51 protein-coding genes and 1 pseudogene (2 of these 52 cut by a window edge) are annotated in these 57,671 nt (G+C 40.8%); 24 read left to right on the top strand and 28 right to left on the bottom strand.

Annotated elements, in window-relative coordinates; genetic code table 11:
- Positions 1–932: the 3' portion of a hypothetical protein gene (locus tag PARA125_RS09310; RefSeq protein WP_213158613.1), read on the top strand. Its footprint begins 802 nt before the window's first position; 932 of the gene's 1,734 nt are visible here — the last part of the coding sequence; the start codon falls outside the window, past its left edge; it ends in the stop codon at positions 930–932.
- A 116-nt stretch (positions 933–1,048) separates the two neighbouring features.
- On the opposite strand, the gene PARA125_RS09305 is transcribed toward PARA125_RS09310, so the two are convergent.
- A complete protein-coding gene (locus tag PARA125_RS09305; protein ID WP_213158612.1) occupies positions 1,049–1,600 on the bottom strand; it encodes an F-box protein in 552 nt (183 codons plus the stop codon).
- 206 nt (positions 1,601–1,806) lie between these two features.
- Here PARA125_RS09305 and PARA125_RS09300 point away from each other — a divergent pair, with 206 nt between their 5' ends.
- Positions 1,807–2,871, top strand: a complete 1,065-nt coding sequence (locus PARA125_RS09300; protein ID WP_213158611.1) for a hypothetical protein — start codon at positions 1,807–1,809, stop codon at positions 2,869–2,871.
- A 33-nt stretch (positions 2,872–2,904) separates the two neighbouring features.
- Here the strand turns inward: PARA125_RS09300 and PARA125_RS09295 are convergent, their stop codons facing one another.
- From PARA125_RS09295 to PARA125_RS09280, 4 genes are all read right to left on the bottom strand, one after another.
- Complete coding sequence (locus PARA125_RS09295) at positions 2,905–3,654, bottom strand: adenylate kinase (protein ID WP_213158610.1); 750 nt, start codon at positions 3,652–3,654, stop codon at positions 2,905–2,907.
- 978 nt (positions 3,655–4,632) lie between these two features.
- Positions 4,633–4,833 (bottom strand): hypothetical protein, encoded by a 201-nt coding sequence (locus PARA125_RS09290; RefSeq protein WP_249274328.1) that lies wholly within the window; start codon positions 4,831–4,833, stop codon positions 4,633–4,635.
- Between the two features lie 16 nt (positions 4,834–4,849).
- Positions 4,850–5,380: a tRNA adenosine(34) deaminase TadA gene (gene tadA / locus PARA125_RS09285; RefSeq protein WP_213158608.1), complete on the bottom strand. Its 531-nt coding sequence runs from the start codon at positions 5,378–5,380 to the stop codon at positions 4,850–4,852.
- A 9-nt stretch (positions 5,381–5,389) separates the two neighbouring features.
- Positions 5,390–6,070: a hypothetical protein gene (locus PARA125_RS09280; RefSeq protein ID WP_213158607.1), complete on the bottom strand. Its 681-nt coding sequence runs from the start codon at positions 6,068–6,070 to the stop codon at positions 5,390–5,392.
- Between the two features lie 420 nt (positions 6,071–6,490).
- On the opposite strand from PARA125_RS09280, the gene PARA125_RS09275 reads away from it, so the two are divergent.
- The 7 genes from PARA125_RS09275 to ubiE all read left to right on the top strand — a co-directional run bounded on the left by PARA125_RS09275 (position 6,491) and on the right by ubiE (position 12,267).
- Complete coding sequence (locus tag PARA125_RS09275; protein ID WP_213158606.1) at positions 6,491–6,664, top strand: hypothetical protein; 174 nt, start codon at positions 6,491–6,493, stop codon at positions 6,662–6,664.
- Between the two features lie 34 nt (positions 6,665–6,698).
- A complete protein-coding gene (locus tag PARA125_RS09270) occupies positions 6,699–6,860 on the top strand; it encodes a small basic protein (protein ID WP_213158605.1) in 162 nt (53 codons plus the stop codon).
- Between the two features lie 158 nt (positions 6,861–7,018).
- The gene (gene ybeY / locus PARA125_RS09265) at positions 7,019–7,477 is read left to right on the top strand and encodes an rRNA maturation RNase YbeY (protein ID WP_213158604.1); all 459 of its coding nucleotides are present in this window, start codon (positions 7,019–7,021) and stop codon (positions 7,475–7,477) included.
- 16 nt (positions 7,478–7,493) lie between these two features.
- Positions 7,494–8,849 carry a hemolysin family protein gene (locus PARA125_RS09260; RefSeq protein ID WP_213158603.1) on the top strand — a complete coding sequence of 452 codons (1,356 nt, stop codon included), beginning with the start codon at positions 7,494–7,496 and terminating at the stop codon, positions 8,847–8,849.
- 426 nt (positions 8,850–9,275) lie between these two features.
- Positions 9,276–11,294 carry a DUF3604 domain-containing protein gene (locus PARA125_RS09255; protein WP_213158602.1) on the top strand — a complete coding sequence of 673 codons (2,019 nt, stop codon included), beginning with the start codon at positions 9,276–9,278 and terminating at the stop codon, positions 11,292–11,294.
- A 21-nt stretch (positions 11,295–11,315) separates the two neighbouring features.
- Positions 11,316–11,534: a hypothetical protein gene (locus PARA125_RS09250; protein WP_213158601.1), complete on the top strand. Its 219-nt coding sequence runs from the start codon at positions 11,316–11,318 to the stop codon at positions 11,532–11,534.
- Positions 11,518–12,267, top strand: coding sequence for a bifunctional demethylmenaquinone methyltransferase/2-methoxy-6-polyprenyl-1,4-benzoquinol methylase UbiE (ubiE, locus tag PARA125_RS09245; RefSeq protein ID WP_213158600.1), 750 nt, complete (start codon positions 11,518–11,520; stop codon positions 12,265–12,267). Before PARA125_RS09250 ends, ubiE begins: the two co-directional genes overlap by 17 nt.
- 221 nt (positions 12,268–12,488) lie before the next feature.
- Here ubiE and PARA125_RS09240 read toward each other — a convergent pair whose 3' ends face one another.
- Both PARA125_RS09240 and PARA125_RS09235 read right to left on the bottom strand, forming a co-directional pair.
- Positions 12,489–13,877, bottom strand: a complete 1,389-nt coding sequence (locus tag PARA125_RS09240) for a protein kinase family protein (protein ID WP_213158599.1) — start codon at positions 13,875–13,877, stop codon at positions 12,489–12,491.
- 102 nt (positions 13,878–13,979) lie between these two features.
- Positions 13,980–15,110, bottom strand: coding sequence for an AMP-binding protein (locus PARA125_RS09235; RefSeq protein WP_213158598.1), 1,131 nt, complete (start codon positions 15,108–15,110; stop codon positions 13,980–13,982).
- A 131-nt stretch (positions 15,111–15,241) separates the two neighbouring features.
- On the opposite strand from PARA125_RS09235, the gene pyk reads away from it, so the two are divergent.
- On the top strand, positions 15,242–17,011 hold the full coding sequence (gene pyk / locus PARA125_RS09230; protein WP_213158597.1) for a pyruvate kinase: 1,770 nt from the start codon (positions 15,242–15,244) through the stop codon (positions 17,009–17,011).
- Between the two features lie 145 nt (positions 17,012–17,156).
- Here pyk and PARA125_RS09225 read toward each other — a convergent pair whose 3' ends face one another.
- The 4 genes from PARA125_RS09225 to folP are packed head-to-tail and all read right to left on the bottom strand — an operon-like array spanning position 17,157 to position 20,725.
- Positions 17,157–17,876, bottom strand: coding sequence for an RsmE family RNA methyltransferase (locus PARA125_RS09225; RefSeq protein ID WP_213158596.1), 720 nt, complete (start codon positions 17,874–17,876; stop codon positions 17,157–17,159).
- Positions 17,877–17,879: 3 nt separating this feature from the next.
- Positions 17,880–19,127 (bottom strand): CdaR family protein, encoded by a 1,248-nt coding sequence (locus tag PARA125_RS09220; protein WP_213158595.1) that lies wholly within the window; start codon positions 19,125–19,127, stop codon positions 17,880–17,882.
- Positions 19,115–19,918: a diadenylate cyclase CdaA gene (cdaA, locus tag PARA125_RS09215; protein ID WP_213158594.1), complete on the bottom strand. Its 804-nt coding sequence runs from the start codon at positions 19,916–19,918 to the stop codon at positions 19,115–19,117. The genes PARA125_RS09220 and cdaA overlap by 13 nt, the downstream gene beginning before the upstream one ends.
- A gap of 15 nt (positions 19,919–19,933) precedes the next feature.
- Positions 19,934–20,725: a dihydropteroate synthase gene (gene folP / locus PARA125_RS09210; protein WP_213158593.1), complete on the bottom strand. Its 792-nt coding sequence runs from the start codon at positions 20,723–20,725 to the stop codon at positions 19,934–19,936.
- A 1,084-nt stretch (positions 20,726–21,809) separates the two neighbouring features.
- Between folP and PARA125_RS09205 the strand changes: the two genes are divergently transcribed.
- Complete coding sequence (locus tag PARA125_RS09205) at positions 21,810–23,189, top strand: cytochrome ubiquinol oxidase subunit I (protein ID WP_213158592.1); 1,380 nt, start codon at positions 21,810–21,812, stop codon at positions 23,187–23,189.
- On the top strand, positions 23,182–24,210 hold the full coding sequence (gene cydB, locus PARA125_RS09200) for a cytochrome d ubiquinol oxidase subunit II (protein WP_213158591.1): 1,029 nt from the start codon (positions 23,182–23,184) through the stop codon (positions 24,208–24,210). Before PARA125_RS09205 ends, cydB begins: the two co-directional genes overlap by 8 nt.
- 83 nt (positions 24,211–24,293) lie before the next feature.
- Here the strand turns inward: cydB and PARA125_RS09195 are convergent, their stop codons facing one another.
- The 5 genes and pseudogenes from PARA125_RS09195 to PARA125_RS09175 form a co-directional block, all read right to left on the bottom strand.
- On the bottom strand, positions 24,294–25,502 hold the full coding sequence (locus PARA125_RS09195) for a bifunctional folylpolyglutamate synthase/dihydrofolate synthase (RefSeq protein WP_213158590.1): 1,209 nt from the start codon (positions 25,500–25,502) through the stop codon (positions 24,294–24,296).
- Positions 25,499–26,341: a PHP domain-containing protein gene (locus PARA125_RS09190; RefSeq protein WP_213158589.1), complete on the bottom strand. Its 843-nt coding sequence runs from the start codon at positions 26,339–26,341 to the stop codon at positions 25,499–25,501. Before PARA125_RS09190 ends, PARA125_RS09195 begins: the two co-directional genes overlap by 4 nt.
- An 11-nt stretch (positions 26,342–26,352) precedes the next feature.
- Complete coding sequence (gene murB / locus PARA125_RS09185) at positions 26,353–27,234, bottom strand: UDP-N-acetylmuramate dehydrogenase (protein WP_213158588.1); 882 nt, start codon at positions 27,232–27,234, stop codon at positions 26,353–26,355.
- A complete protein-coding gene (gene nusB / locus PARA125_RS09180) occupies positions 27,234–27,797 on the bottom strand; it encodes a transcription antitermination factor NusB (RefSeq protein WP_213158587.1) in 564 nt (187 codons plus the stop codon). Before nusB ends, murB begins: the two co-directional genes overlap by 1 nt.
- Positions 27,798–28,130: 333 nt before the next feature.
- Positions 28,131–28,625: pseudogene (locus PARA125_RS09175) on the bottom strand (transposase); the annotation flags it as partial.
- Between the two features lie 77 nt (positions 28,626–28,702).
- Between PARA125_RS09175 and PARA125_RS09170 the strand changes: the two are divergent.
- Both PARA125_RS09170 and PARA125_RS09165 read left to right on the top strand, forming a co-directional pair.
- A complete protein-coding gene (locus PARA125_RS09170; protein ID WP_502920600.1) occupies positions 28,703–28,987 on the top strand; it encodes a transposase in 285 nt (94 codons plus the stop codon).
- 83 nt (positions 28,988–29,070) lie between these two features.
- The gene (locus PARA125_RS09165; RefSeq protein ID WP_213158586.1) at positions 29,071–30,234 is read left to right on the top strand and encodes a leucine-rich repeat domain-containing protein; all 1,164 of its coding nucleotides are present in this window, start codon (positions 29,071–29,073) and stop codon (positions 30,232–30,234) included.
- Positions 30,235–30,452: 218 nt separating this feature from the next.
- On the opposite strand, the gene PARA125_RS09160 is transcribed toward PARA125_RS09165, so the two are convergent.
- The 8 genes from PARA125_RS09160 to PARA125_RS09125 form a co-directional block, all read right to left on the bottom strand.
- The gene (locus tag PARA125_RS09160; protein ID WP_213158585.1) at positions 30,453–31,331 is read right to left on the bottom strand and encodes an IS982 family transposase; all 879 of its coding nucleotides are present in this window, start codon (positions 31,329–31,331) and stop codon (positions 30,453–30,455) included.
- A gap of 206 nt (positions 31,332–31,537) precedes the next feature.
- On the bottom strand, positions 31,538–33,199 hold the full coding sequence (locus tag PARA125_RS09155) for an OmcB family cysteine-rich outer membrane protein (RefSeq protein WP_213158584.1): 1,662 nt from the start codon (positions 33,197–33,199) through the stop codon (positions 31,538–31,540).
- A 218-nt stretch (positions 33,200–33,417) separates the two neighbouring features.
- A complete protein-coding gene (locus tag PARA125_RS09150; RefSeq protein ID WP_213158583.1) occupies positions 33,418–33,621 on the bottom strand; it encodes a hypothetical protein in 204 nt (67 codons plus the stop codon).
- A 671-nt stretch (positions 33,622–34,292) separates the two neighbouring features.
- Complete coding sequence (locus tag PARA125_RS09145) at positions 34,293–35,135, bottom strand: NAD(+)/NADH kinase (RefSeq protein ID WP_213158582.1); 843 nt, start codon at positions 35,133–35,135, stop codon at positions 34,293–34,295.
- Between the two features lie 58 nt (positions 35,136–35,193).
- Positions 35,194–37,122: a 1-deoxy-D-xylulose-5-phosphate synthase gene (locus tag PARA125_RS09140; protein ID WP_213158581.1), complete on the bottom strand. Its 1,929-nt coding sequence runs from the start codon at positions 37,120–37,122 to the stop codon at positions 35,194–35,196.
- Positions 37,122–37,430, bottom strand: coding sequence for an exodeoxyribonuclease VII small subunit (locus PARA125_RS09135; RefSeq protein WP_213158580.1), 309 nt, complete (start codon positions 37,428–37,430; stop codon positions 37,122–37,124). The genes PARA125_RS09140 and PARA125_RS09135 overlap by 1 nt, the downstream gene beginning before the upstream one ends.
- A 9-nt stretch (positions 37,431–37,439) precedes the next feature.
- The gene (gene xseA, locus PARA125_RS09130) at positions 37,440–38,855 is read right to left on the bottom strand and encodes an exodeoxyribonuclease VII large subunit (RefSeq protein WP_213158579.1); all 1,416 of its coding nucleotides are present in this window, start codon (positions 38,853–38,855) and stop codon (positions 37,440–37,442) included.
- A 5-nt stretch (positions 38,856–38,860) separates the two neighbouring features.
- On the bottom strand, positions 38,861–41,179 hold the full coding sequence (locus PARA125_RS09125) for a ribonuclease R family protein (protein WP_213158578.1): 2,319 nt from the start codon (positions 41,177–41,179) through the stop codon (positions 38,861–38,863).
- Positions 41,180–41,562: 383 nt separating this feature from the next.
- Between PARA125_RS09125 and leuS the strand changes: the two genes are divergently transcribed.
- The 3 genes from leuS to PARA125_RS09110 all read left to right on the top strand — a co-directional run bounded on the left by leuS (position 41,563) and on the right by PARA125_RS09110 (position 47,976).
- Entirely contained in the window at positions 41,563–44,124 is a 2,562-nt protein-coding gene (gene leuS, locus PARA125_RS09120) for a leucine--tRNA ligase (protein WP_213158577.1), read from the top strand.
- Positions 44,125–44,191: 67 nt separating this feature from the next.
- On the top strand, positions 44,192–45,022 hold the full coding sequence (gene mutM / locus PARA125_RS09115) for a DNA-formamidopyrimidine glycosylase (protein WP_213158576.1): 831 nt from the start codon (positions 44,192–44,194) through the stop codon (positions 45,020–45,022).
- A gap of 395 nt (positions 45,023–45,417) precedes the next feature.
- On the top strand, positions 45,418–47,976 hold the full coding sequence (locus tag PARA125_RS09110; protein ID WP_349305719.1) for an autotransporter outer membrane beta-barrel domain-containing protein: 2,559 nt from the start codon (positions 45,418–45,420) through the stop codon (positions 47,974–47,976).
- A gap of 405 nt (positions 47,977–48,381) precedes the next feature.
- Here the strand turns inward: PARA125_RS09110 and lpxD are convergent, their stop codons facing one another.
- The 4 genes from lpxD to recR form a co-directional block, all read right to left on the bottom strand.
- Positions 48,382–49,455 (bottom strand): UDP-3-O-(3-hydroxymyristoyl)glucosamine N-acyltransferase, encoded by a 1,074-nt coding sequence (gene lpxD / locus PARA125_RS09105; RefSeq protein WP_213158575.1) that lies wholly within the window; start codon positions 49,453–49,455, stop codon positions 48,382–48,384.
- Positions 49,456–49,691: 236 nt separating this feature from the next.
- Positions 49,692–50,285, bottom strand: a complete 594-nt coding sequence (locus PARA125_RS09100; RefSeq protein WP_213158574.1) for an OmpH/Skp family outer membrane protein — start codon at positions 50,283–50,285, stop codon at positions 49,692–49,694.
- Positions 50,286–50,323: 38 nt separating this feature from the next.
- Positions 50,324–52,675, bottom strand: coding sequence for an outer membrane protein assembly factor BamA (gene bamA, locus PARA125_RS09095; protein ID WP_213158573.1), 2,352 nt, complete (start codon positions 52,673–52,675; stop codon positions 50,324–50,326).
- Positions 52,676–52,824: 149 nt separating this feature from the next.
- Positions 52,825–53,427 (bottom strand): recombination mediator RecR, encoded by a 603-nt coding sequence (gene recR / locus PARA125_RS09090; protein WP_213158572.1) that lies wholly within the window; start codon positions 53,425–53,427, stop codon positions 52,825–52,827.
- A gap of 149 nt (positions 53,428–53,576) precedes the next feature.
- Between recR and PARA125_RS09085 the strand changes: the two genes are divergently transcribed.
- The 7 genes from PARA125_RS09085 to PARA125_RS09055 all read left to right on the top strand — a co-directional run.
- Positions 53,577–54,575 carry a beta-ketoacyl-ACP synthase III gene (locus PARA125_RS09085; protein ID WP_213158571.1) on the top strand — a complete coding sequence of 333 codons (999 nt, stop codon included), beginning with the start codon at positions 53,577–53,579 and terminating at the stop codon, positions 54,573–54,575.
- A gap of 13 nt (positions 54,576–54,588) precedes the next feature.
- The gene (gene fabD / locus PARA125_RS09080; RefSeq protein WP_249274320.1) at positions 54,589–55,533 is read left to right on the top strand and encodes an ACP S-malonyltransferase; all 945 of its coding nucleotides are present in this window, start codon (positions 54,589–54,591) and stop codon (positions 55,531–55,533) included.
- 19 nt (positions 55,534–55,552) lie between these two features.
- Complete coding sequence (gene fabG, locus PARA125_RS09075) at positions 55,553–56,305, top strand: 3-oxoacyl-[acyl-carrier-protein] reductase (RefSeq protein ID WP_213158570.1); 753 nt, start codon at positions 55,553–55,555, stop codon at positions 56,303–56,305.
- A 38-nt stretch (positions 56,306–56,343) separates the two neighbouring features.
- Complete coding sequence (gene acpP / locus PARA125_RS09070; RefSeq protein WP_213158569.1) at positions 56,344–56,598, top strand: acyl carrier protein; 255 nt, start codon at positions 56,344–56,346, stop codon at positions 56,596–56,598.
- Between the two features lie 13 nt (positions 56,599–56,611).
- Complete coding sequence (locus PARA125_RS09065; protein ID WP_213158568.1) at positions 56,612–56,776, top strand: hypothetical protein; 165 nt, start codon at positions 56,612–56,614, stop codon at positions 56,774–56,776.
- Between the two features lie 76 nt (positions 56,777–56,852).
- Positions 56,853–57,317 (top strand): YbjN domain-containing protein, encoded by a 465-nt coding sequence (locus tag PARA125_RS09060; RefSeq protein ID WP_213158567.1) that lies wholly within the window; start codon positions 56,853–56,855, stop codon positions 57,315–57,317.
- Between the two features lie 13 nt (positions 57,318–57,330).
- Positions 57,331–57,671: the 5' portion of a putative quorum-sensing-regulated virulence factor gene (locus tag PARA125_RS09055; protein WP_213158566.1), read on the top strand. 355 nt of this gene lie beyond the right edge of the window; 341 of the gene's 696 nt are visible here — the first part of the coding sequence; the start codon lies at positions 57,331–57,333; its stop codon lies beyond the right edge, outside the window.

Below are 57,671 nucleotides of genomic sequence, written 5' to 3'. Positions count from 1 at the left end.
ATACACCACCTCCCTTTCCTTTTTTGGATACTCCACATAGTCAAACATATGGTTCTTATTTGCGTTGGAACGAAAAAGGGATCGCGATTAATCCTGGCGTCCATTTCTTACATCATTTTCATGAACAAGGGTTGCATATTCGCGATATTGATTATGTGATTGTTACCCAAGATCGCCCCCTTTGCTACGCTGGCATCAAGCAAATTTATGACTTAGCCTACAAAGTGAATCGATTAGATACAGAGCCGAAAATCATCCACTACTATTTAAATCAAAAAGCTTATCAAGAACTCTCTCTTATTTTAAAACCCCACTTTAAGCAAGAGCGAAACACGGTTCACAGCCTTGAATTATTTGTGGATTCAACCGACATGGAAAAAATTGAGCTGAATGAAGATATTGTTCTCCACTATTTTCCTGTGGCAAAAGATAAAACCTCTCAGACATTAGGCATTCGATTAGATTTACGACTCTTGGAAGCTCCCTATTCAGAAATCAAATGTGGGTACTACTCAGGAGGCGCCTGGTCTCCATCTTTGGGAAATTTCTTGAAAAATTGCGACGTCATTATTGCTGGATTGGGAAATACGTCTCCTCACGATTATGGTAAACACCGCTATAATGAAAACTCCCTAGGCTATTTTGGCTGCATGACGCTCCTAGATGAAGCACGCCCTTCTTTATTTTTATTTACTGAGCTCGACGGGACTCAAGGAGATATTCGTTTAGAGATCGCTAAAAAAATGCGCGCGGAATGTAAAAACCAAACGGTCATTTTACCTGCAGACTGTAACCTTGCTGTGCATTTGAAAAAACGGCAAATTCAATGCTCTTTAAGCAAAAAATGGGTAGACCCACAAGAAATTCATGTGGTCAAAGCGTCCATGCCGTTTGGTAAACTCTCTTATATCTCTAACCGCCATTTTCTTTAGGGAAGAATGTTTCTGCTATTTGAATTCTCAAATGGCAAAAAATTATTTTTACAACTATTAATTCATCCGGGTTTTAGGAAGTGGATAGGGGGGGATGCCGCCCCCACCTTCGAGGCTTAAAAGAAATGAATCATTTCAGCCAGGCGAATGCAAGTATTTTCTAAGTCTAGCGGATAATTGGCGGTAATTTTTCTTAATTTTCTTCGCTTTTGCACGGTAGTAGAAAACTGGTTAACCGTTGAGGGAGATTCTTTCGGAAGTACTTTCGCAAAAAGGCAAAAATCTTTTCTTCCCCCTTTCTTTTTTGCTGGATGGGGATAGGAGAGGTCTAGATCTATCACCACGCTAAATTCAGGATTAAAAGGAAAAACGCAAACAAACTGCCCTTTTTGGCCCGGCAGGCTTTCTTTTACAAATTTTTCCGCCTGTCTCAAAATTTCATCCTGAGATTGCACAACTCGTTTAATTAAATATTTTTTTAGATCGGTCTCCGCCTCTACATTCATTGCTGGATACACCTTTTTCCACAGGCTATTATCGCTGGCTAATCGATCCCATTCTTTACATACTTGAGAACACATCCCGATTTCAGGTAATTTTAGAAAGCTTAAAATCCGCAAGCTAACCTCTTCTGGAAGATAGGCAAACGGGTCTAATCGTAACATCATCTGTGTTGTCCTCTACTTCTAATTAGAGAAAATTTTATGGAAAAAGTCGATTAATTTTCAAGATTAGGTATCACCTTGCTAAATATAATTCTTTAGCCTTCAATGTATTATGCATGCTTACTATCCAGTTGTCATAAAACCCGTTTTTTTCTTTCCAAACCTACTAAAAAAGGTCTATAAGAAGGCAAAGTATAGGAGGTTTTTTAATGACTTTTGAGAAATCGGAGCAATATATTCAAAACTTGATTGCCTCTACTGAAAACCACTTAACCCAACAAGCGCCCCATTTATCTTCTCAAGAATTAATTTATGCCCTTTCTTTACTAGGAGAAGGAAAAGAAGAGCAGTGGAAACAAAAAACCAGAGCCATCATTAATGGATTGTATAATCGGCAGAGTCTTGAGCAGGCAGGCCAGGCGCTAAATGCTGCACAAGTGCTCGATCTATTACAGCATAGGCAAATGCTTGAAACAAAGGAAGTTTGGAAAATCTCCCCGCTTATGGTAGGAATTCGGCCTTTCATCTTCCGCGAGCTTTTAGCTCAAGCCGCCCCTCAAGAATTGCAGATTCTCAAACAAGAAGGGATGGCTGAGCCTGTCCAGCATCATATTACTCTCTTAACGCAAGATCTTCTTCTTGAGATAGAGGGTCTCTTGAACCAATCATTTTACTTGGAAATGGAAATCTATGCTGTAGAAGCCGCAGCCCTTCCGGACGATATTCAACTTTATCTAGACCGAATCCAAAAAACTTCTCTTCAACTTCATCACTGCTTAAGCTCTTTGAACGCGCTTCTCGAACTCACCTGGAATACCCCGCGCCTTGATTTAATTGAAAAGCTTACTTTTGCTAAAACTTCTGTCCAAAAAGTTTTAAACCAATTGGGGCAACCTGGCGATGAAGCGACTTCTCCCACAGGATTATTTGCTAAAGTCATCCACCTTTTCGAGAATATGTTTAAACCAGAACATTCTTTGATGGGATTGGAGAATTTAGATGAAGAGATTCCTATTCTAGAAGCGTTAACAAAGTTTTCTCTATGGTATGTGGTAGATTATTGGGAACTAGGCCTTTTGCCAAGCATTAAACAACGAGAGCAACTCAATCTCGATCCCGCCGTCTATTCTGAAAAAGAATGCTTGGATTACCGGGAGCAACTCTTAAAAGAAGTCTCACAAAATTTAGCGCAAAAAGGGTTAAAAACCGTCTGCGATCTTAAAAAACATCGTATTTTTTCTAAAAAATCCCTTAGCCATTATTTGCAGAGCTAAAGGCTTTAAAGCTTTTAGCTCTGCATAGGGGCCTTACTGGGCATTTAAAGCATTGACATGGGTCATGAGGTTTGCAAAAACTTGATCAGGCGTCGCCTCTCCATTAATAGAGATTAATGCTTTTCTTTTTTGATAAAATTCCACAAGAGGAGCCGTTTGATCATGATAAACTTTCAATCTTTGTTGAACAACCTGGGGATCATCATCTGCACGGCGCGTGAGCTCCCCCCCACATACGTCGCAAACCCCTTCTTTCTTTGGGGGAGAGAAATGGCGATTAAAAATATGGCTCCCTTTCGTACAAGTTAACCGTCCCTCAGCCCTTTTCACGATTACCTGATCGGGTACCTCTAAGTTAAAGACAACAATACGCTCATTCCCTTTCAATTGCTTCTCAAGTGTTTCGGCCTGGGCAAGCGTGCGCGGGAACCCATCTAATAATACCCCTTTTTGGCTATCCGGTTTGGAAATTCGATCAAATAAGATTTCCATTACCAGCTCGTCGGGCACCAGCTTTCCGGCTCGAATGTACCCCTCTGCCTTTTCTCCTAAGGAGGTCTTTTTCTTGATATGCTCACGTAAAAGTTCCCCTGTAGAAACATGTATCACCTGTAGTTGCTGTGAAAGCTGTACGGCTTGGGTCCCCTTTCCTGAACCTGGAGGGCCTAAAAGAATCCAGATCGTTCTACCTGATTGCACGGATTGTTCTGAAGGTTGTGCAAATACTGAAAGAGAAATGAGAGAGATCATAAGAGAGTAAAATCCTACCAAAAATTTGTTCATAATGGTTGTCCTAAACTTTATACATAAAGGAATAGTTAGGGGTCTTTAGAGATGAATAATTTAAATGATTTATACGAATAAACTCAACACAATCCTTGGGCTCTAAATTCTCGGATGGTCTTCTACGAGTGCTTAGCCTGCCCTTTAATTTTGTACACTAAAATGGCAGCCTTAAATAAGCATGAGTATTCCCTTTAATTAAACTAGATTTAAATTAAATTTTCAAATAAAATATATTACAATTAGCAAAAAAAAGCTTTTAAATATGAGGGTTAATGCGGGCAATATAAAAAAACAAAAAGGTTTCTCAATTATTCCATTTTTTAAGGTGGAAAGATCCCTTACGCTACTTAAAGCTTGATCTCTTTCGTCGTAAGCTCGACTGCAATCGATCCTCTTTCCCATTTCAGCCTTACGGCGGCACGTAAAAAAGCCGTCTTATGCTATAAGGCGATTTTTTTGCCGTTAGGGATTATTTTTTTGTGCTTGCCAATATCACCTTCTTTAAAACTTTAACTTGGTCGTATAGCTTAATTTTTAGCCCCAGCCATTTTTAAAGAATTTATCTGTTCGCTAGCTGGTTTATTCTCTGTGAGTGCTTTTAGTAGGAGCCTTTTCATGCGCCCCGAAAAAGAAGCTATTTTTCATCAACTAACTAAAGCCAAGCAACGCTTAAATGGGGTATATTAAAAAAAGAAGATTGAATTTGGACTTAAACATTTCTTTTCGATAGAAAAAGAGCATTGGCTTCGCTCGATGTCGGTGAAGCAATCTTACCAAGAGGCTTATTAGAAAATTTTAGAGTTTAAAGATGAAGCGCTCTTCCTAGCTGAAAAAATCGCAGTTGCTGCCGATTTAACCGCAGAGCAAAAAGAAAACTTATTCAACCAAATAGCCTTAGAGTTTATCCAGCAAATTGAGCAAGTGATTGAGCCATTTCAAACACTCAAGCCCCCCAAAAATTCTCGAAAAGAGAGCCTAATGAGAGGCCTCTTTTTTTAATGCCGAGAGAGCGATGCGCGCCGATTGCAATCCAGCTAACACCCCCTCTTCATAACGGAAGTAAGGGTTTATTTCCAACGCTGGAAAATCGTTAGGCTGCAGAATATCCTCGCTCGTCAGTCCTTCCACTAGCTGCCTTGCCTGAGCAAGCAAATTCTTTTGCTGGTACTCGATCATTTCATCTAAACATTTTTCAACCTGTTTCCAACTCACCTTGAGAAATCCCATTTACTTTTGTATTTTCTAAGCGACGCATTTGAAAAAATTGTTTCATGAGTGAAGCACAAGGCTCTTTTAAGATACCACTTTTGACCTTGATTTGATGCGTGGGGTGGGGAATGTTCAGCAAATTTACCCAACTCCCATTCGCTCCATGGCGAATGTCAGGAGCTCCCCAAACCAATTCTTCCACCCGAGAAAGCAACATAGCGCCAGCACACATCGCACATGGCTCTATTGTACAATACAGTTTGCATTGGCCTAACCGCCAATTTGATAGGGCAGCTTCCCCTGCTGTGATACACAACACCTCGGCATGGGCTGTCGCATCGCGCAGTAATTCGACTTGATTATAACCTCTGGCAATAACCTTTCCCTGATAGACTAAGACGGCTCCTACAGGAACTTCTTTTGCTTGAAAAGCTTTCCAAGCCTGTTTTAAAGCTTCCAGCATGAACTTCTCGTCTTCATCTTGGGGAATAATGGCAAAAGGAAAAGCTGACATAAAACCTTACTATTCGTTCACTTTGCGCTGTAAAGCTGAGATCTGCTTTTTTAAAGACTCCACATCCTGCAAATACTTTTTTTGCATCCCGCTTAATTTTTTTTCGTACTTATCTTGCATACGAGCCATTTGCTGCTCATAAAAGTCTTTAATCGCTGCAAGCGAACGTTCTTGTTTGTCTAATTCTTGCTGTTTGAGCGCCTGGTCAACATGTTGATCCGCTTTTTTTCTGAGTTCTTCATAAACTCCTTGAGGAAAAACAACAGAATTTAAAATAGAAAAAACATAGGTGCGAAATGCGCCAAATTGAATCAAAGCCTTGCCTAAAATTTCTTGCGATTGTTCAGAAGATAACTCTTCGATCTCTTGAAAATTCGGATTAATTTGAGTGAGCCTGCCTTCAAAAAATTCATAAAGCTCCGAATTGCGCATTAACCACCGATTGGCAATAAATTCCGCGATCTCTTCAGCCCTTTTAGCCTCAACTTCTTCCATCGCTTGCGTATAGGCACTTACAAAATCTTCGACGGTTAATTTATTGAAATTTTTCGACGGAAAGTAACGCTTAAAAAACTCCCAGTCATTTTTAAGATGGTCATTTCTAAGATCTTTTTTTAAAGGCTCAATAATTTGAGGCATCCAATTTTTCAAGATAGCCAATTTTTCTTTATAGGTGGCGTCTTTAAACATAGCTTTTCCTTAATCATATGCGGTTGCAAAAGATAAACTTTAGCAACTCACCCAGCAAAAAGCAAGTAGAGAGATGACAGGTCTATGTGTACCTCCGTTTTACGATCGAGAGACCTATATCTCAAAGAGAAGATACATCTCAAAAAATTGCCTAAACCTATCATTAAGAAGAAAGTAGAGGGAGAGCTTAAAAGAAAGCTTGAAAAAATTGTAAAGGAAAAAACCAGAGGCAACAATTTAGGCGCTCTCTAAGCTGAGAAAGTCGCTTAGATCCTACAAAGCTTTTTTCTGAGCTAGGATGGAAGGGATTCTGGACACCGCAGTTTAATAAAAACCTTGGCGCGATTTAAGAAAGAAAATGCTTGCCTACTTTAGAGAATTGCAGTATAGTAAACGCAGTTTATGTATTAGGAGAAAAAAATGGTTCGAATTAGTAAGCAACAAGAAAGACGCTCTCGTTTTCCTCGAAAGCACAGACCTCCCCAAGAAAAGACAGGTCCCTTAAAAGATCGTTTAACTTTAGGGTATAAAGAACATGCGAATGCTCTTGAAGGAGATGTCGCAAAAACAGCGTTCATTCCTAAAATTAAGTAATTTCTAATTTGAATATTCAACTTTAAGGTTTTTTATGTCTAGACACCCAAGCTTCGGCAGCTCAAGCAAAGTAGCCACTAAGCGTAATGTTTTGAAACGATTTGAAAGAATTGATGTTTTGCGTAAATTAGGCCGCTGGAAAGATGGTGAAAATAAGCGTGTAACAGGTCTTCCCAAAACACTTATTCAACAATAATTTTCATATTTAAGTCTCCGTGATAATTAAGCCCAACTAAGTTGGGTTTAATTTTTTTGCAACCCTCCTTTTTAATTGTACTTTCTCCAACAAAAACTTTGAGAACAATTCTCTCTATAAGATAATATAACCATTTGGTAATCACCTGCGGTAAAAGCGTGAAGATTCGTATCACAGATCGACAAAAGCTCTTAAAACTCCCCAAAACCTCTATCAAAAGAATTGTTCAAGAGGTTATCGGTTTGGAAAAAGTAATATGCCACGAAGTCTCTGTCCACTTCATTTCAGATAATCAAATGCGTGAAATGCACGGCCACTATTTTAATGACCCCACTTCCACCGACTGCATCTCTTTTCCCCTGGATGGTCCCGAAGAAATGCATTATCGGGTTTTAGGAGAGATTTTCGTATGCCCTGAAACCGCTCTTAAATATACCGAGCAGCATGGAGGAGATTCTTATATGGAAACGGTCTTGTATATTATTCACGGGCTTCTGCATCTTATAGGATATGACGATATCAAAAAGTCGGACCGTGACGCCATGCGAGCCGCAGAGAAAAAGCATCTCAACCACCTCGCCACGTTAGGCTTGCTTTCAAACCCCATACCAAACTGATTTCTCAGGAGGAATCTTGTCCATTGCTCTTACATTCACAGTTTCGTTATTTTTTTTAGCCGGAGCTTTTTTTTTAACAGCTTTAAATAGCGCCTTAAGTCGTCTTCACAAAATTAACAGCAAACTCGAAAATTTCCCTTCCTATTTTTTTTACCACCGTTTTCACCAGTACGCTTTCCCGAAACACCATGAGGATGCCTTGTTTTTTGCCATTACAAGCGCTCAAAACTTATGCCGTTTTTGCTACGCCTTTTCTATTTTTCTTTTCCTATTAGAAATTTTCCCCGAACGTTTTCAAGCTCTATTAAAGGGGGAACTTTCTCTCTTTGCCTTAGGAGGAGCGATCATTTTAGCTTTCTTGTTTCTATTTTCCTCCTTTTTAATCGCCGACTATTTCCCCCGCATTTTAGGAACCCGCTTTCCCCAACCCATGTGGCGTCTGGGAGGCTTTATCTCTTCTATTTTTCTTTTTTTAGCTTTTCCTATTTCATCCATTTTTCTGAAATTTTCAGAAAAATTATCACGTACGGTGTATTTTAATCATTTACATGAACCTACTCCTAAAACCAAACAAGAGATCATACAACTTATTGAGGAATCCCAGGTAAGCCCATTACTAGATTTGGATGATAAAAAACTCATTGAATCCGTACTGGGGTTTAAGGAAAGGATTGCCCGTGAAGTGATGGTACCCCGTGTCGATATTTTTAGCCTGTCCGTCGAAACAACCATCAAAGAAGCCATTAAATTATTAGAAAAAGAAGGTTATAGCCGCATTCCCGTTTATCGCAATACAGTAGATAATATTGTAGGGGTTCTCATGTATAAAGATCTGATGGCCAAATACATGGAATACGAACAAAATAATAAAGATCCACAGATTATCGCGGCTCCGATTGAGACCATTCAAAAAAACGTCCTATATTCCCCCGAAACAAAAAAAATTTCAGCCCTTTTGCAAGAATTTCGTAAAAAGCAAGTCCACTTAGCCATTATCGTCGATGAATATGGTGGGACAGAAGGAATTGTGACGATTGAGGATATTTTAGAAGAGATCGTAGGGGATATCGCAGACGAATACGACGATGAAGAAGAACTCTTTATTCCCCAGGCTGATGGGTCCTGGATTATGGACGCGCGCATGAGTATCTTGGACATCGATGAACAATTAGACATCAAAATCCCCCAAGAGAGCGAATATGACACGATTGGCGGCTACATTTTCCATTGCACGGGAGCAATTCCCTCAAAAGGATTTATTATCCATCGAGACCATTTTGAAATCGAAATCCTGCAATCTAACGATCGGTGTGTAGAAAAAGTTAAGTTGCGTCCTATTCCCCATTTCAAAGAAATTTCCTCGCAAGCTTAAAATCCTTTCTTTTTAAGGTGAAAGGGATCCTTATTCCTATGGATGCCTTAAAAGCAATTTTTTGCTGTGCGCTTAGAAACCAGAATTGAAGCGGCAGAAGAAAGCATGAAACGCTTAAAAAAGCGGAAAGAAATAGCCCATGATTTTTTAGCGAGGAAAAAGCCTCTGTCTACAAGCCGGCAAAGAAATGCGAGTTGCCGTTCTTCCGAACATCCTCGATAAGAGTGTTCTTTTAAATTTAGCAAGAGATTGGACTGAACGAATCGAAAAAGAGCTCCCTTGTACCCCTGATTTGCGATAAAGGGTTATCGAATATGCAACTTAGAAAGTTTTTTAATTTTTCTCCGAAGCGATTCTTGTCCCTTGAAAAAGAAACAAAAATAAGGCAAACTGCTGACTCACTCATTTATACTGGAGTTCCCGGACATGCGTCGATCTATTTGTTATTGCGACCCTCATCATGCTTATGCTGGGGAGGTCAACACTTGGAAATTTATTTATACAACTGCTGTTGCGTTGCCAAAAAAAACCCGTCTTAAATTTGATTTGATGAGCGAAGGACGAGACATTGATTGGGAAATCCCTTCAGCTAATTTGAAGAAAGGAAAAAATGTTATCTATGCAGAGCTGGAAAATGGAAAGCTCTTGACAGCTATTGAAATCGAAATTCCCGAAAGGTTTGCCCCGCAGTTTGAATTTACACTTCCAGACAAGGTTGAAGCTGGCTCAACCATTACATTTATTGTAGGAGCACCCAAATTAGATGACGACTCTCGTTACAAAAAAGGAACGCGCGCGCAAACGACAGCCCAAAGACGACGTTCTTTCCTCCTGTATGTTGATCCGAGTGGTAAAGGCCATTACGAAGATCCAGAAGTGTTTTCCCTGGATATTCGAGGGAATGCTTTAAGTACTCTAAAAGTCATTACGCCTTCTTTCGTCACGCGCAACAAACGTTTTGATGTTATCGTCCGTTTTGAAGACCAATTTGGGAATTTAACCAGCAATGCCCCCGAAGATACCCTCATCGAGCTTTCTTATGAACAGCTGCGGGAAAACCTTACCTGGAAGCTTTTCGTACCAGAAACCGGTTTTATTACCTTGCCTAATCTCTATTTCAACGAACCTGGAATTTATACCATCCAGCTTTTGAATACAAAAACCAACCAAGTGTTTAAATCTTCTCCGATTAAATGCTTTTCTGAAAGCAGCCAAAGCCTTTTTTGGGGTTTATTGCATGGAGAATCAGAGAGAATTGACTCCACTGAAAATATTGAGAACTGCCTACGCCATATCCGGGACGAAAAAGCTTTTAACTTTTTTGGAACATCCTGTTTTGAAAATATTGAAGAAACTTCTAATGAAGTATGGAAATTAATTACGCAAAATATTGCCGAATTTGATGAAACCGACCGCTTTACCACATTTTTGGGCTTCCAATGGCAAGGAGAACCTACCGAAGAAGGGATCAGGCAAATCGTTTATGCAAAAGAAGGCAAGCAAATTTTGCGTAAAAAGGATACTAAGTATAATTCTTTGAAAAAAATTTATAAAAGCTTTTCTCCTAAGGAACTGATCTCTATTCCCTGCTTCACAATGGCAAAAGGGTTTGATTTTAATTTTAAAGAGTTTGATCCTGAATTTGAACGAGTGGTGGAAATATACAATGCCTGGGGATCTTCAGAATGTACAAAGAAAGAAGGCAATCCTCGCCCCATCCAAGCCCAAGGAAAAGCGGGCGTGCAAGAAACAGCAGAGGGCTCTATCCAAAAAGCCTTGCAAAATAACCATCGTTTCGGATTTGTGGCAGGTGGATTAGATGATCGCGGCATTTATGCAGAGTTTTTCCGAGGCGACCAAACCCAATACTCACCCGGTTTAACAGGAATTATCGCTCCAGAACACTCCCGAAATGCATTGATGGAAGCTTTATATAAACGCTCTTGTTATGCGACTACAGGTGAAAGAATTATTGTAGGTCTCTATCTGGCCGGCATGCCGATGGGTAGTGAAATGGACACTTCTGAAAAACATGGATTGGTTGTTAACCGGCACATTTCAGGTTATGTAGCAGGCACTGCGCCTTTAAAATCTGTAGAAATCATTCGAAATGGGACTGTCATTCACACCTTAAAATCAAATACTTACTTTTTGAATTTCACGTATGATGATATGGCTTCTTTAAGTAAGGTGTGCATCACTCCTAAAGATAAGAAACCCCCATTCGTTTACTACTATCTACGCGTTATCCAAGAAGATGGGAATATCGCTTGGAGTTCTCCCATTTGGGTTGATCTTGTGCCCTTAAAACCTTCCCCTAAGAAAAATTCAAAAGTACAGGCTAAGCCTACCAAAAAAATGGCTGTCATTGAGGATGATTTAAATGAGGAAGAAGGCGACGAGGACTTTGATAGCTATGAGGACGAGGATGAGCAGGAAGAATAAGAGGATAAATAGGAGAAATGGATGCCTGATTTTACTATCACTTTAATTATCGCTTTTTTGGCAATCATGGTGGCCCTTCTCTTATTAGGGCTTGGATGGCTTTTGACGGGGAAACCTAAAATAAAACCGGGATCTTGCGGGAGAGCTCCTATTCGAAAAAAAGATAGTGAATGTGGCGACCAATTCAGCTGCAATCTTTGTGACAAAAAAGATGAGAAAAAAAATGAGCAAATATACTAAAGATAACCCTACAAGCATTCAAAAAATGTTTGGGAGCATTGCTCAAAACTATGACAAGACAAATGCCATTCTCTCTTTTCAAATGCATAAAAAATGGAATCAAGAGTTAGTGCGGCATGTGCGTAGGGATGATGAATCGGAGGTTTTTCTCGACCTTTGCTGCGGGACAGGTGACATTGCCTTTACCTACTTAGCCCAATCTAAAAAAATGAGGAAAGTTTATCTTCTCGATTTTTGCCAAGAAATGTTAGAGTGCGCAAAAGAAAAATCGTTGCAAAAAGGATTTGAGCGTTACCCCATCTCTTATCTACAAGCAGATGCCAAAAAAATCCCCTTAGAAGCTAAAACCGTGTCTTTGGCCACCCTAGCCTATGGAATTCGAAATATCCAAAATCCTCAAGAGTGTTTTCGTGAGGTATATCGGGTTCTCGTACCAGGAGGAAGATTTGGAATTTTAGAACTCACCAGACCTCAAAATCGTTTATTGCGTTTTGGCCATCAAATCTATCTTAAAACAATTCTTCCTCTGCTGGGAAAATGGTTAACAAATAATAAAGCAGCCTATCAGTATCTTTGCTCTAGCATTCACACTTTTGTCCCACCTAGCGAGATTTCACGCATGCTTCAAGAAGAAGGCTTCCAGCAGATTACTTTAACTCCCCTATTTGGTGGTGTGGCGACTTTATTTATCTGCCAAAAACCCCTTCTTCAGGTTGAGAATCAATCGCCTTAAATAATTAACCTCTTAACCCAAAACTTTGCACTTCTCTTAAGTCGCTTTTAATTTCGCGGATAGATTATTAAGCAAAATTTGGATGTTTTGCGGGAAGTTTTAAAGATTTTGGCAGGAAGAGCAAGTTTTTTCCCCTTCGCAGCTCACTATTTTCCAGGAAAAACAGGAGGCGGCCAGTTTAATTAAAAATGGCAGAAGGTCACAAGAAGCCTCCCGCCAACTTATTTAGTTTTTGTACCTTTTAAGAGAGCATTAATTGTGGAAGCAGTGCGATAATAAGCAAGCTTTTTCGGAGTCAAGGCTTTCCGCTCAGGATCAGACAGGAAATAAAGAACCTTCGCTCTTTTTTTTAAAAGCTTTATCATTTTTTCGCTGAGAAAGCCGGGAAGGTTATCATCGATGGAGGAAATTAATTGTTCGACTTTTAGGGGAGTTAACCGATAACGGATCTCGCTTAAAAGCTTTGGATCGTAATCATACTCAGCAATCGGAAAACGGCGCCATTTATATTGGTTCCTAGCGGCCACTTTAATGAGCCAGATGTTTTTTTCCGGAAAACTATGGGCATTATCAATCGCTTTTATATCGTGAATTTTTCCTTCTTCATTTACTTTAATCAACCAATTATCATCATGTCGATCAAAATTTCCAATCAAGAAATCACACAAAGTCATTTCTTGAAACTGCCGCCACCCTTGCTCGGTAAAATTAGCTTTATCGTTAAACAAATATTTAACCTTTCTAGCTTCTTGATACCCATCCAAAAAACGTTGCATGGTACCTGTTTTCTTCCCAAGCTTTACAACCCTTGCCCCAGGAACGACTTGAAAACCCAAAAACTGTGAAATCTCAAAAGCTGCGGCTTCAGATTTTGATTGAGCAAGTTTTTTAGTATTTAAATAAAAAAGTTGTCCAAAGAACAGCTGTTTAAATGTATTTTTTAAGCGAATTATCCACGAGGTTTCTTTGTTACTCAGCTTAAAAACTCCAATTTTCTTAAAAGCGGGTTTTCCCTCGCTTCCTTTCTGCATAGAGACCCACTCAACGAAATAAGAGCCTGTCTTCCCTTTATTAGCCGCCGTGATGAGGCCCAATTTTGCTGCTAATTTTGCTTTTTCAATCTGCCTTGTTAGCTTTTGCGATTCTTTTTCTGCCTCTGGAATGCTATCCTTGTTTTTGCGCAGCTCCTTCAATCTGGAATTTAAAAACCCTTGTAATTCCTTGTTCGCTAATAATAAGCGCAAATCTGTATTTTGCCTCAGAAAAGGATGTAACCGCTTTTCAAATATCTTGCGCATATTGTTTTCAAATTGGCGAATACGCTTAATCTCTTTTCTGGAATAGACATTGATTAATTCTTCATCGCTTAATGGTCTTTCTTCGTTCTCTTTTTGCCAAATTTCGATGGTAGAAATGCAATCTTTCACCACTTTTTTAATTCGTCTATTAACTTCTTCATTTGTTTTTGCATCGGAAAATCTCCATAAAAATTTTGACTTAGCTAAATGCCCACTTTTTGTCAAAATAAAATGGGAAGCTTTTAAATTTAAAAGCGCCTTAAAGTCTTCAGAGCTATTTAAGTGATTTATTTTAGAGGTTATCCCGCTCATCCCGCTATTATCCTTCCAAATTACAAGTATGTACGCGCTTTACCAATTTTCCGTGTAAACTTTTTTATAAATAAACAATAGAATTAATTTTTGTTAATCTTTTTACCCAAGGATTTCTAAAAGCGCGTTCCGCAGCAGCTTCCCTATTGGAGATCGAGGAAAGGTCTTTACGCGATGAACTTTCCGGATTTTTTCATAGGGCAACACCGCCTGATTAAATCCCTCTGTCAGATATTCCACCTGGCGAGAATCTAGCTCGGCAACCAGATGTATCACGTATCCTAATCGCTCGTCTGGATAAGGGATTAAAACCGCGTCTGAACTGAATTGAAGGTGCATTTTGGTTTGCTCTAAAATTTTTTCTAAATTTCCAAAATTAACACTTTCTCCCCCAATTTTAAAGAAATTTTGGTCTCTCCCAAGCACCTCTAAGGCTTGATTATCATTATCAATCCTGCCCCGATCTTCAGTCCGAAAAATTCCCTCAATTTTGGGATCGACAAGTTTTATGCTTTGGTGGCTCGACTCAAGATAAAATGTAAGTAGGGATGGGCTCTTCAAAGCAATCATTTCTCTATCAACCGAAACTTCCACATGGGATAAAATAGAAAGAGAGGGGTAATGGTTTTTTTTTAAGCTACTTAAACTGGCAGTCGCAACTTGAGAAGCACATTCAGTCAACCCATAACTAGGCAAAACGTTCCAACCCAATGCGCGCGCTTCTTCATATAAAAACTCATTCAATCTTCCTCCTCCTACCACAATAGCTCGTAAACTTGGAGGTGAAGAAAGCCTATGGGTAACTAAATCAAATAGTTGCGTAGGAACTAACGAAGTTAACGTCCCTTCGTGCTGAGTGGCAAATTCCCAAAAAGCATGCGGATTCCATTTTTCTCTAAACGCATAAACAGTAGAGTTTGAAAGAAAGCTTCGAGCCCAAATCCCTAGCCCACCTACATGAAAATCGGGTAAAGGATGTATCCAACGATCTATCTTGCTGCATTCCAGATGCTTATTAACAGCCTGAGCTGAAACCAATATCCCCTCTTTTGAAAGCAAAGCCATTTTAGGAAAGGTATTAGCCTCAGCTGTGGAGCCAGAAGTCGCCACACACACATGGCTATCTAAATTAAAACAACTCTGAAGAGCTTCAGCAATTTTCTCGTGTACCTGCTTAGGGTAGTGGGGATTTATGAGAATTTCATTTTTTGGAGAAAGCCAATCAACCTGCATATTTTATCAGCAAAAATTTTTATATTAAATCGCTTATCTATCATGATGGACTTTCAGTTTAGAATCAAGAAGTGTATTGGATTTTTTGCTTTGCTTCTGTTAATTTAGGGATATACACCCGGAGCACACCCATGATTACGAAGACTAAGGTCATTTGTACAATAGGACCTTCTGTTAATTCCTTAGAAAAAATACAAGCTCTCATGCAAGCAGGCATGAATGTCGCTCGCTTAAATTTTAGCCACCAAACGCATAAAGAGCATTTAGAAACGATTCAGCTACTTAAACAGGCGCGCAAAAATCTGGATACTCCTCTTGCGATCATGTTGGATACAAAAGGCCCCGAAATTAGGCTTGGACGTATTAAAGATCAAGAACAATTTTTAAAAACAGGTCAAAGATGGCTACTTGTTAAAGAACCTATTGAGGGAGACATTAATCAAGTCTCTATCACTCCGCCCGAAATCATCGATCAATTGGCAGTCGGAATGCAAGTCCTGTTTGACGATGGCTACATCTCCTCTCAGGTTGTAGAAGTGACTCCAAACGGTGTGGTAGTGGAAATTTTTAACGGAGGGCTTATCCATTCTGGCAAAGGAATGAATGTTCCTAATACCTCTCTCAATCTTCCTGCTTTAACCGACCATGATATTGCCGACATCCGCTTTGGTTGCCAACAAGATATCGATATCATAGCCGCCTCTTTTATTCGCTCCGCTGACCATGTTTTAACCATTAAAAGGTTGTTAGAAGAAGAAAAAAAGTCCTCTATCCTAGTTATTGCCAAAATTGAAAATAGCGAGGGAGTCCAAAATTTCGACAGCATTGTCAAAGTTGCTGATGGAATTATGATTGCACGCGGGGATCTAGGCGTTGAAGTCCCCTTAAGTCAAGTCCCTAGGCTGCAAAAAATGATGATCCGCAAATGCTATATTGCCGGAAAACCGTCTGTCACGGCTACCCAAATGCTCGAATCTATGATTCACAATCCCCGCCCCACACGGGCAGAAGTCTCAGATGTGGCAAATGCCATTTATGATAGCACATCGGCTGTCATGCTATCGGGTGAAACAGCGATTGGGCATTATCCTATAGAGGCTGTGGCCATGATGAAAGAGATCATTAAAGAAACGGAAGAAGATTTTGACTACTATCGCCATTTTCATCAGCAAACGCCGTATATTAGCAACGATGTTCCCGCTGCCGTTTCTGTAGCCACAGTAAAAATTTCTCATAATGCCAATGCCAAAGCTATCTTTACCTTTACAAATAGCGGAGGTACGGCAAGACTTTTATCTCGTTTGCGTCCTCCTATGCCAATCATCGCCTTAACTCCCAATGAAAAATGTTATCACCAAATGGCTCTTAACTGGGGAGTGATTCCGTGCAAGGAAATCGAACATGTCCAAAACATTCAAGACGCTTTTAAACAAATTAGCGCCTTCGCGTTAGAGAAAAACCATGTTAATCATGGAGACCTTGTTCTCGTTACAGCGGGGTCTCCTTTTGGATTTACGGGCACTACAAACATGATGATTGTGGAAAGCATTGGAGATGTCTTAGTGCGAGGAATCATTGGGTTTGGCCATCGCGTACATGGAAACGTATGCTTTGCTTTAACAAGCGACTCTAAACAGGCTTACGAAGTCAAAGACAAGTTGCTGGTCATCACGAGCTGTGACGAATCCTATATTCCTTTAATCAAAGAATCGCTAGGGGTCATCTTGGAGAATTTTCCCGACAATGAGGTTTCTGAAGAATTCCTTAAAAAAATCATGGAATCGCTTCACAAACCTTATCTTTGTCAAGCCGCCCATGCCACGCGGATTTTAAAAGAAGGGGGAATGGTTACATTGGATCCGGAAAAGAAAATTATCTACAAAGGAATCGTTTTAAATTGAGAAAATTCCCTTTTCTGTGAAAAAAGTTTTTATCCTTTATTTTAACTGATTGTAGGAAAAGAGAGCCCCTTCTCACTCGAAGACGTCCTCTTTCTCGACTGTTTAAGAAGCCGCAATCCCGAAAATAGGATACGTTCTTCATGCTTTAAAGTCGTTGCTGACTAATTGCACAAAGAGCAGCAATAGCGGCAGTATCTGTCCTTAAGACGTGGGGATGAAGTTTTACCCCTTCCACATTCAATGCTTGAAGCATTTTCTCTTCTTCTTCACTGAAACCACTTTCTGGCCCAATGAAAAAAATAATTCCCTTTTGAAAACGCTCCTCTCTAAGTTTTTCAATCCCCGACGGGGCATCTGGATGAATGTCTCCAAAAAGGGCGGGGAAGGGAAGCTTTTTTTCCCATTTATCAAGAGAAGGCTTAAGATGAAGAGAGGGCAAATAAAAACTCCCGCATTGTTTTAAAGCAGCGATCGTCAGAGCTTGCATTCGATCGATTTGATGCTCCGTAAGCTGCTTTCGCTCCCCACGCTGAGAAGGAAATAGCCAGAATTGAGTCATCCCCAATTCAGTCCCCTTTTCAATAATAAAATCAAGGCGATTAATTTTAGGAATAGCTTGAGCAAGAATCACTTCAAATGAAGGCTTTCCATATTGAATTGCTTCTTGGACCACAAAAACCGCTCTCTTTTTTTCCAATCTTTCTAAGAGAGCATGTCCAAACCAACCTGTTCCATTCACAATTTCCACTGTTTGTCCAACCTGGGTGCGCATCACATGAGCAAGATGATGGAATTCTTGTCCTTCCATAGAGAGTTGCATTCCTTGCTTAAAAGGCTGAGGAATATAGTATCTCTGGGCAGGCACTTCTTACTTTCCTATTTGGATTTTAATTTGACGATCGTCTAAACGGCTATCAAGTGCCAATTTGCGATCCGGGGTCACATAAAGGGCTAATCTTTGCGCATATTCTCTAAACCGTTTTCTGAGTAACGCTTCCTGCTTTTTTGAAGAAAGGGGGGAGACATTTTTATCTCCTGAAAGACCGCTGATAGAATAAGCAACATACGTGTCTTCTAGTGCATGCTCATCAATAATTTCCACGCTCCATTGCAAAACCTCTCGCTCTTCCTTAGGAGCAGCTATAACCACAATCTGCAAATTATCGCGAATAATATCTAGGAATAAACGGCTCACATCCTTTACATAAAGTGGGACAGAAAAAATTGAAATCCCATTTTTTTCTAGGATGGGGCCCTGAAAAGATAAAAAATAAGTTTGCGGGTTAATCTCAGCGCTATGCTTAAACGGATAGAAAATCTGTACAGGAAGTTCTTGCTTTAAAGGCAAGAGCTTTTTTCTTAAAAAATCGATCCTCAAATTGGCCGCCTCAGGATCGTTAATCTCCTCCGTGTCATATTGACGAAAAGGGATGGCAACCTGTTTCCATTTTTCAGGCACGGCAAAACTGATTTCATCGTCATAAGTATGCGAGGGGTCATTACTTAACTTGTCTAAATCAGCCGTTGTAATTTTATCAAGTTTGAATGTCAGCTTTAATCCTTTATTTTTTAAACGTTCAATTTCCTCTCTTGGCCCGCTTAAGGTATGCATGAGCCTTTGTGGCCATACGTCTAAATATTCATACCCTTCGGGAGGATTACCCACGGGAGTCATAACCAAAATGGGAACTTTTGCGGTGACTAATTTTGTCAATTTAATCACAAACTCCGAGTGATCGACCGAAGTAATGTGTTGTAAAAGATTAATAGCCGGATTCAAACTCACTAAGTTTTTTTTAGAAACACGCACTACCCAGTCGTCACTGTCCGCTGTGGAAGCGTCTAAAAGAACTTGAACATCTCCTGATTCAAGGTCTTGAATCATATCTTTGGGCCCAGTTAAGGTGAGGGTCATCCTCCTTTCCAAGATACCATTGGAGAGCAATCCCAACACGGTTTTATCAGGGGCTAAGTTGACAATTTTAACGGGCACATTGGGGATTGTTTTAGTTTCAAGGATAGAATGATTGACGAAAACCCAAATAATAATGGCAGAAATCACTGCAACAGCTTTCCGTCCCCAGTTATGAAAAAAAAAGTCTTTTACTGATTCCATTGTTTAAGCTGTCCTATCAAATCAAAACCTGATTCTACTTTAGTTTTAGGAGGAGTAAACACACTGCGAATGATCCCTTTAAAACGGTCCATTTTAACTCCACGCGTCATAATGCCTTCACGAGCAATCGAGACTTTTCCGGTCTCTTCAGAGACAACAATGATAAGGGCATCTGTAATTTGGCTAATTCCGAGACCCGCACGATGTCTTGTTCCCATGGATTTGGAAAGCTGTAAACTATCATCTGCTAAAGGTAAAATAGTAGCCGCAGACAAAATTGACATTCCACGAATAATCACTGCACCGTCATGCAAAGGGGTAGTTGTCGTAAAAATTGATTCAAGCAATTCTGGAGAGAACCGTGCATTTAAAATAACAGCTTTATTCGCAAATTCGTCTAAGGAATCTTGATTTTCAAATAACACAAGGGCGCCAATCCTTCTTTCCGATAAACGGTAAATAGTTTGAGCTATACTATCAAGAAACTTGTCAAATTCAGTCATTTCGCGGTATTTTTTCCCTTTCACACTCATTTTGGACAATGCTAAGCGAAGCTCAGGCTGAAAAATAATTAACACCGCAATCACAGCCACATTGATAAAATACAACATGAGCTTTTGTACCACGGGAAAATCAAGCCATTTGGCTCCCCCATAAACAGCAACAAAGGCGAGCAGGCCTAAAATCAGATCCATCGCCCGCGTATTCCAGAAAAAAGACAGGAGGCTATAGACCATTACAGCGATAATGATGATTTCCAATCCTGGAATCATAAAGTGAAATACATTCATCTAACCTGACCTCGTTTAAGCAAATCTCTCCATGAGATCTATGATTCCACGATGTTCCCTTACATCATGCACACGAATGATATCGACTCCCTGCTGTAAACCTATGACATGGACAGCAAGGGTCTCCGGCAAAACGTCTGCAGAAGTTTTATTCACGATTTTAGAAAGAAAAGACTTGCGTGATGCTCCCAACAAAACACGAAAACCCATCGACTTGAACAAGGATAGATTTTGTATAATTTGAAGATTATCATCAACCGTTTTTCCAAACCCAATGCCTGGATCTAGAATGATCCGATTTTCTTTTATCCCCTTTTTTTTTAAGGTATTTACTCGATTCTCAAACCAATGCATCAAATGAGCAACCACGCCTTCCGGATAAGAAGGATTATTTTGCATTGTTCTGGGCTCCCCTTGCATATGCATCACACAGATATCCACATCGTATGCTGCGGCAATTTCTTGCATAGAAGGAAGGCTAAAACCTCCTACATCATTAATTAACGAAGCCCCTGCTTCAATTGCAGCAGCGGCGACCCCTGGTTTCATGGTGTCAACCGACACTACGCAGGTTGTTTGGGTACAAAGCTTTTTTATAACAGGAATCACGCGCGCTAATTCTTCTGCTTCAGGCACAGCAAAAGATCCGGGCCGTGTGGATTCTCCCCCAATATCTAGAATATCAGCGCCCTCCTTTATCATTTGCAGGCCCCGCGTCACAGCCGTCTCCGGATCATTATACCGCCCGCCATCGTAAAATGAGTCGGGAGTGACGTTCAAAATTCCCATTAATTTAGCTTTAGACATTTGAAATCAACCTTAATTCCTTTATTACTTCAGTTTTATTTTTACAATTTATTTAGTGGCAAATTGATTGAATTAGTTCCTAGTTTAATAGGTAAGCAACCGTCTAATATTCATCACTCAGCAAAAAAATTTGAAAAAAATCCGAGCCGCTGAAAGGATACAATCGATTAAGCCTTTTAAATTTTTTCTACAAACCTAAGGCTTGCGCACATCCAACCTAATTTAAAAGAAGAAATATAAGGTCGTTTAAAGTCTATTTTGCTAAGCAAGGCTCCTCGTAAGAGGATAATGCAAAAAAGGAGATTAACGAGCACTCAAAATTTTCCCCATCGCTTGCTATGAATGAATAATATGCATAATCGCTCCTTTCCTGCTCGTTAAAATTCTTAAGATCTTCCACGTTTTCTCGTTTCGATGAACGGCAAGCTTTCAAAAAACTAAGCTCTCTCCTTAATAGCTTGTATGAAGGGAAATCAATCTGCTCTTTAGCGGTTAACTTTAAATAGCTTTTGGTGCAAACGGCTCATCTCTTATCCCTTCGATAAAATGCTCGGCAATGGTTTGTTTTTTCAAAGGGAATCTTTTTTGATAAAAAAGGCTAGGTAGAAGAACTTGTGAGATCACCTTTTGCTAATCCTCTTTCAATTAGACCTTCCAAACATCCAAGATCTATCGAAGAAACTGTTTTGTTTGCAATATCTTCTTCTAGAAGAAGGATAGACTGCAAATGGGAGAGGAAAGATCTAAAAAGAAGGCATGAACCTCCCCTCCTTATTAAAATGCTATCTCTCTTATTCATTGCTCCATCGGCAAATGAAGTTTTTTTTCAAGTCGAAAGGGCTAAGAGTATTTGATTAGAATGTTTTGCCTAAAAGCCTCTTCTATTAAGTTTCTTAAGGCATTTTTTGCTAATCCTTGTTTTAACAAGTAGGGGTCGACAGCATATTCACCACCATTTAAATGCCTCTTCTTACTTTGCCTATTCACCCACTACATTAATTAAAATAAAAAAGCATCTTCCTAAAAAAATCCTAAATTCTTTAGATTGCTTTCTTTAGCCTTCTGATTGAGGAGATCGCATCCAATGGACGTTGAAATACTCGCCCGCTTTCAATTTGCCCTTACTATCATGTTTCACTACATTTATCCTCCCCTAAGTATAGGTTTAGGATTATTTTTAGTTTGTGCGGAAAGCGCTTACCTAAGAACAAAGAATCCTATTTATCTCCAAATAGGGAAGTACTGGACACGTATTTTTGCTTTGACATTTGCAATTGGCGTAGCTACCGGAATTGTGATGGAATTTGAATTTGGCACAAATTGGGCGACTTACTCTCGGTACGTAGGAGATGTATTTGGAAGTGCTCTTGCTGCAGAAGGTGTCTTCGCTTTCTTTCTCGAGTCTGGTTTCCTAGCAATCATGCTTTTTGGGTGGAATCGTGTGAAACCCAAGACACACTTCTTTTCCACTCTTATGGTTTGCTTAGGAGCTCATTTCAGCGCTGTTTGGATTGTGGTAGCCAATTCATGGATGCAAACGCCGGCAGGTTATCACATTGTAGGTGATGGGCTAAACGCTCGCGCTGAAATTATCGACTTTTGGGCCATGGTTTTTAATCCATCCTCTATGCATCGGCTCTCTCACACTCTTGTGGGGGCATGGTTGGCAGGCATGTTTTTGGTCATCAGTGTTTCGGCTTATTATCTTTTGAAGAAAAAACACCTAGATTTTGCTCGCTGTTCCCTTAAAATTGCGTTAAGCATTGCTTTTGTTTCCTTAATCCTACAGTTTATCTTAGGTGACATGAGTGCTAGAGGCGTTGCACACAACCAACCCGCCAAACTTGCTGCTTTTGAGGGACTTTTTGAGACTAAAAGCGAAGTTCCCCTAACCCTTTTTGGCATAGTGAATCCAAAGGAGAGACGGGTTGATTATCAAATTGCGATTCCAAAGCTCTTAAGCTATCTTTCTTTTAAAGATTCTACAGCTATAATTCAAGGATTAGATAAAGTCCCCGAAAAAGATTGGCCCCATGTCTCGATTGTCTTTCAAGTTTACCGCTTGATGATTGCAATGTGGGGATGCATGTTTTTTTTAAGTGGTGTGGCTATTTATCTGTGGTGGAAAGGAACCTTGTTTACCAACAAGTGGGTGCTACGTTCCATGGTGGTATCGGTCCTCTTTCCTCAACTTGCCAATGAAGCGGGTTGGGTGGCTGCCGAAATGGGAAGGTATCCATGGATTGTGCAAGGCTTACTTCGTATATCAGAAGGGCTTTCCAAATCCGTTACAGCCAATCAAGTTCTCGGATCTATTATCATGTTTTCGATTGTGTATCTATTTTTATTTATTTTGTTTATTTATTTACTCAATGAAAAAATCAAGCATGGCCCCATAGAAGAAGATCTCGCAAGTCCTTATCATCATCTTCAGGCCTACGTAAAGGAGCTGCAACATGATTAATGCCTCTTCCCTTGAATTTGTTTGGTTTACCGTTTTTGTCACCCTGGTTACAGGCTATGCAATTTTAGATGGCTTTGATTTAGGGGTAGGGATGCTACACTTGTTTTCCAAAAAGGATGAAGAGCGGCGCTTGATGCTCAACTCAATCGGTCCTGTTTGGGATGGCAACGAGGTTTGGCTGGTCACAGCTGGAGGAGCCCTATTTGCAGGCTTTCCAGACATCTATGCAACGTTGTGTTCTGCTTTTTACGTTCCCCTCATGATTCTTTTGGGAGGGCTTATTTTTCGAGCCGTGGCGATTGAATTTCGTAGTAAACGTCCAATGGCCTGGTGGCGATGGATGTGGGATGTGTTATTTAGTTTTGCAAGTTTAGTTATTGCAGGGACATTGGGCATTGTTTTGGGAAACCTGATTAGGGGGATTCCACTCGATCATCAAAAAGAGTTTACAGGAGATCTCTCTTCTCTTCTTCATCCTTATACGCTTTTAATTGGAATAATGGCCATCGCCTTGTTCTGTATGCATGGCGGCATTTTTATTTTGATGAAAACAGAAGGAGAACTTCACGATAAAATCCGTGCTTGGATTAATCCATGCATTATTTTTTTCATCATCACCTATGCTTTGGTGACCATGGCTACGCTCATCTATATGCCACATATGACTAGAACAATCCAAGAACGACCTATTTTCTTTTTACTTGCTGTAGGAAATATGTTAGCCATTGCAAATATTCCTCGGGAGATTAATCAAGGGAAAGATGGGTTAGCGTTTGTTTCCTCATGCTTTAATATTATTTTTTTGATGTTATTATACGCTGTAGGCACTTATCCAGATGTTATTCGCTCTATTAATGATCCAAGCCTTAGTTTGACGATTTATAACTCAGCTTCCTCTGAAAAAACTTTAGGCATTTTGATCCTAATTGCCCTGATTGGAATTCCACTAGTTTTGGCGTATACCATCGCCATTTATTGGATCTTCCATGGGAAAGTAAAATTGGACTCAACGAGCTACTAAACTAAACTTTAGGTTGCCTCCCAATAACCATACACTTTTTCAAGCAGTTATTGCCCCTTTTTAGCTATACAACAGAGACCTTTCTAATCACGCAGTTCTAGAGGGTCTACCGGTTCATTAATTCCCAAAACTATGCGTGCATCGCGCATGATATAAAAAGTTCCGCAAATAATCACCATTCCTCCATCTAGGGAAGCATTTTGCACGGCAAGCCTAACGGATTGTTGGATGCTTAGGTGGGAATGAATCTCCTCGGGAAAGGTTGAAAATGTTTTAATAATCGCTTCAAGTTGCGAAACGGGAGCTGCTTTCTCCCCTTTAGAGGAAACAAGATAAATGTGCTTTGCTTTTTGGGCGATCAAATCCAGGCACATTTGCACATCTTTATTGCGAGAAAACCCGCACACAATATGAAAGGGTATTTCAGGATAATCTTTCCTGGCTCTTTTCAAGAGGCTCTCAATTCCCGCAGGATTATGAGCCACATCTAAAAAAATGGGGATATTGGTTGGTATTTTTTCATACCGGCAAGGTAAGCGTGCCATAAGTCCTTGTTCTATATTCTCTTCCTTCACTTGCAACTGTTGAAGCGCTTTTTTTGCAATTGCGCAATTTTCTTCTTCCGGATTGGCAAAGGTTTCTGAAACCGAAAATAAAGGACTGTTGGACTTCTCTGCAAGAGGCTGAATCAGGGCATAAGGGACAGAAGGTCCAATTAGAATAGGAATGCGGGATTTAATAATTCCGGCTTTTTCTTTGGTAATCTCTTCCAAAGTGTGGCCCAGAATCTCTGTATGATCGGCTGAGATCGAAGTGATCACCGAAAGAATAGGATGGACAATATTGGTGGCATCTAAACGTCCACCTAAGCCGGCTTCGAGCACAGCCATGTCCACTTTTTTTCTCGCAAAAAAGCAAAAAGCTAACAAAGTGGTAAACTCGAAAAAGGTGGGAAATATTTTTTCTTTATCGGCAACAGCAAACAGTTGCTCCAAAATCTCTACAACTTCGCCCTCAGAAATCATCTCTCCATTTACGCTTATTCTTTCTCTAAATGTCGAAACATGAGGAGACACATACCGCCCTACCCTACAATCGGCAGCTTGCAGGCCCGCTGCGATTTTTGCCGTCACGGATCCTTTTCCATTTGTCCCCGCAATGTGAATAGATTTAAATGAATCGCAAGGGCGCCCCATGGCGTGATGCAAACGAAGGCAATTTGAAAGACCAAGCTTCATGCCTCTTATATGTGTTTCTGCAAATAAACGCTTAACCAACTTTACATAACTCATAGACACTCCCTTAAATTGGCCTGAAGATGGCTATAAAACTGATTAAAAATTTCCTCATTTACCCAAGAATTGCCCAAATTGAGCCCCGGCTTCATACTTCCATGAAAATCAGACCCTCCCGAAATCAACCAATCTTTATTGTGAGCAATCTCCAGCCATTTTTCATGCATATGTGCTGGGAATTTCCCGTAGTAACATTCAATCCCATCAAAATCCAGCTCCAAGAGGCGTTTGTGCGTAGGAGCATGATCGATTAGATGAGGGTGGGCAATAATCGCTAGCCCTTTAGCCTTGTGGATAACGTCTAGGGTTTCTTCTACTGAGAAAGGTTTACCAGAAGCAAAGCATGGCTTTCCATCTCCTAAATACTTTTTAAAGGCTTCTTGCAAGCTTTTCACATACCCATAATTGATCATGGCTAAAGCAATATGGGGACGACCAATAGTTCCTTGAGGAGACAAATCCCACACGTCTTGCTCTTTCATTGGCATGCGATGCATTCTTAAAAGATCTAAGATTTCTCGATTTCTTTCTAGACGGCGAACCGTGTGTTTTTGGCAAAATTCGGCAATCAGCGAATCATGAAAAGCAAAAGCATAGGCAAGAATATGGACATTTACAGAATCTTGCTGAGCAGAAAATTCCACGCCAGAAAGCAATTGTATGCCTTGTTTTGCTGCAGGTTCTAGGGCGCTTTGATAAGCCTTAATGCTATCGTGATCCGTGATCGATAAACCTTTCAAACCATTTTTAGCAGCCAAATCCACCAATTCTTCTGGAGTGCATGTCCCATCCGAGCACGTTGAATGGCAATGCATGTCTGCACGGAAATCATCCATTTTTTCTCTTTTTATATGCTTTTTGGAAGGCTGGAGATGTAGCGTACTTCGCTTTCAAGCTCCACACCTTGCTGTTTTAAGACTTCCTCTTTAATATGAGCAATCAATTCTAAAACCTCTCGCGCACGCGCATTACCCTCATTTACGATAAAATTTGCGTGCATGCAGGAGACTTTAGCCCCCCCAATCGCTTGTCCCTTTAGACCCGTTTGTTCAATCAAAGCGCCGGCATGGCCACCTGGTGGGTTTCTAAAAATACAGCCGGCAGACTTTTCACCGTATGGTTGCGTTTTTTTGCGATAATCTAAGATTTGAAATTGTTTTTGTCTAGCAGAATCTAAAGGAGATAAAAAAAATGAAGCTGCGACAATAGCTCCAGACATGTGTTGAAAAGGAGAAGTGCGATAAGAAAACTCAAGTTTTTCCCTTGAAAAAACGCAAAGCTGTCCTCTTTCATCCACATACTCAACTTCAAGTAGGGAGTCGCAGGTTTCCCAGCCATTAGCGCCTGCATTCATAAAGACGGCTCCTCCCACACTTGCAGGGATTCCCGAGGCAAATTCTAAACCGGACCATCCTTCTCGAGCTGTCTTAACACCTAAAAGAGAAAAACTGTAACCCGCTCCTACACGGAAAAGCCCAGCTTGGGGATTTTCAAAAAAACCAATCTTATTGTGGATGACTACCCCATCAAAACCGGCATCGTCAAATAGGCAATTTGAACCTTTGCCTAATATAAAAAAAGGAAGAGCTTGCTCGGAGCAGAACATTAAAATTTGTTGCATGGAAGCGATGTCCCCGACTTCCACATAGTAGCGTGCAGGTCCTCCGATTCCAAGAGTACTGAGTGTACTCAAAAGCTTGTTTTGTTGGCAAGCAAAGGGAAAATCCATCACTCCTCCCTATCGCTTTCATCCTCAGTTTCACCCTCAAAAGGGGCTCGCAGGACTTCTCCCCTTTCTGCTGCCTGCAAAAACTTTTGCACCACCTCTTCAGTTTGAGCAAGCTCAGCCGCACTTTTTATAATCGCCTGATTGTCGCAGGCATTTCCTTCTTTAGTCTGATAAATATGATCAAGTAAAGCGTTCACAAAAGTGGCTGATTCCGGAGTACTAAATTTGCGCGATAGCCGAATAGCTTCCGCTATGGAAACTTTGGGAGGAATGGATTCATCAAATAGCATCTCGTAGATTCCAAGGCGCAAAACATTTTTTTCCACCGTTTGAATTCTTTCAAAACGATATTCACGCGACGTATTTGCAATTAAATCATCAATCTCAGCTTTTTTTTCTTGGATAAGCTCTACTTTTTTAAGAGCTAAATAAGCTGTCTTTTTAGTAACCGCCAGCTCTTTCATCACAAGCTCAATAAGCTCTTTTTCGCTCACTTGGCCACAGTCTTGGCTATAAAGAAGCACAAAAACGACTTCTCGAAATTTTTTTAAGGGGATGGCCATAGTTGGGTCCTTTCTGGTTAGTTAAGGAAAAAATTATACCTCTTTTTTCCTTTTCTACCAACTAAAGAACCCAAGCTTTACTAGAAAACCTTCCCTGCTTTCTGGGATTCCTCCAGCCTCTTTCTTTCTTGAGCAAGCTCTTCACCTAGTATTTCTAAAGAAGCCCTTGCTTTATTATAGCCAACCAAAGGCAGTTGGCTTTGAGCTTTTTGGCAAAACCGATCTGCAAAATCAAGAAATTGCTCCGCTATCTCTCCGTTTCTTTCTAACAGGCGAAATTCACTTGTTTTTTCGAGAAAACGGAAGGTAAAGCGAAAATATTCCTCAAACTTCTTATCTATCTCCAAGCAAGCTTGAACTAAATTTTCCGCTTGTTATTAATTTGTTTCTCATCTTCTTTTTTACTTTTGTAAACAACTGGATTCCAGTTTTCAATAAGGCATTCACAAGCTTTTCAGAAATATACCCTCGATCTGTAAAAGCTTTTCCCTTTAAGCCCTTTACCATATCTGGAACAAGTTTTCGATCATCGATATTGCCTGATGTCAATTTAAATACTACAATTTCGGCATGATGATTAATGACTAAATGAAGCTTAAAACCAAAGAACCATCCTATGATGGTTTTACCCCACTTAGCTTGTTCTTTGGAGGTGCGATGTGAAGATGCTCGCTTGACATGACAAACAGTTAAGACTGTGGAATCTATGAATAGAATTCCTTCACATACACCCTGATGTGCTTTTATAAAGCAAAACATGGGAAAAAAGGCTTCAGAAGTCAATTGCACAAAGCGTGAATATCCACCAAATTTGGAAACAAATGCCTCAAGTTTGTTTTCATGGGGTTGATATAGAAATACTTAAATTTTCTATAATTAGAGCAATGAAATAACAAAAGAGCATAGTGCACGCATTTTGTGATAATGCCAAATACCATAAAAATCAATTGGTGGAGGAGTATCTTAAAACATCAAAGATAAAACTTCACTTTCTACCTCCTTATAGTCCTAATCTCAATCCCATTGAGAGGCTATGGAAGTGGATGAAGGAGCGAGTGATTTACAATACATACTACTCGGGATTTGAAGAGGTTAAGTCGGCAATTTTTGGCTTTTTCAATCTTCTATCCACTAGGAGTCGAGTCAGGGATAAATTTAGGTCAATTGGAACTCCTGAGACCAATTTTTGAATTTACTTCGATATAACCCCCCAGTTTTTTTAGGCTGGACAAAAAAAACATAGCGATTAAAACCCCCAACTTAAGAGGCAAAAATGAACTCTAACTCTTTTTTATCCATAGAAAGCTTGCCCAATGAATTGCTCTGTCCTATTTTAGAGGCTTGCGCAACTCCATCCTTATTTAGGGTCTGCAGAAATTGGCGATCTCTGCTAACTAATGCTGCTATGCCAGCTCTTTATAAAAAAATAGCCGCCATCCATGTGCCCCAGTTGAAGGATGATATCCAAAAAACGGCTATATTGGATAAAATTTACCAACTAGAATCTAAGCTTACTTCTGCAGAAAAAGTGAATCAAATTTTTAAGCAAGTTTTTAGCTTAGCGCGCTCTTTATCTCCTCAGGAATTTCAACACGCCATAGAAAAAAAGAAGAATTTAACGATAGCTAATTACTCTTCTTACCTTCTTAACATTAATCGCCTTTGGCTGTGGAAAAAACTTCCTGGTGGGGATGAATACTTAAACAGCGAAGAAGTTAAATCTTTATCTTTAGAAAAAAAAGGAGAGCTTCTTAAGGAACGGATAAAAGAAAATTACCAAAACTTAACTGAGCTAGATTTATATATGGCAGGCTTAACCTATTTACCTCCAGAAATAGGCCTGTTGTCCCATCTACGAGCGCTTGATTTAAGAGGTAACAAGCTCACTAACCTCCCTATAGAAATAGGACAACTGAAGCAGCTAAACCATCTTAACTTAAGCGGTAACCAGCTCACTAGCCTCCCTGCAGAGATAGGGCAACTGAACCAGCTAAACGATCTTGCCTTAAGCCATAACAAGCTCACTAACCTCCCTATAGAAATAGGACAACTGAAGCAGCTAAACCATCTTAACTTAAGCGGTAACCAACTCACTAGCCTCCCTATAGAAATAGGACAACTGAAGCAGCTAAACCATCTTAACTTAAGCGGTAACCAGCTCACTAGCCTCCCTGCAGAGATAGGGCAACTGAACCAGCTAAACGATCTTAGCTTAAGCGGTAACCCGCTCACTAGCCTCCCTGCAGAGATAGGGCAGCTGTCTCAACTAGTATGGCTTAACTTAAGCCCAAACCAGCTCACTAGCCTCCCTACTGAGATAGGACAACTGAAACAGTTAGTAAAGCTGGACTTAAGCCATAACCGTATCGCCAGCCTTCCTGTAGGCATAATGCAGCTACCTGCCACTAGGGTCAATTGGGAGGACAATCTGTTATGAAATATTTGGAATAAAATTCCTTGAATGCTTTTTTGCATGGGAACACGGAATAGCACCCCTATTAAGTTTGCTCCCATAAAAAAATTCTTAGCACTGCAGCGGCAATTCAATGCTAGTTTATGTTATCCTCTTTATAAGCACTGCAGTGGTAATTGGCTATAAATCCTCGCAATTTGCCGACCCCTCGAAAACAAGCTAGATAACCTGAGTTTTGGGTTTTAAGAGACAATTAGCAAAGAGTTATGCTTATCATTCAAACTCAACGAAGGCTTTTTCGGTTGATGGCAATAGGCAGCAATTCCACCAAGCATATTGACTAGAAAATTTCCTATACTTCTGTGGCGAGTATGCTCGATTTGGGAGATATTTTTTAATTGATCATTTACCGTTTCAATTAAGGATCTCTTTCTTAGCAAAATTTTGTCTTTTAAAGAGATTAACTTTTGTTTCATATTAGGCCTAAGGCTGGTAAATAGCTTCAGGCCACGTTTTAAAAGCCTTTCTCCGTTCTCCTTAGAGAGGTAAGCTTTGTCCCCAAATAGCTTTCCCCAAATATCTTTGGAGAGGGTCTCAAGCATAGAAACATCTGAAATGTTTCCTGGAGTAATTTGAAAGGCTAGAATTTCGCCTTTATCATTTATCATTAAGTGAAGTTTGAAGCCGTAAAACCAGCCGGAGGTTGTTTTGCCTCGCTTAGCCAGCCCTTTAAAAACTTTGTTTCTTGAAATTCTTTTATTATGGCAAACTGCTATTGAGGTAGAGTCAATGAAAGCAATCCCTGTGACTGTGCCCCTGAGATGTAGAAGGTAAGCAAATAATGGTACAAAAACATTTTTCATTAGATAAATAAATCGGCTATAGCTAATTAACTGGGGAAACTCTCGGCGAAGAGAATTGCAGACATAGTGGTAAAAATGTTTAAAAGTTCTATAGTGCGATCGATGAAATAAAATGATGATCGTCATCATTTCTGGCAGAGTTAATTCTGGCTCAAGTCCTCTCTTAGGCTTTGCTGAATGAATAAGATGCTTGTCCCATTCTTGTTTAAAGGTTTTCCAAAAGTCATCTATATGACAATACAGCGCAGTTAAATCCATTTTTGACCTCCCGTGGTAAACATTCGTTTGCAAGCAAATGTTTTAAACCATTAGAGGTCACTTGTCATTAAAATTTATTTATCTCTTTGGTTGATAAAGAAATAAACCCAAAATTCAGGTTAGATAAGAATACGCAGACCCTCAAAACGAAAAAGGGCAAGCCTTGCGGCTTGCCCTATTTAGCACACACTCCTTATTAACTAGAATTAGTTAACAATGGTGCTCTCTTGCTGCACAATTGGAGTCTTAATGGCATCCGAAGAGACTTCAGCAATGATACGTGCATCTCCAGATTCTTTTGCTCGCGCATCGATTCTAAATTTTAGTGTTTGTCGAGGTGCGAAATTAGCTACAGGAGCAAAAGTAACTGTTTGACCAGATACTGTGCCTGTTGAATCGCCAACTACAGCAGTCGGTGTCACTTCTTTAGGGAAGCGTACAACAACAGCGACGTTGCTGTCTGCTTCAGAACCTTGGTTAGTGACTGAAATGAAGTAGGTTGTTGATTCGCCAATGCAAATTGGATTTTCAGTATCGGTGATGCTCATGTGAAGAGCTGGGCGCCCTTTCCATCGAGTTGTGGCTTCTGCACTCGCTGTGCACTTTTGACTGCTTGTCACAGTTACACGATTTACCCAGCATCCTGGTGTGCATGTGGTTAAAGAAATGGGAAGTGTTACCTTCTCACCTGGTTTAAGTTCCTTTAATCTCCAAACCGCTTGGTTGCCCCGAATTGTAGCACCATTTGCTGCAACAATAGATGTTGAAGTTGGAGCGCAATCTGTAACTACCACTTCAGTTAGAGGCTTATCACCAGAGTTTGTCACGGTGATTTGGTAATCAGCGTTTTTGCCAATTGAAACTTCTTTTGGACCCACTTTTGTAATCTCAACACATTCCTTGCAAACTTGTGTGCACCATTGGCAAGAAACTGTATCAGCATTGCATGCTGTTACAACTGCTGTATTGCACACTTCTCCACGCTTTACAGCGGTAAAGCTTAGATTAATTTTTTTCGTTTGGCCAGGCTCTAATGTCCCGATTTTGTAGGCAAGAGTACGTAAGCAGCTGCTATGCTCAAGTCCATCTGGTACGTTATCTGTTACAACTACTTCTTCTGCTGCGCAGCTTCCGCGGTTTGTCACAGTAATCGTATAGTTGACTTGGTCACCTGGGCAAACTTCTTCTGGACCACACTTGTGGCATGTCAGAACGGGTTTAGCACAGAGCAAAGAGCAGAATCTAACGGGGGTAGCTGTGGCACAAAAACATGCGCAAAGCTCGCCTTCACGTTCACACTTTACCCATACTTTTGCTGTAATGGTCTGCCCTTTTTCCATTGAGCCGATCTCCCATACAAGCTTGTTTCCGTCTACTTTCGCTTCAGGAATGCTACGTACAAAAGAAACACCTTCTGGAAGATGGGTAGTGACCACTACATCACACACATCATCGCAAGCTTGGACGTCAAATTCCAGAGGATATTGTTCCCCTAGCATGCACATCTTTGGATTGCGTGCTGTTACTGTAATTCCATCAAGGCAAACCAATTTATTTTGGTTTGGGTGACGGCAAGTTACGATTGTCCTCTCTTCGCAGCGAGCCGCTTGGGGAGGAGTGCAAACAGGCTTGCATGCCGAAGCAGACTGTGAACGTGCTGATCGGGATGCATGTCCTGTTCTTGACTGATGGTAAGCACGTCTTGGGCTAGAAGACTGCTTGTAAGCTGGTACGTATGATTGCTCATAGCCTTGACCGTAAGATTGTTGCCCATCTACTGGATAACTGCTGCTAGCATGAGCAGTTCCGAGAAAAGCTGTTGCGCACAAAAAAAGCAACGAGGTGATCACTCCTAGTTGTTTTCTCATTATAAAGACTCCTTTTTTAACGTCTTTGGTAGAATTTTCAATCTGTTTTCAGTCATTTTCACTGTCACCTTGTCCGCATTTTTGAATTTGCTTTTGGTTTGGCGAGAATTTGACTTAATTTTTGTTTAAACTTGGACTTAAGGTTGCTTTTTAAATAATTTTATCAAAAAAAAGAAACAATTCGCCCTTATTTAAGCAAAATCTATTTCAGCAGAAAATTAATATTCGTAATTACTTGAATTGCCACAGCTATTATCCCAAATATGAGGACGTGGGGAATCCACATTTCCTTTTGGCACAGGGCATGGACGGTAATTATCGCTTGGATAAGAATCACAGCAAGAATTATAGTCACAGAAACAACTTGTTAAAGCTATAGCTGCAATTCCTGATGCTAAAAGAGAAGTTAATAATTTTTTCATACTGTCTCCTAAGGCTTGAAATTTTCTTTAAAGAACTAGAAGTTCCTCATCTCTTGCGAAAAATTATTTGACAACATTTATCAATAACATGCTAAAAATGGGCATGGCTACCACATAAAAGATTAATAAGCATTTTCACCCGGTGCTGGGCAAGCTCTTGGCACTGGTCGTGGGCAGCATGGTTTTGGAGATTCTGGACGGGTATAGCAGGGCTTTGGACAAGGGTCACTGCAAGGATCGCTGTAACAGCTACAGCTTGTCAAAGCAAACGCTGTTAAGCCTAAAGCGAATGCTGAGGCAATTTTTTTCTTCATACGACTCTCCTTAAGTTAGAGTTTGAGCTCGATAAAATGCATTATCCTCTTTCTTCCCTTCTCGATCAATTTTGCTCAGTGCCCTTGAAAGTTTACCGGCTATGACTGACCAATAAGAAAGGTTTTATCTCTTTTAAATACGAGTTACGCATTAATTCTGCCACAATAATTTTCCAAAATCGTAAAATTTTATTTTTAACAATTTCTTAAGGAGATGGCTTCCAGCTAGTTAAAAAGTCTTTTTTTAGTTTTCATTTTAGCCTAAACAAATTTTTAAGTTTCTTAAAGACAAGCACGTTGATTTTAGAGGCGGTTTGCTAACTCTGGCAGACCTAAATGGAAGAAAGCCTTACAGAATCAAGCTTTTAATTTACCAGCCCAACCGAGCTTAGTTCGCAAAGTAGAAAAGTAATCGTGATTTCGCAAACAAACTAAGCGAAAAAGCCGAGGAGATAAACTGACATGTAACGCTTCTCCTGTCGCCATGGTAAAACGAGTGAAACCATCGAAAATAATCTCAACTGGTGCGTATTCACTTAGATATTGAACTTGAATATCCCGATTAGAAGCCAACACAATGGGCCGATTCGAAATCGTATGGGGACAGATAGGAGTCAAAACAAAGGCATTCAAATCTGGGGTTAAAATAGGGCCTCCTGCTGCTAAGGAATAAGCGGTAGAGCCGCTAGGGGTAGATAAAATTAATCCGTCTGCTGAGAAGGTGTTGAGATACAGCCCATTGACGTGAACCCCGATGTCAATAAGCCCTGGATTTTGGGCGCGGTGCACGACAATTTCATTGACAGCAAAACACACTTCATGGTGCATGGATTGCCCTTGCATCATAATCCGTTCCTGGATTTGATAGTTTCCTTTGAGAATCTCTTGCAAGCTCGGATAAATTTCTGTCACAAGAATGTCTGCCATAAATCCTAAGCTTCCCAAATTGATTCCTACAATAGGAGCTATCAAATGGGGGTACCGGTGCATTTGCCGCAAAATGGTCCCATCGCCACCCAATGAAATAATGAAGTCGATCCTTTCCGGGTTGATACTTGATAAGGGAATAGCCCCTATCTCCTCCGCAACCTCATCTGGGGTGATGGTAAAAACGCCCTGAGCCGTTAAGTATTCGCGAATGCTAATTGCAATGTCTTTAGAATGTTTTTTTGCCGTATTTGGAAACAATGCAATATGCATATAGCCTCTCTTTGTTAACTAGCGAACACTCTCAGCCCTGCCCTATATCTCAAGTTGGTTAATTCTTCCTCGTGAAGCTTGTTTCAGCTAATTCCGAATACTCGGTTTTTTTGAGAGAGAATTGGGTGATAACGCTTTCTGCAATTTGGGGTGCCGTTAAACCCACTTCTTTAATCATATCCGCATGGCTGCCGTGATCCAGAAAGGCTTCCGGAATCCCAAAATTTAGCACTTGAACATGGTTATAGCCATTGGCCATAAGGAAATGGTTCAAAATAGAGCCTAAGCCTGAAACAGCCGAATGCTCTTCGATTGTGACGAGACGGTTATGTTTAGCCAGTAAACTACATAAAAGCTCTGAATCTAGTGGCTTGACAAACACGGGATCGAAAACGGTTGCGGTGATTCCCACGGTTTTTAAAATCTCTCTTACACCTAAAGCCGTTTGGTTCATATGGCCAAGTGCCACAATTAAAATCTCCCCTCCTGCTGCAATAACCTCGCCTTTTCCCAACTCACGATATTTCAAAGGCTTATCTGATACGTCTGCAGCCATATTGGGATAACGGATAGCTGCAGGACGCCCCCAAGAGAAAGCAGACTCCAAAAGTTCTTTCAAGACATTTCCATTTCTTGGCTGCGCAATCACCATATTTGGCATCGCATTTAGAAAAGAAATATCGTACACCCCATGATGGGTGGAGCCATCAGGCCCTGAAATTCCAGCGCGATCGATGGCAAAAACTACCGGGAGTTCCTGTAAGCAAATATCATGAAAAAGGTTATCCAAACCGCGCTGTAAAAAAGTAGCGTAAATCGAACAAACCACTTTTAGCTTTCCACCATAGGCTAAGCCTCCGCTAAAAGTCACCGCATGAGCTTCAGCAATTCCCACATCGTAACACCTATCTGGAAATCTTTCTAAAAATTTATCCAAACAAGATCCTGCCAGCATGGCGGGTGTAACGGCGACAATTGACGGATCCTCTTCTGCCATTTTTAAAAGGTGGGAACCAAATATATGAGGAAAAGTGGGCTTAGAGGAGGTGGCGGGATGAAATTTGCCAGTGTCTAAACAAAAAGGCTTTGCACCGTGATAAGACACTGGATTTCTAATCGCTTCTTCCATTCCTTGGCCTTTTTTCGTCAAAACGTGGACCACAACTGGCCATTGGGAAGTTTTTAGCCCCTCGAAAACGTCTATCAATTTTTTAATATCATGTCCATCGATTGGCCCAATGTAAGAAAGTTCGTATTGCTCAAAAAAGGCAGCCGGGCTCACCAGATTCTTTAGCGATTCTGTAATTTTATGCCCATGCTTAGAAAGGGTAGCCCCGTAACTTGGAATTTTAGAAACAATCGTGTCGATCTCTTGATAGAGTTTGTTGGTAGTAGGATTGCTCAAAAGTCGACTTAAGATCTGCGTAATCGCTCCTACATTTTTTGAAATCGACATATTATTGTCATTTAAAATCACAATAAAGCGCTTTAAATTTCGGGTGATATTATTAAGGGCTTCTAAAGCCATCCCACAAGTCAACGTAGCATCGCCAATAATGGGGACAACATACTCCTCTTTTTGTTGTAAATCTCGACTCTTAGCTACTCCTAGTCCTAAAGAAAGAGCTGTGCCAGCATGCCCAGCATGAAAATGATCATAAGGGGATTCCTTTGGATGGCTAAAACCGCACAGGCCTTTATATTGCCGGATAGTGTGAAAATTCTCTTGTCTTCCAGTCAATAATTTATGCACATACGTTTGATGGCTAACATCCCAAATAAATTTATCATGCGGAGAGTTAAAAACAGCATGCAAAGCAATTGTCAATTCGACAACGCCTAAATTTGAAGCTAAATGCCCGCCGTTAATCGAAAGAACTTCTATAATTTTTTGCCGTATTTCAGAAGCAAGCGCATTAAGCTCAGCGAGAGAAAGACGCTTAATAGCATCGGGGCTTTGAATTTCAGAAAGAATAGGGAAGCTCATTAAGGACTCATTAATTTTGTTGTTGAATGGCTATTTCCCAAATCGGAAAAATTTTGCACTTTAGGATTTTGCTGTGGATCGAGCGACAGATCTCCTTGTCGATTTTTAATTAAGATTTCGATGCGCCGCTCAGCATCGTTTAATCTTTTCGCGCAAGAGGTGATTAAGCGATCGGCTTCTTCATATAAAAGCAAAGATTCGTCTAAGCTAACAGCCCCTGAATTCATCTTTTCGAGAATTTCTTCCAAACGTGCAAACGCCGCTTCAAAATTCTTCTCTTGGTTATCGGACTTGATTTCTTTTTCCACAGCAACTAACTATTTTGACCATATTTCGTTTATTTGCGCAAGAGCTTCACCATCAGAGAATAGCATGCGTATTTTCTGATCTTTTTTCAACATACGTACTGAGCTTATAACGGATTGATCTTTTTCCGAAAAGAGAATAGTATACCCTTTTGTTAATAAATTTCGGGGATTTATCAATTTTAACGCCTCTTCTTTATTTTTTAAAAGCTCACGTAAATGTTCTAACTTAACTTTCCACCTTTGATCCATGAAAATTTTTTCTTGGTTTAAGTAAACAGCTCTCCGCCGTTCACTGAGTTGTTGCAACATGGAAGCATCTAACGCCTTTTGCAAATGCAGAATTTTTTCCCTAAGGTGAAAAATTTGCATCGAGGGTTTTAATGTTTGTAAAATCTTTTCCCTCGATTCCAAAATTGAACGGGATTGTTTAAAAAAGCGCAAAATCGACAGCTCTATTTCCTGGCGAACTTCATCGACCTTCTGCATCCAATCCCCCAAAATCGCATAAGGACTTGTTAGAAGCGGCTGTCTTAAAATAGTTTTTAAGCAAAGTCGGTGATGGAGAAGGGTCTGTTTAATACTATGGTCGAGACGACGCGAAATCTGGTGAAAGTGATGCAGTTGTTGAGCATTTTCAGCAATCACAATTTCGGCAGCAGCTGAGGGAGTGGGTGCCCTTACATCAGCCACGTAGTCAGCAATACAATGATCCGTTTCGTGCCCCACGGCAGAAATCACAGGAATTTTGCTATTAAAGATTGCTTCAGCAACGATTTCTTCATTAAATGCCCATAAATCTTCAATACTTCCTCCTCCTCGACCTACAATCATCACATCAACCAGACTAAATGTATTGAAATCTTGGATAGCTTTAGCGATTTCTTGAGCGGCCCCCGGCCCCTGCACTTTGACTGGATTCAAGATGAGATGAAAGCCTACCGCTCTACGCGTCAAAATGTTTAAAATATCTTGAATAACAGCCCCTGTAGGACTGGTAACAACCCCTATTTTCTTAGGAAATTTGGGAAGGATTTTTTTATGCTCGGCTTTAAACCACCCTCTGTGATGCAGCTTAACTTTTAGCTCTTCTAGCTTAAGCAACATCTCCCCGAGGCCCGCTAACCGCAACTCTCGAACTACAATCTGGTATTTTCCGGTGGGAGGGTAAACATTGAGTTGCCCCTGCACGATCACCTGATCCCCGTCTTTTGGCAACATTTTTAAGTTGGAAGCATCGCCACGAAACATCACAGCTGCGACTTGTGCATAAGCATCTTTTAAAGAAAAATAAATATGACCAGAGGATTGAAGCTTGCAATTGCTTACTTCGCCTTGTAACCAAACAAGAGAAAAGGTAGATTCCAAGCTATGCTTAATTGCAGTAGTTAATTGTGAAACAGTTAAAATCGGAATTTCATGCGGCATGGTCGTTATTTTTTTCTTTTGCGCAAGCGGCTTTTTATCCGGGATTTAAGAGGCTTATTTTTCCCTACAAGCTTCTTTTTTCGTCGTATGAGATTTTCACCCTTTTTCTTTTGTTTAGTCTGGGGAGAATTTTTTACCGTTCGCTCAGATGTGACAAAATGCCACTGGCTTTCCAACGTGATAAAATCGATCTCTTTCAAGATGACAGAAATTTTTGTGCCGGAAGTAAAGGCTTGCCCAGTGCGTGTACCTTGCAGGCTTAAAGAAGAGTCCTCATACACATAGTAATCATTCCCAATTTCGGAGACGTGCAAAAACCCTTCAAGCATAAAATCAAGCACTTCAAAGAAAAATCCAAAATTTTTCACTCGGGTAATCACAGCTTCATATTGCTTATAAGGATCCTGCTGCTTAATTTCTTGAAGGAGCCTATATTTTTTTAATAAAACTACGCTCCCTTCTGCTTTAGCACTTAACCTTTCTTGTTCGGAACATTCGGAAGCTATCCTCTCAAGATAGGGAAGTTCCACCTCAAACCCAAATAAAAGGCGATGGATCACCAAATCGATATAACGGCGAATGGGGCTGGTAAAATGGCAATAATGCGTTAATCCCAACCCATAGTGCCCCACATTTTCTGAGGAATAAATTGCTAAACGCATTCTGCGAATGTAAGCAGTGGCCAAATACTGTCCATATGGCGTATCTAAAGCCTCATCAAATAGCTTTTGCAATTCTGCTGGAGTCGGAGCTTCAGATAGGTGAAAGCCAAAGGCGCTTGCTAGCAGAGAAAAATCTCGCATATTTTCTGCAGCAGGGACATCGTGAATACGATAAGGGAGATTTTTGCCTTCCTGATAAAGATGCGTCGCAATCACTTCGTTCGCTTTTAGCATAAACTCTTCTACCAGCTGATGCGTGATATCGTAAACAATGGTATCTAGTCCTAATGGAACTCCTCTTTCATTGACTTGTACTACCAGATCAGGCATCGCAAATTCAATACTTCCCCTTTCGTATCGCTTTTGCTTAAGTTTATAGCAAAGCTCTACCATAAGTTGTAAGGTGGGCTTAAACCGGCTTTTTTTCTGGCCATCTAAAATTTGCTTAGCTTCCCGATAAGTCATGCGTTTTTTACTTTTAATCACGGAGCGAGAAATGCGGTAATCGAGCATATTTCCCTCCGGATCTAAATGCATATGCACAGAAACTGTCAAGCGCTTCACGTTGGCCCTTAGGCTACATAAATGGCTAGATAATTCATGGGGGAGCATGGGAAGACAAAAGCCTGGAAAATAGGTTGAATTTCCCCGGCGGCTTGCTTCAAGGTCCAAGGCAGAGCCAGGTCGTACATAGTGCGAAACATCCGCAATATGCACCCCGAGATGGAAGTGCCCTTGTGCATCTTGGGAAAGACTTAAAGCATCATCATAATCCTTAGCTGTATCAGGATCAATTGTAAAACACTCTAAATCTCTTAAATCCTCTCTACCTACAAGGTCTTTTTTCAAAACAATTTTTCCAAAATTTTTCGCTTCTACCACAGCTTTTGAAGGAAAATCTGCCCGCAACTCATACTCTTCAATCGCAGCTGGAATATCGCAACTGGGATCTGAAATGTGCCCTAAATAATGGGACATGCGGCAAACCGCCTCATTTCGTTTATCCCCCCAGTCGATCACCTCCATGATGATCCGATCCCCCACATGTAAAGGTTGCCCCTCCAACGGCTGAACGGCAACTTGTTGAGAGGTTCCCAGCAAGGGCACATAAGCATAAACAGCTCCATTTGGGTAGACAGCCTTAATAATTCCTGCAATATGGGTTCTACCCCGCTCTACAATGCCTACAACTTTTCCTTCAGGACCTTTCTCAGAAAAAGCCAGGGTATCAATCGTCACCTCTACCTTATCGCCATCTACAGCATTTTGTGTGTAAGGACGGGGGATAAAAACATCTTGATCACAAGTAGAAGGATCATCTGGTCGCACAAAGCCAAAGCCGCGAGGGTGCATATGAATGACCCCTGTAATCACCTCTACCTGAGACTTTTGAGCGATATACTTTCCCCGAGAAAGCCGAACGATACCTTGGGCTACAAGCTCACTTAAAACCTCTTCGAAGATCTCCGTATGTTTGGGTGGAATTTGCAGCTTCTGAACGAGCTCGGAAAAGGTTGCTGGAGAAAAGGACTTTCCTCCAATAAACTGCTCCACAATTTTAAGGAAATTTTGAAACAACTTTTCCTCTTTTTTAGGTTTTTTGGGCTTTTTAAAAGGAAGGGATGCAGCTTTTTGCTCGCCAATCGAAACTTTTTTTGTCATGGGAATTTAAAAATAGGTAAAGGTTTAATTAATCAAACTCTTTCACTCTAACATAATTTTTAGTTTGAATATACTAAAAATTCAACTGGACTCCTGGTAAATTTATTTCGACCTTCATGCTAATTTTTGTATAAGAATAGCCAACCTAGCCCCTTTAGGGAAGATTATGCCTAAATCCTCGAATGCTACCCTTGTGGATTTTCCAAAACTCTTTTTTTGCCAGCAATTTATCAGTTTGCTCTTAATCTTCAGAAGGCGTTAAACTGTTACTTTTCGGGCACATCCCCTTCAAATATTATTTTTTAATCGTAGGAAATCCTTGCTTCAGGTTTCTTGCACTTGAAGTCAAAACATTCTACGGAAGTTATAAGATGGAAAAAAAGATGCAAAAGTACGATCACAAGCAAATTGAGAAAAAATGGCAGAAATATTGGCTCGATCATAAGACATATAAAGTTGAAATTGATCGCACAAAGCCGAAATATTACGTGTTAGATATGTTTCCTTATCCCTCAGGGTCAGGCTTGCATGTAGGTCATCCAGAAGGATACACGGCGACAGACATTCTAGCTCGCTATAAACGGCAAAAAGGCTTTAATGTGCTACACCCGATGGGTTGGGACAATTTCGGACTTCCTGCTGAACAATACGCCATTCGTACTGGCACACACCCTGCAGTCACCACGAAAAAAAACGTGGAAAATTTCAAACGGCAACTTCAATCTCTTGGATTTAGCTACGATTGGGACCGAGAAATCAGCACAAGCGATCCTTCCTATTATAAATGGACACAGTGGATTTTCACGAAGCTTTATGAAAAAGGATTGGCCTATGAAGCTGAAATGTCTGTCAACTTTTGCCCGGCTCTAGGCACCGTTTTGGCAAATGAAGAGATTGAAAACGGGCGCTCTAAAGAAGGCGGCCATCTGGTAGAGAGACGCCCTTTAAGGCAATGGGTTCTCAAAATTACGGCGTATGCTGAGCGGCTGCTACAAGATCTCGATCTCCTTGACTGGCCTGAAGGGCTAAAAAAATTGCAAGCTAATTGGATTGGAAGAAGTGAAGGCGTACAAGTCGAATTTTTGATTGATGGCACCGCAGAAAAAATTACGGTGTTTACCACTTGCCCACACACACTATTTGGAGCGACATATTTGGTTTTAGCTCCTGAACATCCTTTAATCAACCAAATCACCACAACCGCTCAGAGACAATCTGTTGAACAATACCAAAAAGAAACGGCTTTAAAAAGTGACTTTGATCGTACTGAGATAGCTAAAAATAAAACCGGTGTTTTTACAGGAGCTTACGCCATCAATCCAATCAACCAGCAAAAAATTCCAATTTGGATGGCAGACTACGTCTTGATCCATTACGGAACAGGCGCTGTGATGGCAGTCCCTTCCCATGATGAAAGGGATTTTGAATTTGCCCAGCAGTATGGGCTACCTTGCGTACAAGTGATCGAACCAGATTTAACCAAAGAAGATGGGGATCATGAGCACCTCCGGCATGCCATCTCAGCCGGTAAAAAATGTTGGACAGGCGCAGGAACAGCCATGAATAGCCAATCCAATATTTTTTCCATTAACGGCCAAACAACAGAACAAGCTAAAGAAAGCGTAGCTAATTGGCTCGAAACTCACCAAAAAGGGCGCAGAACTGTCAGCTTTAAATTGCGAGATTGGCTATTCTCCCGGCAACGTTATTGGGGAGAGCCTTTTCCTCTTCTTCATTTTGAAGATGGTACCCTCCGGACATTAGATTTAGACGAGCTTCCCCTATGTCCCCCCCAAATTAGCCAATATAAGCCGGCAAGCGATGGTAGCAGCCCTCTTACAAATGCTCCTGAATGGGTTTTTATTACGGATGTAAAAACAGGAAAAGCGGCTCGTCGAGAAACCAATACCATGCCTCAATGGGCTGGATCTTGCTGGTATTACATCCGTTTTTGCGATCCCCATAATGATCAGGAAGCTTGGAGCAAAGAAGCAGAGCAATATTGGCTGCCAGTAGATTTATATGTGGGAGGCGTTGAACATGCTGTTTTACACCTTTTGTACTCGCGCTTTTGGCATAAAGTTCTCTACGATTGTGGCTTTTTAAGTACACCAGAACCTTTCAAATCCTTGCGCAATCAGGGCTTGATTACCGCCCGCTCCTATCAGAATAGCTTAGGGGCCTATGTAACCCCTGAAGAGGTGATAGAACAGGATGGAGCTTACATCCACCAAAAGACGGGTGAAAAACTAAGAAGCCAAATCGAAAAAATGTCAAAATCTAAACTTAATGGCGTTTCTCCGGATGAGGTGATTGAAGAATTTGGCGCGGATTCATTGCGCCTGTATGAAATGTTTATGGGACCTTTAGAAAAGGAAAAGGTATGGAATACGGATGCCGTTTCAGGTTGCAGACGCTTCCTTTCTCGCTTTTACGACCTCGCCATATCTCTCAAACTCACCTCAGAAAATAGCCTAGAGGCTTTAAAATTAGGGCACCGCCTTGTCAAAGGGGTAGAGGAAGATATCGTTGCCATGCAATTCAACACAGCCATCGCAAAAATGATGGAATTCGTGAATAATTTTTCGAAATTGGAGGCCTATCCTGCTTCTGTTTTAAAGATGGCTACACAAGCTTTATACCCATTTGCCCCCCATTTAGCCGAAGAAATCTGGGAAATTCTAGGAATAAAAGAACCTCTTAGCTACGCTTCCTACCCGCAAGCAGAGGAACGCTACTTAGAAGATTCTACCGTTCTCTATGTAGTCCAAGTGAATGGGAAATTGCGTGGGCGCTTTGAACTTCCCAAAGATCAAACAGAAGCTCAAATTGTTGAGGCGGCTAAACGAGAACCAGGCATCCAGCGCCATATTGATGGAGCCGAAATTGTAAAAATTGTTTTTGTGCCAAATAAGCTCCTTAATTTTGTTGTCAAGCAACAGTAAAACTAAAAGATGCATCCCCTCTCTGCTAAAAGAGGAGTAAATTTTAATTCACCCACAATGAGTGAGCATGCCTGAGTTACCAGAAGTTGAAACAATTATTCGAGAAATGCGAGAGGCCAATCTCGAAGGAAGAACCATTGAAAAAGCGCATATCTTTTGGGAAAGAAGCATTGCGGTCCCCAGCCCTTCTGCTTTTTGTAAAAAGATTGCCCGGCAAAAAATTCTCCACATCAATCGACGCGGCAAGTTTTTGGTTTTCACTTTATCAGAGGATACCCTGCTCATCCATTTGCGTATGACAGGAAAGTTTTTAATTGCAAAAAAAACAGATCCAATCACCCATTCGCATGAAAGGGTACGGTTATATTTAGATGATGGGAGGATTTTACGTTACGAAGATCAACGTAAATTTGGGAAATGGAATTTAGTCAGCAATCCTCAAGAATATCTCAATCAATTGGGAATTGAACCACTCTCAGTCGATTTTACTTTAACTGCTTTCAAGGCGCTTTTAAAAGGCCATCAGCGGCAAATCAAACCCTTTTTGCTCGATCAACATTTTGTTGCCGGCTTAGGAAATATCTATGTCGACGAGGCCTTATGGGTTGCTAAAATTCACCCCTTAAGACGTGTATCCACTTTAACCCAAAAAGAGACAGAAGCTTTACATAACGCTATTCCCCTAGTTTTGCAAAATGGGATTAAAAATACGGGGACAAGTCTTGGGGCTGCGCGCGCCAATTATTTTAGTATAAGTGGACGGCGTGGAACCAATCAAAATCAATTAAATGTTTTTCGAAAAGATGGCTTACCTTGCCCACGTTGCCAAACTATTATCCAAAAAATCACAGTAGGGCAACGAGGAAGCCACTTTTGCCCCACCTGCCAGGTTTTTTAAAATCCTCTACCTTAGGCAAAGCTAGCTTGAAAAGCTGGTTTAAAAAGGAATTTTTTCTTCGAATAAGGAGAGAATGTGGCCTTCCATAACAGTTTTATGGGAACCGACCAAAAACTGACCTTTCATGTTATTCATCCCCTCTGTTCATTAACTACAGAAACGGAAGCTGTTTATAACGAGAATTATAAGCAGTGCATAGCGTCTAAAAATCTCTTTGGTAGCAAAAGAGGTTCTTGGCGTGATCAAGGTGCTCTTCCATTTCTCGCGCCTTCTTCATTGGCTTTAAGCGACATGTAATGAGATAGGTAAGCCCCTGAAGACATAAGTTAAATTTTATCTTTTCTTTTATTTCGCCATGTTATTTACTATTTGAAAAAAACAAAAAGGTTATAGCCGTGCAAATCAAAAACGGGATTCTCACCTCATTTTTACTGGTAATTATTCAAGCTGCATTTTGTATCGAAATTCCTTGGACGGGAGGTATAAGCGAGGATGCCTTAACGACATCAAACTGGGACCTTAATACCCTACCAGGAAGTGATGATACAGCCGTTTTTTCCTCTAGCGGCTTCATTTTTACGCCTACTTTATCTGGCTCGCCCGCCACAGATATTAGGATGGGGACTCTTCAATTTGTAGATACAGCTTGCTACAATTTTATTTTACAGTTTACGACTTCTAGGCAATTCCGCCTGCAACAAGTTGGCGTGGCTAATTCGGGAACATCTGAGCAAGTTTTTTCAATCCATGGTTCTAATTCAATTTTTCGCTTTGAAAATAATAGCTCAGCAGATGCTACCCAATCCGGAAAGATATTTTATGAGTTAACAAATGTGGGACGCCTGCGATTTGCCAATAGCGCTACAGCTTCTAATGCCAATATTAATCTCAAGGCAAGTGGAGGCTTGCTGGAATTTTTCTCCACTTCTACAGCAGGGAATGCTCAAATTACGATGACGGGTGATAGGTCCACAGCCACTTTTTTTAACAATAGCAGGGGCGGATCAGCCACAATCACGAGCACTGACAAGGGAAATATTGCCTTTACGAATACTTCTAAAGCTCAAAACATCAGAATATTTGCTGATAAAACCACTTTAAGTTTTAAGGGCGCTAGTCAAGCTAACTCTGCCCAAGTTTTAGCTATAAATGGGTCTAGGGTGACATTCAGTGGAAATAGCATGGCTAACACCTCAACTATTTTGACACATGCAAGTTCGGTTATATTTGAAGAAACAGCGTCAGGAGGAGAGGCGGCAATTAATCTCCACTCTCAGTCCCAACTGCAATTTAATCAACATAATACCCTCGGTTCGCTTTCTGCTGATTCCTCTAGTTCGATTCATTTAAATGCTTTTCAGCTCTCCTTGGGGGCTAATCATACCGATTCAACCATTGAGGGCACTATAAGTGGAATAGGGGGTAGCTTAGCTAAAAAGGGTTCAGGTAGGTTAATTCTAAATGGTAACCATACTTTCACAGGGTGCACAGATATCCAAGGGGGTACTTTAGCAGGAACAGGATCGATCAATGGAGATTTAACTATTCAAACAGGGGCCATATTTGTCCCAGGAAATCACATGGTTGGGACTTTTAACATTGCAGGCAACTACCTTCAAAGTGCAGAAAGTGTGCTTGCAGCTTCGATTGATGGGAGCGGGCAAAGCAGTTTAGTAGACGCTCAGGGCTTAGCAAGTATTAATGGAAACTTAAACATTCATTCCCCTGATGGACAATACCATGTAGGAACTCCTTATTTGATTGTCCGTGGGCAGAAAGGTAGAAATGGAACATTTTCCAGCTGTAGTGTGACTAACCCTTATTTTTTACCTTCTTTAGAATACGATGCCGCCCATGTTTTCCTGACCTTAAAAACGAATTTCAATCCTTTTGCTGCTAACCAAAATCAGAGAAATGTTGCAAGACAAATTGACCAACTTTTACAACCTGATTATTCTCAACAGGCCCTGATTCATCATTTAGGCACCTTAACTCCAGGGCAGCTTCAAAAAAGGTTAGCTCAATATAGTGGCGCTCAGTATGTAAGTTTGATCCAATCCCTTCAATTTTCTCATCATCGTTTAATTCAGCGTCTCAGCGCCCTGAATTTATGCTTACCTGTTTGCTGCCAAGGGGGCTCTCCCCTCACCTTTTGGGCACAAGGGAGCGGGGAAAGGGGATTTATTTCTAATTCTCACCGCACACCTGGTTTGAAATCTACCACGTGGAATATAAATCTAGGGGGCTTTAAATATCTTGGTTTGCACTTAGCGCTCGGCGCTTCCGTTAATTATGAGTTCAATCAAATAAATTTTAAACTAGGAGGAAATGCAAAAGTCCATCAAACACAAGGAATTTTATTCGCTCTCTATCAACACCCTTCTTTTTACGCTTTGGCTAATTTGATAGGAGGAGGAGGAAATTGCAAAATAAAACGGCTCGCTTTCATTAAAAACGAAAGGATTCGACCCAGCACAAACCCTTTTCTTGCAAATGGCGCTGCTTATTTTGAATTAGGTAAAACATTCTGTGCCTCTAAGGTTAAATGGCAACCATTTCTAGGCCTAGATTTAAGTTATTTTCATCAACAAAGTTCTATAGAACGTCACGGGAAAATCCTTAATTTAAAAATCCTCCATAAAAAATTGTCTACAATAAAATCTCGGATGGGATTTCATGTTAGGGGAGATTTTGATGGATTAGAAATTAAGGTGGGCTTCGATTGGCGTTATGCTTTCAAAGGTTTTCAAAACGAAATGCGCGTACAATTTAAAAACTTTGGAGACTCTTTTAAGGTTCAAGGTGCCCCCTTGCATCGCCATTCGTTCGAAAGCTTTCTTCAAGCCAAGAAACAGATTTTCCCTGGTGTGCAACTTTATGGACAGCTAGCCGGAGAAAAAGGACACTGTTTTTCTAACTACCAAGCAAGCTTAGGTCTTAACGCCTTTTATTAAAATTGAATCGCTCTTCAGCAAAGCGAAAGTTTCCCTACTTTTTCAATTCCCTCACCTGTCGGTGTATGAACCCTTATTTAATCGGAGGTCATCCGCAAACGCAACTGTTCATAAGCAACCCGCATAGGGGTAATGAAGTTTATCCGTTTCATGAATGAAATTCGCTAATCCCTATTTTATTAGCTGAGATGAGATCGAATAAATAGATGAGCAGCATGGGTAGCGCTCGGGATCATTTTCCGAGCCGCCGAGTATTAACCCTAAGGTACCTTGTAGAGCGCCTAAGTCGTTTAATTCCTCTGCTTATGAAAATTTAGAAATTAGCCTTGAAGAGAAAAGCTATTTTGCATGGAGGGCGATAAAGCCTAAAAATAGGGTTTCACGGCAGAAAGACCCTATGCAGACTTAATTCTCAGAGCTCTTTTTTTCAAGGCTCTCCAATCTTTTTTCAAGTTTTTCAATGTGCTCTAAATATTTTCCAATATTGCGCGCTTGCACAGACTGACGATTATGCTCAGAAAGAGGAATTACTGGAAAACCGCCATATTTTCCCGGTTCTTTCAAGGATTTAGTGACCCCTGATTTAGCCGCAATGATGACTCCTGAGGCGATCTCCAGGTGCCCTCCTACAGCTGCCTGCCCACCTATCACCACATGATTCCCTATTTTTGTGGAACCTGCAATGCCAGTTTGGGCCACAATTAAACAGTGAGCACCAATCGTTACCCCATGCGCGATTTGTACAGCGTTATCTATTTTGGATCCTTTTCCGATGCGAGTCTCTTTAAAGCGCGCTCGGTCTATGGTGACATTTGCTCCAATTTCTACATCGTCTTCAATCAACACAATGCCGATCTGGTTGAGCTTGGTATGCTGCCCTTTCGCATCGGTGGTATATCCAAAGCCACAGGATCCAATAATGACACCTGGCTGCAAAATAACCCGATTTCCAATTTGGCACCTCTCTCGAATTGTCACATGCGGATAGAAAAAGCAATCACTTCCCACGAAAGTGTGGGACCCAATATAACAGCCAGCGCCTATGGTTGTATTAGCTCCAATGTGAACTCCATGGTCAATCACACAATAAGGTCCAAGGGTGACATTCTGCCCAATCACGGCCGTTTCGTGCACCACCGCAGTGGAATGAATCCCCAAAAACCCTGATTGACTTCTTTTTTCTTCAAAAAAAGCTTCTAGAGTTAATTGAAAAGCGCGCGAGGGATCCTCTACAATTAAAACATTGCGAGTTTTGTCATAAAAAGTATCAGGTGAAATAAAAACTACCCCTGCCTTTGATTTGCGCATCGCTTCATCGTATCTGGAGCTCGTATACTTAGGCCGTGATAAAAATGAAGCATCATTTTCTCCAGCAGAGGCCAGGTCTGCCACTCCAGTGATAGTGTGGTGAGGATTGCCAACAAGCGTGGCTTGAGTCAATTCAGCTAATTCTGAAAGAGTAAATGCTTTTTTTATCATGGAATAACCTAGTCACAATGGGGTACTAAAAAGTACGCTTCTCTACGATTAGAATGATTAACATACACGTTGAATTTTCTTTTTAGTCTCTAGACACTTTCAACTTGGTTGGCAAGTTGTTTTTCTCGAAAATAGCCTGACACTGATGCCAAATTTATTTGACCTCTTTATAAACAAAATTCAAAGTTCAGTTATAAAATAAGGAACATGGGATCCCATGCTCCTTATTAAAATTTTTATTTAGTTGCAGAAGGATTGAAGTCTGTTTCCGACATTTTATCCAGGAGTTCAATCACCTTGTTGGACAAATCAAATTCTGGTTTATAGAAGAAGCTGCTTTCTTCATTTAAAATAATATCCACTCCGACTTCTTTGGCCACCGTCGCCGCCGCTTTAGAAATCAGCTCTTGCAATTTCTGGATAATCTTCATATTTGTCTGGCTTAATGCCTGATAATATTGATTTTGGTACTGAGTAATCTCTTGGTTGAGTGTGCGATATTTATGCTTAAGCTCTGCTTCAGCTTCTGGCGAAAGAGTATCTAAATAATCGGGGTCATTAAACTTTGCTGCAATTTCATTTAAGCTTTTTTCTTTTTCTTGCAAAGAGTTTTCCATCTGTTTTTTTAAAGATTCGAAAACGGATTGTTCATGTTTCCCAATTTTAGATTTTTCGACGCACTCTTTAAAATTTACGATAGCCACTTTAGCTGCCCTATCGAAGCCCTTTACAGGAGTTAAATCGTGTGTTGTCGGAGCTGCAGCGCAAAGGATAAATCCGATTGAACCTGCCACAAGCATTTTTAGTAAAGCTACACGGATATTTTTCATATTTTTTCTCCTCATCATACGTTCTAAAACAAAATTTCTTAGAATTGCCCACCAATTGTCAGAAAGAAGCGTTTAACTTCACTGCGGTTTTGCGCATTAAGCGGAAAACCCATACCAATCGTTAATGGCGGACCATTTGCCAGCACTTTAAGACGTGTTCCAAGCCCAACAGAAGTATTTAACCCTCCGAAGTCCCACGTATTCCCAGAAAGATAACCAGCATCGCAAAAGACAAACCCTTCCATACGGCCATTAAAGGCATGGGCATATTCTGCAGAGTAGAGTTGCAAAGACAAACCTCCTCGCGGCTCGCCATCTTCAAATTGTGGTCCCAAACGATAGGAGCGATAACCACGAATAGTGCTATTTCCCCCCAGGTATAATTTTTCATCCAGTGGCAAAGTTTCTTCTGATGTGTGCCCAAAAGGTTGAATAAATCGGAAATCTGCACGGAATTTTAGCACCCCACTTTTTTCTACCGGGATGTAATAGGAATTGATATAAGCTAAAGAGCCGAAATGATGGCGCCCCCCCAATCCAGCGACTTCAACGTCGACACGGGACTTAAAACCTTTGCGAGGATAAGTGGGACTATCCGAAGAATCGTAAATAAGCGAACTTCCTAAAGCAGAAATAATCCCTCCATTTTTAGCTTCTCGTCTTAAGATAGGACTCGCTTCATGGGGATGGTCTAGATGCACTCTTGAATCACGAAGGCGATAGTGTACCCCTGCCCGCAAAAAATCGTTGACATTGTAAACGGCATGCAAAACAAACTGGGACGCATCAATGGTATAATCGCTGGAGAGATAGCGGTTATTGGATCTTTCAATATCAAATCCCACAGTCCATGGGGTGTCCATAAAGAAAGGTTTTGCCCAGGAAAGGGAGTAGCTGCGGCTTTTAGATCCAATAGTGGCGTTCAAATTAAGAAGTTCGCCCCCCCCTCTCAACCCTCCATAGCCAGTTCGCAATAGGGTTCCCAACCCTTTATAGCTAAAATTGTTTTCTGTAATGCTAATATTTCCAAAGAGGCTTTCAATCGTGCTATACCCTACTGCCAAGCCAAAGCGCCCTGTGCTGGTCTCTTCTACTTCAATATGTAAATCTCGATAATTTTCCCCCAGCTCACACGATTGGGATTTGACCGCATAGACGTTCACATTTTTGAAATATCCGATGTTTTTGAGTCTTTCTTCAGTCAAATGCAGCTTATGGGCGTTAAAAACCTGGCCAGGGACTAAAAGCGTTTCGTGCAAAATGACGCTTGTTTCAGTAGAACAATTTCCTAAGACTTTAATTAAACCCACAAAGTATTGTTTCCCTTCATGAATTTTAAGATGGAGCGAGTATGAGCCATTCTCTGGGTCTAAGCGAGGCTCGTAATCGACATAGGCTTCGATATACCCTCGGCGGCCATAGTAATTGGCGATATTTTTAACTGAGGAAACAATACCCTCAGGGGAGTATTGCATCCCTTCTTTAAAGGTCAATAAATTCTCAATTTGCTTTTCATCAAATAAGGTGTTTCCTTCAAAAGTCACTTTCCCAAAGTGGTAGCAACGCCCCTTATGAGCTGTAATTAAAATGAAAATACGGTCCTTTTGGGAAGCTTCCTCGATTTTAATATCTACACTTGCATCTGCATATCCCTTATTGTGCAGGTAATTTAAAATCTGGTATTGATCGTGCTGCATGGCTTCTTCACGATAAGTGCCTTCTTCAGTTAACCAACTCGTAAGGAATGAATATTCTTTTGTCACCATTTGATCAAGCAATTCAGCTTTTTCTTCAGTCGTAAAATTGCGGAAGCATATTTTTTTGATTTTCCCAGCTCGCCCTTCTTGAATGTTGATATCGATCTCTACTTCATTGGCGATTTCATTCCAATTCACGCTATAGTCAAGCTGAGCTTCAAAAAATCCTTGCTTAACATAATAAGCTTTGAGTGCTTGAAAAGCTTTATTAAAAGCAAGCCTATCAAATACGGTTAAAGGTTTAATCTTAAGTTCTTTTTGCAACCCCTCGGTTTTAATTCTTTCATTTCCTGCCCAACGAATAATCCTTATACGAGGTTTTGGCCATACTTTTAAAGTTAAGCGAATTTTTCTTTCACTTGGTTCCATGATGGGCTCAACATGGTCAAACTCAGTAGCCAATAATTTTAGGTCTTGATCAAATGAAGAGTGGGTAAAAAGACTGTTTTCTTTAGTTTTTAAGCGAGCTTTAATGGCATTTTCATCAATCGGCTGCGCACTTTTTTGGTTGCCATTCAGAATTTGAATTTTTTCAATAGTTTGACCTTCATATTGATAAGTATTAGCCGAAAGCCTAAAGCCCTGAAGAAGAAAAATTGCAAGAATGAATAGAGCATACTGGAATTGTTTCATGATAGATCCTTTGTGATACGCCTTTTCGTTCTGTCAGATTAAATGAGGGGAAATCGAACGCTAAGGAGGAATGATGATAGAGAATTCCCTACAATATTTGCAACTTTTACTCATGACTGAAATTGGGCAAGTGTTTAAAAACGAATGGCTCAAAAACTTGCCCTTCCCGAGAAAGCCCGGGCTAAAGTCCCGCCATCGACATAATCTAAGGAACTTCCGACAGGCAACCCATAAGCTAAACGAGACACCTGAATAGGAAAAGCGCTCAATTCTCTTTTAATATATAGCGCGGTCGCGTCTCCCTCGAGGGTGGAACCTAGGGCGATCACTACCTCATCTATTTGATAAGTTTTGATTCTTTCTTTTAGAGTAGTAAGAGATAAGCATTCAGGGCCAAAGCCTGCGATGGGAGACAGCAATCCACCTAGCACATGATATAAACCTTTATATTCCCGCGTTTCTTCGATAGAAAAGGCATCGCGGGATGAACAGATCAGGCACAGGGTCTTAGAGGTTTGTCGAATGGGATCGTTGCAAAAAGGGCACTCCCCCCCTTCATCTTTCAAGCAACCGCACAAGCCACAGGCTTGAATTTTTTCGGGTACTTGAGATAAAAGAGTCCCAAATTCTTTCAATTTCTCCTCTTCCCACTCCATCAATTGAAAGGCAAACCTTTCTGCACTTCTCGTGCCGACACCCGGTAATTTTTTTAAAACCTGAATGAGTTTAATCAAATGGGAGGGATAACGCATGCTTAATTTCTCACTTTATCATTTTAATTAACGCTGTTTATGATAAATAATATCAGATTAATGAAATCCACTCAAAACTTCTTTCTTTAAAATTAAATCGTTGTTTGATACAGTCTTATGTTTAAAAAATTGTTTTGGAGTCTCATTCAATGACAACTCACAAAAGGGCGCGTATTATAGGTCTTGGTTCTTATTTGCCCGAACGGATTTTGAGCAATTTCGATCTAGAAAAAATCGTGGATACGAGTGACGAATGGATTTCATCCCGAACGGGGATGAAAGAAAGGCGAATTGCAGCCACTGATGAATTTGCTTCAGACATGGGAAGAAAAGCTGCTTTAAAAGCTTTGCAAAAAAGCGGAACTTCTCTTGAAGATATAGACATTATTTTAGTCGCTACCACTACTCCCGATTATATGATGCCTACTACTGCTAACCTGATCCAAGCTCAACTTGGGGCAAAGAATGCTGCTGCCGTCGATTTTCATGCAGCTTGTACCGGATTTCTTTACGGATTGTCTTTAGCTAAAGCCTATATTGAATCGGGCATGTATCGGAATGTTTTACTTATTGCGACTGAAAAAATGTCTGCTTTTGTAGATTATACCGACCGAAACACCTGCATTCTTTTTGGGGATGGAGCGGCGGCAGCCCTCATCTCAGGCCGAGGGGAAGGCCTGCTCATTGGCGATGTGTGTTTAGGCTCAGATGGCGATCAAGGCCACTTAATTACTCTCCTTGGAGGAGGTGCGCGGCACCCTTGTTCTGCAGAGTCATTAAAAGGGGGGTTGCACCATTTTAGGATGTCAGGCAAAGAAGTCTTTAAACACGCTGTACGTCGCATGACCTCTGCGGCTGAGGCGTGCATTAGCAAAGCCCAGTTGCCTCCTGATCAAATCGAATGGCTTATCCCTCATCAAGCCAACGAAAGAATTATCGATGCTGTGGGAAAAAATTTCGCTATTCCTGCAGAAAAAATCTACAAGACAGTGCATAAGTATGGCAACACTTCCGCTCCGAGTGCGGCTATTGCCCTCGATGAGCTGATGCAAGAACATCCCATTCACGAAAATCAAAATCTTTTAATGGTTGCTTTTGGAGCTGGATTGACGTGGGGAGCTTCTATCTTGACTAAATGCTTATACTAACAGGAGAAATGAAATGATCTCACCAAAATTAGCCTTTATTTTTCCTGGACAAGGCTCTCAATACCCTGGAATGGGGAAAGAATTTATTGAAACATTCCCTCTAGCCAAACAGATCTTTGAAGAAGCAGACGATCGGTTAAAGAGAAATCTTTCAAGGCTTATTTTAGAAGGGCCAGAAGCTGAGCTGACGGAAACAAAAAACAGCCAAGCTGCGATTTATGTCACAAGCTATGCGATTTTACGCTGCGCACAACAGGAATACCCTCACCTACAACCCTCCTTTTGCGCAGGACTAAGCCTCGGTGAGTACACTGCCGCTACAGCCGCAGGGAATATTTCATTTGCAGATGGATTGGCCCTCGTGCAATCTAGAGGACAGTTTATGAATGATGCTTGTGAAAAGACAGCGGGGAGCATGGCTGTCGTGCTAGGTTTAAATGCTGAAGCGGTCGAGGAACTCGTGAGCGCGCTAAATCTTCCGAATGACCTCTGGGTAGCAAATTATAACTGTCCGGGGCAAGTTGTGATTTCAGGCACTCTCAAGGGAATTGAAGCAGGCTCAAATGCCGCTAAAACTAAAGGCGCTAAGCGAATCCTCCCTCTTCAAGTGCATGGAGCATTTCATAGCGGCCTTATGTGGGAAGCTGAGCAACGACTTGCAGAACACGTGCGCCACGCTCCCTTAATGGATAGCCCTGTGCCCCTTGTGATGAATGTCACGGGTTCTTCTGCTAACAATCTAGCTGAAATCCGCTTAAACCTAATTAGACAGGTTACCCATTCTGTCCGCTGGCAACAGGGAATCGAACATATTTGTAAAAATGGAATCGATCAGTTTATTGAATTTGGATGCGGGAAAACGCTCGCAGGTTTCAATAAACGCATTGGAGTCCCCGCCCCCACTTTATCCATCGAAACTCTTGCGGATTTAAAATCTTTAGCGGAATCATTTTGTTAGTTTAGTATAAGGAATTTTTATGATCGCTTTACCCCATGCATCCATCGCCCTTGTAACTGGGGGCAACGCAGGCATTGGCAAGGCTATTGCCCAACAATTAGCTCAAGCAGGCGCCACTGTCATTATTTTTGGTACAAATAGGGAGCGAGGCCTGGCCGCAGTTGATGAAATCAATGCCTTAACCGAAAGGCAATCTGCCTTATTCTTTCAGGTGAATGTCTCTAATACTGGGGAAGTCGATCAAGCTATCCAGAATGTTTTAGGACAATTTGGACATATCGATATTTTAGTGAATAATGCAGGCATCACGCGCGATAACTTGTTGATGAAAATGAGTGAAGCGGATTGGGATGAAGTCATGGATACCAACGTTAAGTCTTGCTACAATCTGTGTAAGTCACTTGCTAGAACGATGGTCAAAGCACGCAAGGGAAAGATCATCAACATCAGCTCTGTAATTGGCTTGACAGGAAATGCAGGACAAGTGAATTATGCATCTTCCAAAGCAGCGTTGATTGGGTTTACAAAAGCCCTAGCTAAAGAGCTTGCCCCACGCAATATATGTGTGAATTGCATTGCTCCTGGATTTATTGAAACGCGCATGACGGATGTGATGACAGAGCCCCAAAGAAAAGCGATTTTAGATACAATCCCTTTGGGTCGCATGGGGACTCCTGACGATATTGCCCAGGCAGCTTTATACCTAGCTTCTCCTGCATCCAACTACATGACAGGACAGGTCTTAGTGATTGACGGCGGAATGGTCATGTAAGAAAAATTTATTATGAACTCCTAAAAAAAGGAACATATATGACAATAGAACAAGAAGTAATTGATATCGTCGTCGAACAGCTCGGTGTCGATCAAGGGGAGGTCACTCTTGACAAGTCATTTGTCGAAGATCTCAATGCAGATTCACTAGATCTTACCGAACTCATCATGACTTTTGAAGAACGCTTCAAGCAATATGATTGCGAAATTTCTGAAGAGCAAGCCGAAAAACTCAAAACAGTGGGGGACGCGGTAGCCTTCATCCAAAATTGTGCAGAACAAAAAAAAGGATAGCCAACGGATCCTTATGAAACGATTTTTCTATTTAATCTGCATGATAAGTGCCCTATCGATGGCAAGTTGCTATCGAATGCCTGGCGAAGATGATTGTTCGGTTATCCCAACCACCAATAATCTTTCCATTACAGGACAAGGGAACAACCAAAACTGGACTCCGTCCGTGCAATACTAATTCTATCCCAGTGAAAGTCTATGACTTTCACTGGGATGAATTTATCAACTTCAAAGCAATCAACCTTAGGCTTTCTATGATCAAGTTAAAAATTGAGCCAATCATCGAATATCTCTTAACCAAAAATTATAAGGTGAAGCTACAACCTGAAACGCAACAAGCTTATCTTCTATTGGAAATTAACAAGGCAGAATATCCTCTTTTTATTCGCATATTTGACGAAAATTTTTTGCAGCTTCTCTTATTTTTTCCCCAGCCTATTAAAAAAAGCTGCTTCAATGATTCAGCCCGCTTACTTCATTTGATTAATAAAGAAATCGACATTCCCGGTTTTTGTATGGATGAGGAAAACGGACATGTTTTTTATCGCACTTTAATCCCGGCAATCGACCAAAAAGTCGAGGAAAACCTTTTGGTCACATTTATTGAATCTTGCAAATTTCTTTGCCAGACATTTTCTTCGGCTATTGAAAATGTGGCAAGTGGTAGTCTCGACTTTGCAACAGTCTTTGAACGCACCCGAGAAGCAAAAAAACCTTAACTTTTAGCATCGCATGAAACCTCTTTTTTACGACACAGAAACGACAGGCATTAAAGCTGACAAAGAGTTTGTCATTGAATTGGCTGTGTATGATCCGGTGGATAATCGCACCTTTGAAAAATTGATTAACCCTGGAATTCCTATCCCACCAGAGGCTACAGCAATTCACCATATTACCGATGAGATGGTTGCCAATGCCCCTTCATTTGGGGAAATCATCGAAGAATTTAAAGAGTTCTGTGCGGGGGACGTGGTATTAATCGCGCATAATAACGATCAATTTGATATCCACTTTCTACGTAGTGAATTTCGGCGATGTAACCAGGAACTCCCTCCTTGGAAGTTTCTAGATTC

This window comes from Parachlamydia sp. AcF125 (assembly GCF_018342475.1).
Lineage (GTDB): Bacteria > Chlamydiota > Chlamydiia > Chlamydiales > Parachlamydiaceae > Parachlamydia.
The sequence above is the reverse complement of the archived record's forward strand: the minus strand, read 5'-3'. Positions and strand labels throughout refer to the sequence as shown.

Bases quoted from the DNA above. Each gene is read 5' to 3' on its own strand.
- folP (WP_213158593.1), bottom strand. From the start codon at position 20,725: ATGTCTAAAGCTAAATTAATGGGAATTTTGAACGTCACTCCCGACTCA.
- fabD (WP_249274320.1), top strand. From the start codon at position 54,589: ATGATCTCACCAAAATTAGCCTTTATTTTTCCTGGACAAGGCTCTCAA.
- PARA125_RS09305 (WP_213158612.1), bottom strand. From the start codon at position 1,600: ATGATGTTACGATTAGACCCGTTTGCCTATCTTCCAGAAGAGGTTAGC.
- PARA125_RS09195 (WP_213158590.1), bottom strand. From the start codon at position 25,502: ATGAGTTATGTAAAGTTGGTTAAGCGTTTATTTGCAGAAACACATATA.
- bamA (WP_213158573.1), bottom strand. From the start codon at position 52,675: ATGAAACAATTCCAGTATGCTCTATTCATTCTTGCAATTTTTCTTCTT.
- PARA125_RS09240 (WP_213158599.1), bottom strand. From the start codon at position 13,877: ATGAGCGGGATAACCTCTAAAATAAATCACTTAAATAGCTCTGAAGAC.
- acpP (WP_213158569.1), top strand. From the start codon at position 56,344: ATGACAATAGAACAAGAAGTAATTGATATCGTCGTCGAACAGCTCGGT.
- cydB (WP_213158591.1), top strand. From the start codon at position 23,182: ATGATTAATGCCTCTTCCCTTGAATTTGTTTGGTTTACCGTTTTTGTC.
- PARA125_RS09160 (WP_213158585.1), bottom strand. From the start codon at position 31,331: ATGGATTTAACTGCGCTGTATTGTCATATAGATGACTTTTGGAAAACC.
- leuS (WP_213158577.1), top strand. From the start codon at position 41,563: ATGCAAAAGTACGATCACAAGCAAATTGAGAAAAAATGGCAGAAATAT.
- recR (WP_213158572.1), bottom strand. From the start codon at position 53,427: ATGCGTTATCCCTCCCATTTGATTAAACTCATTCAGGTTTTAAAAAAA.
- murB (WP_213158588.1), bottom strand. From the start codon at position 27,234: ATGGATTTTCCCTTTGCTTGCCAACAAAACAAGCTTTTGAGTACACTC.
- lpxD (WP_213158575.1), bottom strand. From the start codon at position 49,455: ATGATAAAAAAAGCATTTACTCTTTCAGAATTAGCTGAATTGACTCAA.
- PARA125_RS09065 (WP_213158568.1), top strand. From the start codon at position 56,612: ATGAAACGATTTTTCTATTTAATCTGCATGATAAGTGCCCTATCGATG.
- PARA125_RS09295 (WP_213158610.1), bottom strand. From the start codon at position 3,654: ATGAACAAATTTTTGGTAGGATTTTACTCTCTTATGATCTCTCTCATT.
- PARA125_RS09085 (WP_213158571.1), top strand. From the start codon at position 53,577: ATGACAACTCACAAAAGGGCGCGTATTATAGGTCTTGGTTCTTATTTG.
- PARA125_RS09125 (WP_213158578.1), bottom strand. From the start codon at position 41,179: ATGACAAAAAAAGTTTCGATTGGCGAGCAAAAAGCTGCATCCCTTCCT.
- PARA125_RS09270 (WP_213158605.1), top strand. From the start codon at position 6,699: ATGTCTAGACACCCAAGCTTCGGCAGCTCAAGCAAAGTAGCCACTAAG.
- PARA125_RS09060 (WP_213158567.1), top strand. From the start codon at position 56,853: ATGATCAAGTTAAAAATTGAGCCAATCATCGAATATCTCTTAACCAAA.
- PARA125_RS09145 (WP_213158582.1), bottom strand. From the start codon at position 35,135: ATGCATATTGCATTGTTTCCAAATACGGCAAAAAAACATTCTAAAGAC.
- cdaA (WP_213158594.1), bottom strand. From the start codon at position 19,918: ATGAATGTATTTCACTTTATGATTCCAGGATTGGAAATCATCATTATC.
- PARA125_RS09100 (WP_213158574.1), bottom strand. From the start codon at position 50,285: ATGAAAAATATCCGTGTAGCTTTACTAAAAATGCTTGTGGCAGGTTCA.
- PARA125_RS09255 (WP_213158602.1), top strand. From the start codon at position 9,276: ATGCGTCGATCTATTTGTTATTGCGACCCTCATCATGCTTATGCTGGG.
- nusB (WP_213158587.1), bottom strand. From the start codon at position 27,797: ATGGCCATCCCCTTAAAAAAATTTCGAGAAGTCGTTTTTGTGCTTCTT.
- PARA125_RS09235 (WP_213158598.1), bottom strand. From the start codon at position 15,110: ATGCAGGTTGATTGGCTTTCTCCAAAAAATGAAATTCTCATAAATCCC.
- mutM (WP_213158576.1), top strand. From the start codon at position 44,192: ATGCCTGAGTTACCAGAAGTTGAAACAATTATTCGAGAAATGCGAGAG.
- PARA125_RS09250 (WP_213158601.1), top strand. From the start codon at position 11,316: ATGCCTGATTTTACTATCACTTTAATTATCGCTTTTTTGGCAATCATG.
- tadA (WP_213158608.1), bottom strand. From the start codon at position 5,380: ATGTCAGCTTTTCCTTTTGCCATTATTCCCCAAGATGAAGACGAGAAG.
- fabG (WP_213158570.1), top strand. From the start codon at position 55,553: ATGATCGCTTTACCCCATGCATCCATCGCCCTTGTAACTGGGGGCAAC.
- PARA125_RS09290 (WP_249274328.1), bottom strand. From the start codon at position 4,833: ATGATCGAGTACCAGCAAAAGAATTTGCTTGCTCAGGCAAGGCAGCTA.
- PARA125_RS09150 (WP_213158583.1), bottom strand. From the start codon at position 33,621: ATGAAAAAATTATTAACTTCTCTTTTAGCATCAGGAATTGCAGCTATA.
- PARA125_RS09275 (WP_213158606.1), top strand. From the start codon at position 6,491: ATGGTTCGAATTAGTAAGCAACAAGAAAGACGCTCTCGTTTTCCTCGA.
- xseA (WP_213158579.1), bottom strand. From the start codon at position 38,855: ATGCCGCATGAAATTCCGATTTTAACTGTTTCACAATTAACTACTGCA.
- PARA125_RS09300 (WP_213158611.1), top strand. From the start codon at position 1,807: ATGACTTTTGAGAAATCGGAGCAATATATTCAAAACTTGATTGCCTCT.
- PARA125_RS09155 (WP_213158584.1), bottom strand. From the start codon at position 33,199: ATGAGAAAACAACTAGGAGTGATCACCTCGTTGCTTTTTTTGTGCGCA.
- pyk (WP_213158597.1), top strand. From the start codon at position 15,242: ATGATTACGAAGACTAAGGTCATTTGTACAATAGGACCTTCTGTTAAT.
- PARA125_RS09140 (WP_213158581.1), bottom strand. From the start codon at position 37,122: ATGAGCTTCCCTATTCTTTCTGAAATTCAAAGCCCCGATGCTATTAAG.
- PARA125_RS09220 (WP_213158595.1), bottom strand. From the start codon at position 19,127: ATGGAATCAGTAAAAGACTTTTTTTTTCATAACTGGGGACGGAAAGCT.
- PARA125_RS09190 (WP_213158589.1), bottom strand. From the start codon at position 26,341: ATGGATGATTTCCGTGCAGACATGCATTGCCATTCAACGTGCTCGGAT.
- PARA125_RS09280 (WP_213158607.1), bottom strand. From the start codon at position 6,070: ATGTTTAAAGACGCCACCTATAAAGAAAAATTGGCTATCTTGAAAAAT.
- PARA125_RS09205 (WP_213158592.1), top strand. From the start codon at position 21,810: ATGGACGTTGAAATACTCGCCCGCTTTCAATTTGCCCTTACTATCATG.
- ubiE (WP_213158600.1), top strand. From the start codon at position 11,518: ATGAGCAAATATACTAAAGATAACCCTACAAGCATTCAAAAAATGTTT.
- PARA125_RS09165 (WP_213158586.1), top strand. From the start codon at position 29,071: ATGAACTCTAACTCTTTTTTATCCATAGAAAGCTTGCCCAATGAATTG.